The organism is Streptomyces sp. NPDC001848 (assembly GCF_042891915.1).
Taxonomy (GTDB): Bacteria; Actinomycetota; Actinomycetes; order Streptomycetales; family Streptomycetaceae; genus Streptomyces.
Map to the genome: position 1 here is coordinate 5,489 of NZ_JBIATP010000022.1, position 57,447 is coordinate 62,935.

The window sequence follows — 57,447 nt, forward strand, 5'->3', positions numbered from 1 at the left end:
CCATCAGCGGGCTCCGCCCGCGGGGAGTCACGCGGGCTCGATTCCCGCCACGGCCTCTCCACCGGCGTCACGCCCGACCGCCGGCAGGTGGTCGGCCAAACGCGCACGTGACCCAAGGACTCGCCTGCGCAGCATCCATCAGCGGGCTCCGCCCGCGGGGAGTCACGCGGGCTCGATTCCCGCCACGGCCTCTCCACCGGCGTCACGCCCGACCGCCGGCAGGTGGTCGGCCGAGCGCCTTTTCCGCCTCTCCCGGTGGGCCAGCCACACCGTGAAGGCCAGGGTGGAGATGTCCGCGTTCAGCGGGCGCAAGGTCGGGTCCTGGGCGCTCCAGCACAGGAGTGCCCCGTCGGCGCCGTCCAGGAGCAGGCTCGTGTCGTCCGGCAGGTGGCCGAGGCGTATCAGGCGGGCCGCACCCTCCGGGAGGTCGTCCTCCGGGAAGTCCTCCTCGTGCGCGTAGTACTCCGTCAGCGTCGGCAGCGGTACGTCCGTGTCCAGTTCGTACCAGTGGCCGTTCTCCGGCAGGCCCACCTCGCGCAGGAAGCGGCGGGTCGGCTCGTGGGTGAGGGTGGCGGGGAAGTCGACGTCCTCGAAGCGGACGACCGCGGCGGTGCCGAACTCCTCGTCCAGGAGCCGGGGCGGCAGGTCCAGGGCGAGGCCCGTTCCGGGGCGGGCGGTCCGGGTCAGCGGCCGGATCAGTGCGGCCATCCGCCAGGCCGGCGCAAGGTCGTCGGTCAGTTCGTGTGTCGTCGCCGCGAACCGCAGTACCTGCTCCAAGGACGGTGCCAGCGGCGGCGGGTCCATCAGGCAGCGGGTGCGCGGGAAGGCGTACGTCGTCGCGCCGTCCAGGAGCGACTGCAGGTCGCGGTCCACGGTGCGCAGCGCTCCGATGACCAGCTGGTCGCGCAGCGCCTCGGCGAGCCTCTCGGCCTCGTCGACCAGCTCGGCCACCCGTCGCAGCGCCGGCCGCCCGCCGAGGACGCGCAGCCACAACACGGCTGTGTCGGAGGTCGGTTCGGTGCCCGTCAGCGGACGCCGGGGCTGCCCGTGCGTCGTGCAGAGATCGAGGTCCGCCTCGTCAAACGTGATCACACCACCGGTGTCGGTCCTGCCCATTGTTCCCCCGCGTGCCTCGTCCCCGGCCAGAGCATCCGCAGGGCAGGACACATCGTCCCGCCGAGTGGCTCTCCCCCAACGCCAAGAACCTTATGCGGCACCACTGACAACGCCGCAGGAGCACGCCGCCCTTCCGGTCGCGCGCGTGACGAGGACCACACCACGCAGCACGGGCGCCCCTCACTGCGTCGTGACCACCGCCGCCTGCGGGCGGATCGGCAGGCGGTTGACCGGGCGGCCCGTCGCCGCGCGGACCGCCGACGCAATCGCCGCCGGGGACGTGACCACCGGCACCGCGCTGACCGCCTTCGCGCCGAAGGGGGCGACCACGTCCCGTTCCTCGACCAGTTTGACGATCTTGATGTCGGGGACGTCCAGGGCCGTCGGCAGGGAGTAGCCCGTCAGGTCGGGGTGGCGGACCACACCGCGGGCGGTGCGCAGGTTCTCCGTGAGCGCGATGCCCACGCCCTGGGTGACTCCGGCCTCGACCCGGGCCGCCAGTTGCGCCGGGTTCAGTACGCGGCCCACGTCCTGGGCCACGGCCAGCTCCACGACCCGTACCGAGCCGATCTCGATGTCCACGTCCACCACCGCGCGGATCGCGCAGAAGGCGAGCCCCACGAAGGCGTCGCCCTGGCCCGTCTCGTTCAGCGGTTCGGTCGGGTGCGGGCGGCACTGGGCGGTGGCCCACAGTTCCTTGCCGTCCATCGCCTCGGTCACGGTCGTGGACAGGACTCCGTCGTACGACGTGATCTTGCCGTCCGTGATCTGGAGCAGCTCGGTGGACATGCCGAACTTGTGCGCCAGGGGCTGGAGGAGCTGGGTGCGGACCATTTTCGCGGCTCGTTCCACCGCGCCGCCGGACACCCAGGTGTGGCGGCCCCGGCAGCCCGCGCCCGCCGGCGGCTGGTCGGTGTCGACCGGGGCGACGTGCACCTCGTCGATGCCGAGGGTCTCCTGGACGATCTGCCGGGCGAGGGTCGCGAAACCCTGGCCCGTTTCCACGGCCGCGCACAGCACCGTGGCCACGCCGTCCTTGACCTTCACGGTCGCCGTGGAGACCTCGTCCGCGCCCTCCGCGCCGAGCATGTGGACCATGCCGAGGCCGTAGCCCACCCCCCGCCGGACCGCACCCGGTTCGCCGGCACCCTCGGGGCCGCCCGGCAGCAGCCACTCCTCCTCGGGGGTGTCCTTGGGCAGCGGTGGCAGCGGGAAGTCCCGTACGGCCTCCAGCAGTTCGGCCACCGGCGCCGGACACGTCACCGTCTGGCCGGTCGGCAGGACGTCGCCCGTCGCCATGACGTTGCGCATCCGCAGCTCCGCCGGGTCGAGGCCCAGCTTCTTCGCGAGCTTGTCCATCTGCGCCTCGTACGCGGCGCACACCTGCATCGCGCCCTCGCCGCGCACATGGCCCGAGGGCGGGTTGTTGGTGCGGACGACCCAGCCCTCGATGAAGGCGTTCGGGACGACGTACGGGCCGCAGGCGAAGGACACCGCGGCGGCCAGCGCGTCGGAGGAGGTGTCCGCGTACGCGCCGGCGTCCAGCAGGATCTGCGCCTCGACCTTCACCAGCCTGCCCTCGGCGTCCGCGTGGTGGCGGTAGCGCAGCAGCGTGGGGTGGCGGTGGACGTGGCCGAGGAAGGACTCCTCGCGGGTCGCGGTCAGCTTCACCGGGCAGCCGGTCCTCAGGGCGAGGAGTCCCAGCGGCAGTTGGAAGCCCTGGTCCTCGCGGTCCGCGGTGGCGCCGGGCACACCGGTGACCACGACCTTCACCCGCTCCGGTTCCAGGCCGTAGACCGCGGCGGCCCGGTCCCGGTCGGTGTGCGGGTCGGTGGAGGCGACGTACAGCTCGACCCCGCCGTCGGGCCGGGGCACGGCAAGCCCGGCCTCCGCGCCGATCGGGGCGGGGTCCTGGCGGCCGATGCGGTACAGGCCCTCGACGACCACCTCGCCGACCGCGTCCGGGTCGCCGTGGCGCAGCGGGATGTGGCGGATCAGATTGCCGTCGGGATGCAGCGGCTCGGCCTCGAACGCCTGCTCGGGGTCGGTGACCGGCTCCAGCACCTCGTACTCGACGATGACCGCGGCGGCGGCCATGCGGGCGGTGTCGGGGTGGTCGGCGGCGACGGCCGCGATGGGCTCCCCGTGGTGGCGTACGACGTCGGAGGCGAAGACGGGGCGGTCGGCGGTGCCGCGTCCGTGCAGCGGGCCCGCGGGCACGTCCTCATGGGTGAGGACGGCCCGCACGCCGGGCATCTCGCGCGCGTGCCGGGTGTCGATGGACAGAATGCGCGCATGCGGGTGCGGGGAGCGCAGCACCGCGGCCCACAGCAGGCCCTCGGCCCACAGGTCGGCCGCGTACGGGAAGGTGCCCTCGGTCTTGGCGCGGGCGTCGGCGGACGGCAGGGAGGCTCCGATGCCGTGCGGCAGCGGCTCGGGGGCGGGTGCGGCCGCCGCGGTGGTCGCGGTGGCGGCTTCGTTGCTCACGTCTGGCCTCCGTCCTGGCCGTACGGATGGTCGTTCGGGGTCACGTTGCCGAACGCGTCGAGGTGGACGCCGCCCTCCCCGGGGCCCGCCTGGTGCGGGATGCGCGGTTCGCCGCCGTCCGCTGCCGACTCGCCCTCGGCGCGGTGCGCCTCCCGCTCGGCGACGACCTCCTGGACGGCCTGCAGGACGCCCCGGTAGCCGGAGCAGCGGCACAGGTTGCCGCACAGCGCCTGGCGGGTCTCGAGTTCGGTCGGCGCCGGATTGCCCTCCAGCAGGTCGTGCACGGTCATCGCCATGCCGGGCACGCAGAAACCGCACTGCACGGCGCCGCACCGGGCGAGGGCCCGCTGCACGTCGGAGGGCTGCCCGTCGGCGGCGAGACCCTCGACCGTACGGACCTCGCTGCCCGCCGCGGTGACCGCGGGCACCAGGCAGGAGGCGACGAGCCGTCCGTCGACCTGCACGTTGCAGGCGCCGCACTCGCCCTGCGAGCAGCCGTCCTTGGCACCGGCGAGGCCGAGCCGCTCGCGCAGCACGTACAGCAGCGACTCGCCGACCCACGCCTCGGTGACGGGCCGGTCGGCGCCGTTGACCCGCAGGACGTAGGAGGCCAGGGGGTGCTCGTCGTGCGGGGGCGCGGGCTCGGGGGCCTGCTCCGCGGGCGGGTCCTGGGCACCGGCGGGCTCGGAGGCCGGGTCGGGCTCGGGGTCCCGCGCCGCTTCGGGAGCCGGTGCCTCGTCGGCCTGGGACGCCCGGGAGGCGTCGGATCCCTCGGAGGGGTCGGATGCCTCGGAGGCTTGCGAGGCGTGAGACGGCTCAGGGGCGGTCTCGGGCGCCTGAGGGGCCCCGTCGGCCCTCGCCTCCTCGTACGACCCGTCGGACGGCTCCCCAGGGGCCTCCTCGGGCGTCCGTGCGGCGCTCTCCTGCTCCTGGCCCGGCCACGGCTGTCCGGTCTCCTCCGTCGCCCAGGGCGCGGGCGCGCCGCCCGGCAGGGTCGCGGGCGGGGTACCGCCCCACCGCTCGACGAGCGACGACGTGCTGAACTCGCCCGACTCGTCCGGGAGATCACCGCCCGCGACCGGGATCGACCACTGCCCGGTGACGTCGTGCCCGGGTGCGGGCTCCCGCGCGGCCTGGGCCTCCTCGAAGCTCCACTGCCCGGTCGTGCCGGGGTTGTACGAGAACCGGTCCCCGGTTCCTTCCTGCGGGGCGGCCGGCCAGTGGGCGCCCTCCGCGGGCGCGCCCCAGTTCCCGCCGTGCTCCTCGGCGCCCGTGCCCTCCTGCGGGGTGAACGTCGGCGGCACATAGCCGTGGCCCGGCGCGGCCAGCGGGCTGTGGGAGGCGAGGAGGGCGTCGATCCCACCCTCCGGGAGCTGGACGAAGGCGGTGGCGCCGTCGTCGTAGTCCCCTTGCGGCAGCCGCTCCCAGGAGCCGCCCGCGCCCTGCTGGTGGGCGCCCTCCGGGTGCTGGTCGTCCGTCACGACAGTGCCCTCCCCAGTGCTCGTCGGGCCAGCGCGGCGACGGTGCGCCGCAGGTGCAGTACGGCGGGCGGAAGCTGCTGCACGGTGCCGTCCGCCGCGGGGGCCGGGTCGGGGATGCAGGCCGCGGAAACGTACTCCCCGAAGGCGTTCATGGCCTCCGGGACGATGGCGCGGTTGTTGTCCCAGTCGATGAGCTGCGCGACCCACTGCTCGGCCTCCAGCGGACGCAGCGGCATCGGCGCTATGGCCCCGACGGCGCAGCGCACCCCGCGCCGGGCCGGGTCGAGGACCACCGCCACCGACGCCAGCGCCCGCCCGGGTCCGGTGCGGCCGGTCGCCTTCAGGAAGACCTGGGGGGCGTGCAGCAGCGGCACGCGCACGTAGCCGATGAGTTCACCGGCGCGCAGCATCTCCACGCCGGCCAGCAGGTGCGAGACCGGGATCTCCCGGCGTGCCCCGCCCGGGCCGGCGATGATCAGCGTGGCCTCCAGGGCGGCGAGCACCGGAAGCGCGTCCCCGGTGGGCGCGGCCGAGGCGATGTTGCCGCCCAGGGTGCCCGCGTTGCGGATGTGCGGCGGGCCGGCCGCGCGCGCCGCCGCCGCGAGGGCGGGGATGAGCGCCGCGAAGTCCGGGCGTCCCATGCGCGCGTGGGTGAGGCCGGCGCCGAGCAGCGCGTGGCCGTCCTGGTACTGCCAGCCGCGGATCTCGCTGATCCGGCCGAGGCCGACCAGTGCGGCGGGCCTCAGCTGCCCGGAGTTCACCGCGGCCATGAGGTCGGTGCCGCCCGCCACGGGAACGGCGGCCGGATGGGCGGCGAGGGCCGCCACGGCCTCGTCCAGTGAGGCGGGCAGCGTCACGGCCTGCGCCGCCTGCGGTGCGTGCGTGGTCAAACCGGCTGCCCCTTCCCGCTGCCCCACCTGGTCCCACCTGTGTGGCCGTACGGTACGTGCTCACAGGGCGGACGTGGCAACTCTGGCACATCTTTCACGGCCTCCGACGCGGGGGTCCGCTAGGAGGCATTCGCCCCGCTGGCCAGGGAGATGGACCGTTTTGCCATGGCATCCCCGATGAGGGCGCATTGCGGCTCTTCGACGTCCCTTGCACTGCTTTTCCCATGCGGGGGTACGTTTCCAGCCGACCCGGCGCCTCGCCTGCCCTCCGCCCGGCACCTCACACGTTCGGGGGCGCACCCTCGATCGGGCGTCCGAGCACCCCGGGTCGCCGCTGCCACGGCAGCGGGCCCGCGGGCGGCCGGTAGGCGACCCCGAGCGCGTCCAGTCGACGGTAGTGGACGGCCATGCGCCGCTCGAAGTCCGCGAAGTCCCGCTCGGCCGGGGCGGGAAGGGCACTCCAGGCGACCTCGGCGAACGCCGCGAGCCGGGGAAACGCCTGGTAGTCGACGCGTCCCTGATCCTCCGTCACCTCGGTCCAGACGTTGGCCTGGGTGCCGAGCACGTGCCGCGCCTCCTCCTGCGTCAACTGCGGCGGAACGGGCTCGAAGCGGTAGACGTCCTCCAGGGTGCGCACGTACCCGATGGGCACCGGCTCGTCGGCACCGCCGTCCTGACGGTGGTCCAGGTACACCTGCTGCTCGGGGCACATGACGACGTCGTGGCCGCTTTTCGCCGCCGTGATCCCACCCGCGTACCCGCGCCAGGAGGAGACCGTGGCCCCGTCCGCGAGGCCGCCCTCCAGGATCTCGTCCCAGCCGACGAGCCGGCGGCCGCGTGCGGTGAGCCAGGTGTCGAAGTGCCGGATGAACCACGCCTGGAGCTCGTCCTCGTCCGCGAGCCCCAGCTCCTTGAGGCGCGCCTGCGCGGCCGGGGAGCGCCGCCACTGGCCCTTGGGGCACTCGTCACCGCCGATGTGGACGAAGGGTGACGGGAAGAGTTCCAGGACCTCCTCGAACACCTCCTCGTAGAACCGCAGGGTGGTGTCGGTGGGGGCGAGTACGTTGGGGTTGATGCCCCAGTCGTCCCAGACCGTCAGGGAGGTCGTGTCGATGACGTCGCAGTTGCCGAGTTCCGGATACGCGGCGATGGCCGCCTGGCTGTGCCCGGGGATGTCGATCTCGGGGACGACGGTGATGTGCCGCTCGGCCGCGTACGCGACGATCTCGCGGATGTCGTCCTGGGTGTAGAAACCGCCGTGCGGCTTCTCCTCCCACAGCGGCGAGGCCCGGTGGCCGAATCTGGTGCGCGCCCGCCAGGACCCGACCTCGGTGAGCCTCGGGTGGCGCCTGATCTCCAGCCGCCACCCCTGGTCGTCGGTGAGGTGCAGATGGAGGACGTTGAGCTTGTGCGCGGCCATCAGGTCCAGGTAGCGCAGGACGCCGTCCTTGGGCATGAAGTGCCGGGCCACGTCGAGCAGGAGGCCGCGCCAGCCGAAGCGGGGTGCGTCGTGGATCGTCACCGCGGGCACCTTCCACTCCCGCTTCCCGGTCACCGGGGCACGACGGAAGGCCTCCGGCCCGAGCAGCTGGCGGAAGGTCTCGGCGCCCCGGAACAGTCCGGCCCCGCTCGCCCCGTCGACGGCGACGACGTGACCGTCGACGGTCAAGCGGTAAGCCTCAGGGCTGCCGAGTTCCTCCTCGAGCCCGGGGACCACGCGCAGCAGGATGCGGTTCCGGTTGCCGCTGTGCGGCGGCAGCGGCAGCCCGGTCGCGGCGCCCACGGTCGCCCGCAGCCGGCGCGCGACACGCTCGGCGCCGGGGCCCGCCGCCTCGATCCCGGTCTCCTCGTCGATGACGTGACCCACGCCGCCGATCGAGGGGGACATCCGGACGGGAGCGGGGACCAGGTGCACGTCGAGCCCCGGGCGGAGGGAGTACGGAAACTCAGGCATGGCGCCAGTCTTCACCGCTCGGCCCGGTCCGCAGGCGGCAATCTCGACACCGAGGCGGACCGAGGCGGACCGACATATCCGGCGAAAGGCACAAAAGCTCCCGGAACGTGTCAAAAGCACGTCCCGGGAGCCCAGCAGTCGTCAGGCAGCCGAGCGGTCGGCTACTTGTCGCCGCCCTTGCCTTCGCCGCCGCTGCCCATGGAGTCGTAGATCTCCTTGCACATCGGGCAGACGGGGTACTTCTTCGGGTCGCGTCCCGGGACCCACACCTTGCCGCACAACGCCACGACGGGCGTGCCGTCCAGGGCGCTCGCCATGATCTTGTCCTTCTGGACGTAGTGGGCGAAGCGCTCGTGGTCGCCGTCACCGTGCGACACCTGCGGCGTCGGCTCTACGAGGGTCCCCGTACCGGTACCGCGCTCGGGCTCAAGAGTGCTCATAGGGCCAAGCGTACTGAAGCCCGCGCGTATCAGTTGAGCGTAGGGTCGTCCGGGTACGTCGCCACCATCGCCAGCTCGCTGCGCTGGCGTCGCAGCACGTCACGCCAGAGTTTCTCCGGGGCGGGGGACGACACGTCGCCGGGTTCGGACTCGACGACGTACCACGCCCCGTCCACCAGTTCGTCCTCCAGCTGGCCCGGCCCCCAGCCGGCGTATCCGGCGAAGATGCGCAGCGAGCCGAGCGCCTTGGCGAGCAGCTCGGGAGGGGCCTCCAGGTCGACCAGGCCGATCGCGCCGTGCACCCGCCGCCAGCCGAGCGGGGCGTGCTCCGGGGAGGCGCCGCCGGGGATCACCGCGACCCCGAGCGCCGAGTCCAGCGACACGGGTCCGCCCTGGAAGACGACACCGGGCTCGCCCGCGAGGTCCGCCCAGCCCTCCAGGATGTCCCCCACGTCAACGGGCGTGGGGCGGTTGAGGACCACGCCGAGCGAGCCCTCCTCGTCGTGGTCGAGGAGCAGCACCACAGCGCGGTCGAAATTCGGGTCCGCCAGGGCGGGGGTGGCCACGAGCAGCCGCCCTGTGAGCGAGGACACCTCGGTCATGCCAGACATGATCCCGCATCTTGCCTCGGGATGGGGAGGCAACGGGGGTACGTGGGTGAATGCAGCTCAGGGCTCATGGGTGCGTTGCGGGCGCACGGGCGTCCCGGTAACCGCTCGCGTCCGCCTCCGCACGGTTCGTGTTGTGGCAAAGCTATGACCTTCCTTGGGGCCACTTGGGCTTACTGAACGGGGGTAGGCGGCCATTACGCTTACGTCTTCGGCCCCTGCCCCACTCCACGGAACGCGAGATTCATGACCGTCAACGACGATGTCCTCCTTGTCCACGGCGGCACCCCGCTCGAGGGCGAGATCCGTGTCCGCGGTGCGAAGAACCTCGTACCGAAGGCCATGGTCGCCGCCCTTCTGGGCAGTGCCCCGAGCAGACTGCGCAACGTGCCCGACATCCGCGACGTACGCGTCGTGCGGGGGCTGCTGCAGCTGCACGGTGTGACGGTGCGTCCGGGCGAGGAGCCGGGTGAGCTGGTGCTCGACCCGACGCACGTCGAGAGCGCGAACGTCGCTGACATCGATGCCCACGCGGGCTCGTCGCGCATCCCGATCCTGTTCTGCGGCCCGCTGCTGCACCGCCTGGGCCACGCGTTCATCCCGGGTCTCGGCGGCTGCGACATCGGCGGCCGGCCGATCGACTTCCACTTCGACGTGCTGCGGCAGTTCGGCGCGGTCATCGAGAAGCGCGCGGACGGCCAGTACCTGGAGGCGCCCAAGGGGCTGCGCGGCACGAAGATCCGGCTGCCGTACCCGTCGGTCGGCGCGACGGAGCAGGTGCTGCTGACGGCGGTGCTCGCCGAGGGCGTCACCGAGCTGTCCAACGCGGCCGTGGAGCCGGAGATCGAGGACCTGATCTGCGTGCTGCAGAAAATGGGCGCGATCATCGCGATGGACACCGACCGCACGATCCGCATCACCGGTGTGGAGAAGCTCGGCGGGTACACCCACCGCGCCCTCCCGGACCGGCTGGAGGCGGCGTCCTGGGCGTCGGCGGCGCTGGCGACCAACGGCAACATCTACGTCCGTGGCGCGCAGCAGCGGTCGATGATGACGTTCCTGAACACCTACCGCAAGGTGGGCGGCGCGTTCGAGATCGACGACGAGGGCATCCGGTTCTGGCACCCGGGCGGGCAGCTGAAGTCCATCGCGCTGGAGACGGACGTGCACCCCGGCTTCCAGACGGACTGGCAGCAGCCGCTGGTCGTGGCCCTGACCCAGGCGACGGGCCTGTCGATCATCCACGAGACGGTGTACGAGTCCCGCCTCGGCTTCACCTCCGCGCTGAACCAGATGGGCGCGCACATCCAGCTCTACCGCGAGTGCCTCGGCGGCTCCGACTGCCGCTTCGGCCAGCGCAACTTCCTGCACTCCGCGGTGGTTTCGGGCCCGACGAAGCTGCAGGGCTCGGACCTGGTCATCCCCGATCTCCGCGGTGGCTTCTCCTACCTGATCGCGGCCCTGGCGGCCGAGGGCACGTCCCGGGTCCACGGCATCGACCTGATCAACCGCGGCTACGAGAACTTCATGGAGAAGCTGGTGGAGCTGGGCGCGAAGGTCGAGCTGCCGGGGAAGGCGCTCGGCTAGCGGCCACCGCCCCGGGGCACCGCACGAGCGGCCGGCGTCCGGGGGCAGCAGGTTTTCACCCCCGCCGCCCCTACCCGTCCCGTCCAGGGGGCTTCGCCCCCTTGGACCCCCGTGGGCCTGACGGCATCGGCATCGAACTCCCCCACTGCGCCCGCGCCCCGCGAAGTGCCACGCAAGCGAAGGGGCGGTCACCGTACCGGGTGACCGCCCCTTTGGCCTTACCGGGCCCGTACGCCGTCGCTCGAAGCGTTGTCGGGCCTCGTCTCGTCGCGCCGCCGTCCTGCGGCGGTTGCGCCGCCCTCTGCGGCGGTACCGCTTGTCACGCCGCCGTGCGGCGGGCGCGGCCCTGGTGTGCCGACCTGTGGCGGTACGGCCTTGCTACGCCGTCCCGTGGCGTCACGGTGTCGTACGCCGTCCCGTGGCGCACGAACGGCAAGATCACTTGCCCTTGGCGGCTTCCTTGAGCTTGGAGCCCGCGGAGACCTTCACGCTGTAGCCGGCCGGGATCTGGATGGGGTCGCCGGTCTGCGGGTTGCGCGCGGTGCGAGCGGCACGGTGGGTGCGCTCGAAGGTGAGGAAGCCAGGGATGGTGACCTTCTCGTCGCCCTTGGCGACGACCTCGCCGACGGTCTCGGCGAACGCGGCCAGCACGGCGTCGGCGTCCTTGCGGGTCACCTCGGCGCGGTCGGCCAGCGCGGCCACCAGCTCACTGCGGTTCATGTTGTTACTCCCGTGTTCTTCTTGCCGTTGAGGCGTGCCACGCGGCGGAGCCGCATGTTGGGCACGGCGAAGCCGATGCTGCCAGGGTCCTCGGAGAGTCCCCGGACCCGGGTCCGTCGTCAGACCCTCGCGCCCGAAGACGCATCCTGCCCCCACCTGCGGCGGGAAAGCCAATCCGGCACCCGTAGGAGTCGTGAGAACACCCTTGGGAGTCACACGAAGGGCGCCACCGCCTTGCCACGGTGACGTTCCGTTCGCTTTCCGCGACAGATCGCAGGTTCTGAGGGGTCCGAGCCCGGCCGCCACCATAGAGGGCGGCCGGGCAGCGGGGGTTCCACGACGCGCCGGTCAAGGGCCACCGTGGCAATGGTCACAGCCGTGCCGCGGGCTCCTACTCGACCGCCGTCGCCGACGCGCCCGCCGCCTTCGCGGCCTCCCGCACCGCTCCCGCGACCGCGCCCGCGACCTTGTCGTTGAAGACGCTCGGAACGATGTAGTTCGGGTTCAGTTCGTCCTCGGTCACCACGTCCGCGAGCGCCTGCGCGGCCGCCAGCATCATCTCCGTGTTGACCGTGCGGGACTGCGCGTCCAGCAGACCGCGGAAGACGCCCGGGAACACCAGCACGTTGTTGATCTGGTTGGGGAAGTCGGAGCGCCCGGTGGCCACAACGGCCGCCGTCTGACGGGCGATTGCCGGGTCGACCTCGGGGTCCGGGTTCGCGAGCGCGAACACGATCGCGCCGTCCGCCATGGCCGCCACGTCGTCGCCGTCGAGCACGTTCGGCGCCGAGACGCCGATGAAGACGTCGGCGCCGCGCACCGCTTCCTTCAGCGTGCCGGTCAGGCCCTCCTGGTTGGTGTTGTCGGCGATCCAGCGCAGCGCCGAGTCCGGCGCGGCGTCGACCAGGTCCTCACGGCCGGCGTGCACGACACCGTGGATGTCGGCCACCACCGCGTTCTTCACGCCCGCAGCGAGCAGCAGCTTGAGGATCGCGGTACCGGCGGCGCCGGCGCCCGACATCACGACGCGGACGTTCTCGATCTCCTTGCCCACCACGCGCAGTGCGTTGGTGAGGGCGGCGAGGACGACGATCGCCGTGCCGTGCTGGTCGTCGTGGAAGACGGGGATGTCGAGGGCCTCGCGCAGCCGCGCCTCGATCTCGAAGCAGCGGGGCGCGGAGATGTCCTCGAGGTTGATGCCGGCGAACCCGGGGGCGATCGCCTTCACGATCTCCACGATCGCGTCGGTGTCCTGGGTGTCGAGGCAGATCGGCCAGGCGTCGATGCCGGCGAACCGCTTGAAGAGGGCCGCCTTGCCCTCCATGACGGGCAGTGCGGCCTTCGGACCGATGTTGCCGAGGCCGAGCACGGCGGAGCCGTCCGTCACGACCGCAACGGAGTTGCGCTTGATGGTGAGGCGGCGGGCGTCCTCGGGGTTCTCGGCGATCGCCATGCAGACGCGGGCCACGCCGGGCGTGTAGACCATGGACAGGTCGTCACGGTTGCGGATGGGGTGCTTCGACGCCATCTCGATCTTGCCGCCGAGGTGCATGAGGAACGTACGGTCCGAGACCTTGCCCAGCGTGACGCCCTCGATGCCGCGCAGCTTCTCGACGATCTCCTGCGCGTGCGCCGTGGAGGTGGCGGCGATGGTGACGTCGATACGGAGCTTCTCGTGGCCGGACGCGGTGACGTCGAGGCCGGTCACCGAGCCTCCGGAGGACTCCACGGCGGTGGTGAGCTGCGAGACGGCGGTTCCGCTCGCGGGCACCTCCAACCGGACCGTCATCGAGTAGGAGACGCTGGGCGCCGTTGCCATGGCCGACTTCCTCTGCTTTCACCGTGTCGCGGATGTGTCCGCGGTTGTGTCTCGGATATGCCGTCCGATCGTCGCACCTACCGGGGAGTACGTGGTAGCCGCCCCGGATTGCGAACGTTTTGTTCGTCGGCTCGGGCTACATTCGGAAAACACCTTCCGCCGTACGAGAGACAAGGGACCGGGGCGGACGGTGACAGAGGGCGTCCCACGACGAGAGAGGTCCGCGCCCCAGGGGACGCGGACCTCTCCGCACGTCGGTGACACCGACCCGCCATGCTCGCCTCGCGGCAAGTGGTCGCTCTGAGCGACTAAGGTTGGGCCCGGGGGCTTGGATCGGGCCGGTGCCACACCCAGGCTAACAAACGGATCCCGTAAGGCCATTCCCGGAGCGAGAGTTCGTCTTCCGTACAGGTCCGTCGGTCGGCCGTTCCTCAGTCCCGCAGCAGGTCCGGCACCCCGGCCGCGTCCGGCTCGTCCCGCTCTCCGGAGACCACCGTCAGCTGCTGCGTCGCCCGGGTGAGCGCCACGTACAGCACGCGCAGCCCCGCGGGGCTCTCGTCGGCGATCTCCGCGGGCGAGACGACGACCGTCGCGTCGTACTCCAGGCCCTTGGCCTCCAGGCTGCCGAGGGCCACCACCCGGTCGCCGAGCCCGTCCAGCCAGCGGGCCGCCTCCTCGCGCCGGTTCATGGCGACGACGACGCCGACCGTGCCGTCGACCAGGTCGAGCAGCCGGGCGGCCTCCTCGCGGACGGTCCGCGCCATCGAGTCCCGTATGACCGCGAAACCGGGCTCGACACCGGTGGAGCGCACGGCCGTGGGGGCGGTGGAGCCCGGCATGGCGAGCGCCAGCACCTTGGCGGCGAGTTCGGCGATCTCGGCCGGGTTGCGGTAGTTGACCGTGAGCGTGAAGCGGCGGCGCGGACGGGTTCCCAGGGCCTCGTCGCGGGCCTCGGCCGCCTCGTCCGGGTCGGACCAGGACGACTGGGCCGGGTCGCCGACCACGGTCCAGGTCGCGTGCCGGCCGCGCCGCCCGACCATCCGCCACTGCATCGGCGTGAGGTCCTGCGCCTCGTCGACGATCACGTGCGCGTACTCGGTGCGCTCCTGCGCCAGCCGCTCGGCGCGCTCACGCTGCGACTCCTCGCGTACGGGCATCAGCTCCTCGAGCCCGGTCAGCTGGTCCAGCGGGTCCAGCTCGCGCCGCTTCCTCGGGCGGGCCGGCAGGCCGACGATGGCCTGGAGCTCGTCGAGCAGGGCGATGTCGTGCACGGAGTACCCGTCCCGCTTCAGCGAGCGCGCGACCCTGCGCACCTCGCCGGGGGTGAGGACGCGCCGCGCCCAGCGGCCCAGCCGCTTCTCGTCGGCCATCGCGGTGAGGACGGAGCGGGGGGTCAGCTCGGGCCACCAGGCGTCCAGGAACGCGATGAAGGAGTCCTCGGAGGTGATGTCCTCGTCGAAGGAGGACCGCAGCTCGGCGGCCAGCTCGGGGTCGGCGTGCCGGTTCGCCGCGCCGGACTGCGCCCACAGGGCGTCCAGGAGCAGCCTGCGGGCGCGCGGGCGCAGCAGGTTGACCGGAGCCGTTCCGGTGAGGGCGGTGCGCCGGATCCGTTCCAGCTCCTCGGCCTCCAGCTCCAGGCGGCGGCCGAAGGCGACGACCCGCAGCCGGTCCGGTGCGTCGCCGTGCTCCAGGGCTCCGCGGGCGGCCTTCCGCAGCACCTTGAGCATGCGGGAGGAGCCCTTGGCACGGGCCACGGACGGGGAGTCGTACAGGGTGGCCTCGGCACCCTCGACGAGCGAGCCGATGGCGCGGATGGCGACCTGGCCCTCCTCCCCCAGCGACGGCAGCACGCCCTCGGTGTACGCGACCAGCAGCGGGGTGGGCGAGACGATCAGGATGCCGCCCGCGTAGCGGCGCCGGTCCTGGTAGAGGAGGTAGGCGGCCCGGTGCAGGGCGACGGCGGTCTTGCCGGTGCCGGGGCCGCCCTCGACGTAGGTCACGGAGGCGGCGGGGGCGCGGATGACAAGGTCCTGCTCCGCCTGGATGGAGGCCACGATGTCCCGCATGGTGTGGGTGCGGGCCTGGCCGAGCGCGGCCATCAGGGCGCCGTCGCCGATGACGGGCAGTTCCTGGCCGTCGAGGAAGGCCGTCAGCTCGGGGCGCATCAGGTCGTCCTCGACGCCGAGCACCCTGCGGCCCTTGGAGCGGATGACCCGGCGGCGCACGACCCGACCGGGGTCGACCGGGGTGGAGCGGTAGAAGGGGGCGGCGGCGGGTGCCCGCCAGTCGATGACCAGCGGAGCGTAGTCCTGGTCGAGGACGCCGATGCGGCCGATGTGCAGGGTCTCGGCGATGTCGGCGGTGTTGTCGGGGCGCACCGCGCCCTCGGCGGGCTCGACCGCCGTGTACGCGCCGTCGGGTCCCTTCTTGCCGTCCTTGCCGAGCAGCAGGTCGATCCGGCCGAAGAGGAAGTCCTCGAACTCGTTGTTGAGCCGGTTGAGGTGGACACCGGCCCGGAACACCTGGGCGTCCCGCTCGGCGAGCGCGCCGGGCGTGCCGACCTGGCCGCGCTGGGCGGCGTCGTTCATCAGGAACTCCGCCTCGTGGATCTTTTCCTCGAGGCGCCGGTACACCCGGTCCAGGTGTTCCTGTTCGACGCTGATCTCCCGGTCACGGAGCGAGTCGTGCGCGGACTTGCCGACCGGGCCGAACGCGGTTTCCTGTTGAACCTGAGCGGCCACCGGGCCCCCTTCTGACGTGCTGAGCAGCCGTCCACCGTACGCGAAGGGGGCCCGGGGAGGCTACGGCCTGCCCGGACCGGCACACGTCAGCCGCGGCGCGGGCCTCAGGTACTCGGACGTACGCCGCGGGGAAGCGCTCAGGCGGATGGGGGGACGCCTACGCCTTCACCTCCACGAGCTTCTTCCCGTCGAGCGTCATGACCTCGAAGTGGTCGATCTGGTTCGGGGTGAAGGCGGCGGCGCCGCTGACGTAGAGCGGGTTCTTCGCCTCCTCCGTCTTGGCGGTGGGGATGCCGTAGCCCTCTTCCGGGACGGTCCAGGTGGAGAGCGTCTCGCGCTCGCCGTTCTTGCCGACGGCGATCAGGGAGCACTTGAGCGGACCCTTGACGCCCTTCAGCTCCATGACCCCGCTGGTGCCCCAGTCCTTGCCCGCCATCGCGACGGTGGCGCTGACGCCGGTGGCCGGGTCGGTCGCCGAGACCTTGTCGGTCATGGTCTGGAACGCGGCCTTGGCGGGAGAGGCCGCGGTCACCGTGCCCGTGTTGCCGCTGTCGCCGCCGTTCACCGCCATCACGGCGAGCGGGCCGCCGATGATCAGCGCGGCGGCGGCCGCGACGAGGTAGAAGCTGCGCCGCCGCTTCTGGGCGCGCCGCTCGGAGACCTCGTCGACCAGCCGCTCGACGAGCCGTGGGCTGGGTTTCGCGGACAGGGATTCGCCGATGGCGGGGCTGCCCTGGCTGCCCGGCATGTCGGCGAGCGCGGCCAGCATCGGTTCCATGCCGGCCAGGTCGTCGAGCTGCTGGGCACACCAGTCGCAGGTGGCGAGGTGCGCCTCGAAGGCGGTCGCCTCCGCGTCGTCCAGGATGCCGAGGGCGTAGGCGCCGACGGTCTCGTGGATGTCGCCCTGCCCCTGGGGACCGCCTCTCACGGCCCCGGGGCCACCAGTGCCGAATCCCCCGTACAGGTTGCTCATGCCGTCACCCCCCGCTCCTCCAGTGCCAGCTTCATCGACCGCAGGGCGTAGAACACCCTGGAGCGCACCGTTCCGCTGGGGATGCCGAGCGTTTCGGCCGCCTCATTGACCGTACGCCCTTTGAAGTACGTTTCGACCAGGACCTCCCTGTGGGCGGGGGTCAGGTCTTCCAGCGCGTCCGACAGTGTCATCAGCCACAACGCCTTGTCGATCTCGTCCTCCGCGGGGATGACCTCCAGCGGCGACGGGTCGACCTCCTGCGGCCGGGCCTGCCGGCTGCGGTGGCCGTCGATGACGATGCGCCGGGCGACCGTCACCAGCCAGGGGCGTACCGAACCGGTCGCTCGGTTGAGCTGGCCGGCGTTCTTCCAGGCACGGATGAGCGTTTCCTGCACGACGTCCTCGGCGCGCTGCCGGTCGCCCGCGACCAGGCGCAGCACATAGGCGAGCAGGGGTCCCGCATGTTCTCGATACAGGGCACGCATCAGCTCCTCGTCCGGCTCGGGCGAGGACGCCGAGGACGAGGTCATGCGATGTCGGGCCCTGGGCCGCTTTCGTTCATCAGCCACGGCGGAATCCTTGCGCACGCCTACCTCCGGTGTCCGGGGGTTCCCCCAGTCGGTCGCTCACATCCGGGTACGCGCGAGAGGGCCGCTGTGTTCAAAGCGACAGCAGAAAATTCTTGGAGAAGGTGTGGAAGCCCTTGTTCCTGGGCACCCATTTCTCCCCCAAGGGGACATACGGTCGCCGCACCGGAGAGACCCAGGTCACACCGGTGGGCGCTTCACTCCCGGAGCCGCCAAGATCGCCGTGTGAAAATTTGGCTGGACCCAGGTGGAGAAATTGTCGAGAGTCGGGTGCACACTGCCCGGTTTCAGCCACTTTTAGGCAAGTCGCCTTTTTCTGGTGAGCCATGCGGATGGCGTCCTTTTCCATGGCTCGCCTTTCCGTTCCAGAGCCTTTCCGTGCCCGCCTTTCAGTTCCAGGGCTTTCAGGACTTTTTCGGGGCGTTCCGCGGCGGACGGGTCCGGCCACGCCCGCTCGCCGCCTCACCGCGCCCCTCCCCGCCCCGTGAGAGCAACGTTCCCTTCCGGTCACTCGGTGCCACAGCGCGGAAACGCGCCCTTTCTACCTTCGGGACTCATCACCCCGCACGACACCTGGGCACCGCACAACCGTGGAGGCGTCATGACAGCCCCGAGCACAGCCCCCGCCGCCGGCAGGGGAGGCCGCTGGATCCAGCAGTGGGACCCCGAGGACGAGACGTTCTGGAACGAGACCGGGGAGAAGATCGCCCGGCGCAACCTCTGGTTCTCCGTCTTCTCCGAGCACATCGGGTTCTCGGTCTGGACCCTGTGGTCGGTCCTCGTGCTCTTCATGGGCCCGAAGTACGGGCTGACCCCCGCCGACAAGTTCATGCTCACGTCCATGGTCACGCTCGTCGGCGCCGTGGTCCGCGTGCCCTACACCTTCGCGGTCGCCGTGTTCGGCGGGCGCAACTGGACGATCATCTCCGCCGGCCTGCTGCTCATCCCGACGATCGCCGCCTTCGTCGTGATGCACCCGGGCACCTCGTTCTCCACCTTCCTGGTCGTCGGCCTGCTCGCCGGCGTCGGCGGCGGCAACTTCGCCTCCTCGATGACCAACATCAACGCCTTCTTCCCGCTGCGGAAGAAGGGGTGGGCCCTGGGACTGAACGCCGGTGGCGGCAACATCGGCGTGCCCGTCATCCAGCTGGTCGCGCTCGCCATCATCGGCGCGAGCGGCGGGCCGCGTGTGCTGCTCGGGATCTACATCCCGCTGATCGTCGTCGCCGCCGTGCTCGCCGCCCTCTTCATGGACAACCTCGCCTCCGTGAAGAACGACACCGGCGCCGCCAGGGACGCCGCGAAGGACGCCCACACCTGGATCATGTCCCTCCTCTACATCGGCACCTTCGGCTCGTTCATCGGCTACAGCTTCGCCTTCGGGCAGGTGCTGCAGAACCAGTTCGGGCGCACCCCGCTGCAGGCGGCGTACGTCACCTTCATCGGCCCGCTGCTCGGCTCGCTGATCCGGCCGGTGGGCGGCTGGCTGGCCGACCGCTACGGCGGCTCGAAGATCACGCTGTGGAACTTCGTCGTCATGGGCGCGGCCACCGCCGTCCTGGTCTTCGCGAGCATGCAGAAGTCGCTGCCGCTGTTCACCACCGCGTTCGTGGTGCTGTTCGTGCTCAGCGGGCTCGGCAACGGGTCGACGTACAAGATGATCCCGGGCATCTTCCAGGCGAAGGCCGTCGCAAAGGGGCTCCAGGGGGAGGAGGCCGCCGCTTACGGCCGGCGGCTGTCCGGGGCCTCCATGGGCCTCATCGGGGCGGTCGGCGCGCTCGGCGGCGTCGGCATCAACCTCGCCTTCCGGCAATCCTTCCTCTCCTACCACTCCGGCACCGGCGCCTTCGTCGCCTTCCTCGCCTTCTACGCCGTGGCCTTCGCGGTCACCTGGGCCGTATACCTTCGCCGCCCGGCCGCGCAAGCACAGGCCAAGGCTTCCGGGTCCGAGGCGAAGCAGCAGCTCAGCTACGCGGAAGTGTGACGCGGCACCAGCCGCTCCGCAGTGTGACGTAACACCGGCGACATGCAGCCGAACCGAGCCTGTCACGAGCCGTTGACAGGCTCGATCGGCATGTAGGTACGACGCGTACGACCGGTGTTCACGAGCGGGTGGGGACCGGGATGCCGACTCGAGTGCGGGACGAGAGCCATGCAAGACAACCAGCAGCGACCAGAACACGGCCCCCTCGCGGGGTTCACCGTGGGCGTGACGGCCGCGCGGCGGGCCGACGAGCTGGGGGCCCTGCTCCAGCGGCGCGGCGCGTGCGTGCTGCATGCGCCGGCCCTGCGCATCGTGCCGCTCGCCGACGACGGTGAACTCCTCGCCGCCACCAAGGAGTTGATCGACCAGGCGCCGGACATCGCGGTCGCCACCACCGCGATCGGCTTCCGCGGCTGGATCGAGGCCGCCGACGGCTGGGGGCTCGGCGAGGACCTGCTCGCCCGGCTGCGCGGGGTGCGGCTGCTCGCGCGCGGCCCGAAGGTCAAGGGCGCGATACGGGCGGCCGGGCTGACCGAGGAGTGGTCGCCCAGCTCCGAGTCCATGGCCGAGGTGCTCGACCGGCTGCTCGAGGAAGGCGTCGACGGCCTCCGTATCGCCGTCCAGCTGCACGGCGAGCCGCTGCCCGGCTTCGTGGAGGCGCTGCGGGAGGGGGGAGCCGAGGTGGTGGGGGTGCCGGTGTACCGGTGGATGCCGCCGGAGGACATCGGGCCCATGGACCGGCTCCTGGACGCGACCGTGACCCGGGGCCTGGACGCGCTCACCTTCACCAGCGCGCCCGCCGCCGCGTCCCTGCTCTCCCGGGCCGAGGAGCGCGGGCTGTTGCCGGAGCTGCTGGCCGCCTTGAACCACGACGTGCTGCCCGCCTGTGTCGGCCCCGTCACCGCGCTGCCGCTGCAGGCCCGCGGCATCGACACGGTCCAGCCCGAGCGCTTCCGGCTCGGCCCGCTGGTCCAGTTGCTGTGCCAGGAGCTGCCCGCCCGGGCCCGCACCCTGCCCATCGCCGGCCACCGGGTGGAGATCCGCGGGCACGCGGTGATGGTGGACGGCGCCCTGCGGCCCGTGCCGCCCGCGGGGATGTCCCTGCTACGCGCCCTGTCCCGGCGGCCGGGCTGGGTGGTCCCCCGCTCCGACCTGCTGCGCGCGCTCCCGGGCGCCGGGCGCGACGAGCACGCCGTGGAGACGGCGATGGCCCGACTGCGGACGGCCCTCGGGGCGCCCAAGCTGATCCAGACGGTGGTCAAGCGCGGGTACCGGCTCGCGCTCGACCCGGCGGCGGACTCCAAGTACGCGGACCTGTGAGCCGCCCGGGTGGTGGGGCCGTGCGGTCCTCGCGCTCGCCTCGGAGGCGGTGACGTACGGGGACTTCCCGGGGGCATGTGCGGGCGGGCACTGTAGAGGGGGCGACCGCGGCGACTCCGAGGCGGTGACAGGCACATGGCATCCGGCACGGCCACGGCCTCCTACGTGTTGCGGTTCGACTCCGGGCGGATCTGTCTGGACCTGCTGACGACGACGCATCCCGAGGAACGGCTCGACTCGGTGGACCGGTTGCGCGCGTGGATCGCCGGGGCCGGCCTGGTGCCGATGGGTACCCCGTTGACCGGGGTGGACGCGGACTGGCTACGGGCGTTTCACGAACTGCGCGAGCACATCGGCCAGTTGGTGCACGGCGAGCTGGACGGGCGTCCGGCGGACGGGGCGCTGGTCCGGGTGAACGCGGCGGCTCGGGGCGCACCGCCCGCGCCGTGCGCGGTCCGTGCTGAGGACGGCGCGCTGGTACGACGCCTACGCACGCTGCCCGTGTGCGAGGACCTGCTGGCGGCGGTGGCCCGCGAGACGATCGAGCTCCTGACCGATCCGAAGGCCAGGGCGAGCCTGCGCCGGTGCGAGGGGGACAACTGCCCGATCGTCTACCTGGACACGTCCCGCGGCCGACGCCGCCGCTGGTGTTCCAGCGAGGTGTGCGGCAACCGGGAACGGGTGGCCCGCCACCGCAGGCGGGCGGCGCTGGCGCGGGCGTAGGCCCCGTCGCCGCGCCGCGGAAGTCATGGTGCCGCGGAAGTCATGGTGCCGCGCCGGCCCCGGAACGGGTTCCGGAGCTGCGGGGCGATCAGACGGAGTCCTCCTGCTCGCCCCGCGGCACCGGTGGGGCGGTGGTGGCCCGGGGGATGAGCTGTGTGGGCAGGACTATGTGGCGCGCGCGGTCCGCCTGGGAGTCGCCGATGAGCTCCAGGGCCAGTTGCCCGGCCACCCGGCCCATGTCCGACGGTGACTGGGCCACCGTGGACAGGTCCATCCACTCGGCCACCTGGTGGTCGTCGAAGCCGATGACGGACATCCGCTCGGGCACGTCGATCCGCGCCCTGCGCAAGGTGGAGACGACGGCCGAGGCAAGCTCGTCCTGCTCGACGAAGACCGCGGTGGGCGGCTCCCGCAGGCTCAGCAGATGCCCGACCCCCGCCACGATCCCGCGCTTGTCGTGCACCGACAGGGCGACCACCAGCTCGTCGTCCACGGGTAGGCCGGCCTCGCAGAGCGCCTGCCGGTAGCCGACCAGCCGTTCGCGCGAGCTGAAGCTGAAGCCGCTGACGGTCGCGGTCTGCGCGAAGGCGATCCGGCGGTGTCCGAGGTTGAGCAGGTGGCGCGTGGCCTTGCGGGCTCCGGCCACGTCGTCGACGTACACGCTCGGGCGGCCCTCGACGTGCTGGCTGACGTAGATGACCGGCATCCCCAGGTTGTCCAGTCGCGCCATCTCCTCATCGGTGAGGTCGAAGGCGAACACCAGCAGCGCGTCGGCGTTCCGCCGGGCCGGGAGACGCTCGAAGAACGACGTGCGCTCGGCCAGGTCCGGGATCACATAGACCATCAGCTCCATTCCGGAGGCACGCAGCAGCGGGCCGAGGGTGGACAGGGCCGAACCCATGAACCACGAGTTGAGCGTGGGCACGAGGACCGCCACGACTCCGGTCCTGCCCGTGACCAGGCTGGCGGCCTGCCGAGAGACCGCGAAGTTCAGCTCGCGTGCGGCCTGTTCGACCCGGGCGCGGACCTCCGGTGACACGGACGTCATGCCGCGCAGGGTGCGGGAGACGGTCGACAGGGAGACCCCCGCCCGTTCGGCCACGTCGGCCATCGTGGAGTGCCGCTGAGCTGGTGACATGAGCGGAAGTTAGCACAGAAACGGGCATCGAGAAGTGGCTCGTGAAAGCGCTGCCATAAACCTCCCGGGAGGGAGATTTGCCCGTTTTGGACCGTAAGTTACTGCAATACTCACCTAAAGCCATTCGAAATATCGATGACTTATGGATTGACTTCACCTGGGGTCGCTCCTAGCGTGCAAGCGTTGTCACGACACCGCGCAAGGAGCTGCCACGCAGTCGGCATCGAGGGCTGCGACCTGCGCGTTCGATGGAACTCCACCCCGTGACAGCACTGTCAGCCGCGCCTTCGGTTCCGCACGACCAGGAGAGAGACAGTGATGACCAGGACCACCAGAGCCCTTCAGTGTTCGGCGACGCTCGTCGCCGCCGGGCTGCTCCTCACCGCCTGCGGCTCGTCCGGCGGCAGCGGCGGGAGCTCCCAGCAGGACTCCCAGAGCATGTCGTTCAAGGGCCGTGGCCCCATCACGTACGTGGCCGGCAAGGACGCCACCGGCACCACTCAGACGATCATCGACCGCTGGAACAAGCTGCACCCGAAGGAGAAGGTCACCTTCATCCAGCTGCCGACGGACGCGGACTCGCAGCGGCAGCAGATGATCCAGAACGCGGAGACGAAGTCCGACGCCTACACGGTGCTCTCGCTCGACGTCGTGTGGACGTCGGAGTTCGCCGCCCACCAGTGGATCGACCGCCTGCCCGAGGGCCAGTTCCCGTTGCAGAAGATGCTGAAGCCGGTGGTGGAGACCGCGAAGTACCGCGGCGGTCTGTACGCGGTCCCGGGCAGCTCGGACGGCGGCATGCTGTACTACCGCACCGACCTGCTGAAGAAGGCCGGCATCACCGGCCCTCCGGCCACCTGGTCCGAGATGACGGCCGACTGCGCCAAGGTGAAGAAGCTCCCCGAGGCCAAGGACATGTCCTGCTACGCCGGGCAGTTCCAGAAGTACGAGGGCCTGACGGTGAACTTCTCCGAGGCCGTGAACTCGGCGGGCGGCGTCGTCACCGACGCGAACGGCAAGCCGGACGTCGACACCCCGCAGGCGAAGAAGGGCCTGGACTTCCTGGTCGACTCCGTCAAGGACGGGACGATCCCCAAGGAGGCCATCACCTACCAGGAGGAGGACGGCCGGCAGGCCTTCCAGTCCGGCAAGCTGGTCTTCCTGCGCAACTGGCCGTACGTGTACGCGCTGGCCGGGAAGAGCCCGATCGCGGGGAAGTTCGCGGTGGCGCCGCTGCCCGGTCTGAACGGGCCCGGCTCCTCCAGCCTGGGCGGTCACAACCTGGCCCTGTCGTCCTTCGCCAAGAACAAGGCGACGGCCCTGGACTTCATGAAGTTCTACAGCAGTGAGGAGAGCGCGAGCTACTTCCTCAAGGCCGCCTCCCTCGCCCCGCCGTACGCGAACCTCTACGACGACGCGTCGCTGGACAAGCAGTATCCGTACCTGCCCGTCCTCAAGCAGTCCATCCTGCACGCGGTGCCGCGCCCGCGGGTCGTGCAGTACGGGGACGTGACGTCGGCGATCGAGAAGGAGGCCTACGCCGCCCTGTCCGGCAGCAAGAGCAGCGCGCAGGCCCTGAAGGACCTGCAGGCGGCCCTGCAGAAGCTGACGGCACAGTGAGGAACCGGATCATGGCCGACACCGAGATCCCGTCCGGCGCCGCCGCGCGGGAGCCCGGGGCGCTCCACCGCCCCGGGCGGGCCTCCGCGCTGCGCAGCCGCGGGCGCACACGGGCACGTGCGAGCACGGGCACCGGCCGGTTGGCGGCGCTGCTGGTCTCCCCCACGCTCCTGGTGCTGACGATCGTCGTGCTCTATCCGACGCTCATGGCGCTCGACGAGTCGCTGTACGGACCGAAGGGACTGGACCCCAGCACCGGCTTCATCAGCAACACCGAGCCGTTCGTGGGTCTGAAGAACTACGGCGACATCTTCACCCAGGCCGGGGACCGGTTCTGGAACGCCTTCTGGAACACCACGCTCTTCACCGTGGTCACGGTGGCGCTGGAGACGGTGATCGGCGTCGCCATGGCGCTGATCATGCACAAGGCGTTCCGCGGCCGGGCCGTGGTGCGGGCGAGCATCCTCGTGCCCTGGGCGATCCCCACGGCCATCTCCGGCCTGCTGTGGCGGTGGATCTTCAACGCCGACGGAATCGCCAACGTCCTCCTCGGACACCAGGTCCTGTGGACGGCCGACGGCTTCGCGGCCAAGATCGCGGTCATCGTCGCCGACGTGTGGAAGACCGCCCCCTTCATCGGGCTGCTGGTACTGGCCGGCCTCCAGGTGATCCCGAAGGAGGTGTACGAGGCGGCCCGGATCGACGGGGCCGGGGCCTGGGGCCGGTTCTGGCACATCACCCTGCCGCTGGTGAAGCCCGCGCTGCTGGTGGCGGTGCTGTTCCGGTGCCTGGACGCGCTGCGGATGTTCGACCTGCCCTACATCCTCGTCGGCGCGCAGAAGGGCTCGGTGGAGACCCTGTCGATGCTCGCGCAGAACGAGGCGTCCAACGTCCGCTTCGGACCGGCCTCCGCCTACGCGGTACTGCTCTTCCTCTATGTCTTCCTCATCGCGCTCGCCTTCGTCCGGCTGCTGGGCGCCGACCTCGTCGGCGACGGCGGCCCAAGGAGCAGGCGGGAGCGCCGGACCGGGCGCCGGGGTGTCCTGGCGCTGCGCCGTGCGGAGGTGACGGCATGACCCTCACAGCCACCTGGCGCCGCCGGCTGCCCTACGTGGGTGTCGCCGCGGTGGTCGCGTACTGCCTGGCCCCGTTCTACTGGATGCTGGTCTCCAGCCTCCGGCGTGACGACGACATCTTCAGTACCTCGCTGTTTCCCTCGCCGCTGTCGTTCGAGAACTACCGTGCGGTGTTCGGCCCCTCCCAGGGGTTCTCGCGCGCGCTGCTCAACAGCCTTGTCGTCGCCGGCATCACCACGGCGCTGGCGCTGCTGCTGGCCACGTTCACCGCGTACGCGATGGCCCGGCTGGAGTTCCCGTTCAAGCGGCTGGTCCTCACACTGATCATCGCCACCTCGATGTTCCCGGTGGTGTCGATCGTGGTCCCGCTGCTGAAGCTGTTCACGGACATCGGCTGGATCAACACCTACCAGGCCATGATCGTGCCGAGCATGTCCTTCGCGCTGCCGCTGGCGGTGTGGAACCTGACCACGTTCTTCCGTCAGATGCCGGACGAGTTGGAGCACGCCGCCATGGTCGACGGCTGCACCCGCGGCCAGGCGTTCCGCAGGATCATCATCCCGCTCGCCGCGCCCGGCATCTTCACCACCGCGATCATCACCTTCATCGCCGCCTGGAACGAGTTCCTCATCGCCCTGTCGATGACCAACAAGCCGAACATGCAGACCGCCACGGTCGCGATCTCGAAGTTCTCGGGTGCCACGACGTACCAGACGCCGTTCGGCAGCCAGATGGCGGCGGGCGTCGTCGTCACCATCCCGCTGGTGATCATGGTGCTGTTCTTCCAGCGCCGCATCGTCGCCGGACTCACCGCGGGCGCGGCGAAGTAGGCACCACGCCTGCTCACCCGCGCCTTCCTCACCCGCGCCTTCCCAACCACGCCTTCCCCCTTGCTTTCTCACCTCCGAAGGAGCAACGCAGCCGTATGTCCGGTACCGCACCGTGGTGGCGCAGCGCCGTCATCTACCAGGTCTACATCCGCAGTTTCGCCGACGGGAACGGTGACGGCGTCGGTGACATCGCCGGCATCCGCTCCCGTCTGCCGTATCTGAAGTCGCTTGGCGTGGACGCCGTCTGGATCAACCCGTGGTACAAGTCGCCGATGGCGGACCACGGTTACGACGTGGCCGACTACCGGGCGATCGACCCGCTGTTCGGCACCCTGGCCGAGGCGGAGGAGCTCATCGAGGAGGCGCACCGGCACGGCATCCGCGTCATCCCCGACATCGTGCCCAACCACACCTCCGACCAGCACGCCTGGTTCCAGGCCGCACTGGCCGCCGGACCGGGCAGCCCCGAGCGGGAGCGCTATGTCTTCCGGCCCGGCCGCGGCTCCGACGGCGCCGAGCCGCCCAACGACTGGGTCTCCTCCTTCGGCGGCCCGGCCTGGACCCGGCTGCCCGACGGGGAGTGGTACCTGCACCTGTTCGCCCCCGAGCAGCCCGACCTCAACTGGGAACACCCCGAGGTGCGGGCCGAGTTCGAGTCCATCCTGCGGTTCTGGTTCAGCCGGGGCGTGGACGGGTTCCGGATCGACGTCGCGCACGGACTGATCAAGCACCCCGAACTGCCCGACCTGCCGCCCCGCCACGAGCCGGCGCTGCTGGGGCCGCTCTCCCGCCGGGACGAGGGGGAGGAGCGGATCCGGCAGCACATCGACCACCCGCACTGGGACCGTGACGAGGTCCACGAGATCTACCGCGCCTGGCGCAGGGTGGCCGACGAGTTCACCGGCGACCGGTCCTTCGTCGCCGAGGCCTGGGCGGACACCCCCGAGCGGCTCGCCGCCTACGTCCGCCCCGAGGGCCTGCACACCGCGTTCAACTTCGACTTCCTGATGGCGAGCTGGGACCCGAAGGACCTGCGCGCGGTCATCGACGACTCGCTGGCCATGCTCGGCGCGGTGGGTGCGCCGGCCACCTGGGTGCTGTCCAACCACGACGTCATGCGCCACGTCAGCCGCTACGGCCGCAGGACCGTCAAGCGGTGGCTGGCCAACGAACGCTACGAGCCCGAAGGCCCCCTGGACCTGGAACTGGGCACCCGTCGCGCCCGGGCGGCCGCCCTGCTGATGCTCGCCCTGCCCGGCGGCGCCTACATCTACCAGGGCGAGGAACTCGGCCTGCCGGAGGTCGAGGACCTGCCCGAGTCCGTGCTCCAGGACCCCATCTGGGAGCGCTCCGGGCACACCGAGCGCGGCCGTGACGGCTGCCGGGTGCCGATCCCCTGGTCCGGGCGGACCGCGCCGTTCGGCTTCAGCCCGGAGGGCGCCTCGGCCGCGCCCTGGCTGCCGCAGCCCGCCGACTGGGGTGAGCGCAGCGTGGAGGCGCAGACCGGCGACGAGGCGTCGATGCTGGAACTCTACCGACGCGCCCTGCGCGTGCGCCGTGAGCACCCGGCGCTCGGCGACGGCACTCTCACCTGGCTGGACGCCCCCGCCTCGGTCCTCGCCTTCCGCCGCGACCCCGGCTTCCTGTGCGTGGTCAACCTCTCGGCCGAGGCGTACCGGCTGCCGGAGCACACCTCGGCACTGCTCGCGAGCGGTCCGGTCGAGGGCGGCCTGCTGGCACCGGACCAGGCGGCCTGGCTGGCGGTGTAGCCGTCCATGAGAGACCAGGGCCGTCCGGGCGTCCCCGCTCACCGGACGGCCCTGGTCCTGCGAGAGCGTGCACGCGGACGATGGGGCGGGTGCCCCGGGTCATCAGCCCCAGGCGGCCATGACCTTGGCGTCAATGGCCGGAATCCATCCATCCACAGGCCGCCGCAGCCACCCCGCCGCGGCGGCGACCTCGGCCGAGGCCCGTCGAAGCGCATCGAGTCCCGGATGCTTCAGCCCTTGCCGCCACACCAGCGAGACCGGCGAGAGCGGTACGGGATCGACGAGCGGACGCCGCACCGTCCCGGGCAGCGCGGGGAAGTCCACCACGGCGAGAATCGGATGGCCCGTCCTCGCCATGATCCGCTGGAACTCCTCGTCCCCGACGGCCAGCGGGACCGGAGGCGCGACCCGGATGCCCCGCCCGTCGAACAGGCGGTGCGCGAGGTCGGTCCACTCCGGCGTGCGCGGGTTCCCGGCGCCCGCGTACACCGTCTCCCCGGCCAGCGCGGCCAGCGGCACCGCCTCCAGCGAGGCCAGAGGGTGGTCCTCGAACAGGACGACCGCCATCGGCTCGTACCGCACGGGCTGCTGGTCGAGCCCGGCCCGCAGCGCCGCGGGCAGGCCCGCGAACCGGCCGAACGACGCGTCCAGCCGGCCCGCGAGCACCTCCGCCGCGGCATGCGTGAGACCGCTCTCGTAGCGGGCCATCAGCTCCTGGTCCGGGGCGAGTTCGCGGGCCCGCAGCAGCACCCGGCGCCCGGTGACCAGCCCCGGGGAGTTCAGGTCGACCAGCAGGGGGCGGGCCTGCCCGAAGGCGGCGAGGAGTTCGTCCTGCGCGTCCAGCACCTTGCGTGCGTACGGCAGCAGGCGCTCGCCCTCGGGGGTCAGCGTGACCTGCCGCGTCGTACGGACGAACAGTTCGGTGCCCAACTCCCGCTCCAGCCTGCGGATGTCCCGGCTCAACGCCTGCTGGGCCACGTGGAGGCGGGTCGCGGCACGGGTGAAGTGGAGCTCCTCCGCGACGGCCAGGAAGGCGCGGAGCAGGCGGGGGTCGACGGCAGGCATCCGGTGAACTTACAACGCAGGTGCGTCAATCGCCATGGAGTAAGTGTTGGACCGCAGGTCACGGGCCGGGCGACGCTTCCTCACATGCCGCAACCCTCCTCCCGCAGACCACCCCTGCTCACCGTGGCCCAGGACACCCTGGTCGCCGCCGACTTCACCCCGCGCACCACCGGCAGGGCACCCGCCCCGCGCACCACCGGCAGGGCACCCGCCCCGCGCAACCCCTACCGCCGGCTGTTCACCCACCCCGGCACCCGCGCCTTCACGATCGGGAACCTCATCGCCCGGCTCCCCACGGGCATGTTCAGCGTCAGCTCGGTCATCATGATCGCCGGATCCCGGGGCTCGTACGCCCTCGCCGGTGCCGTCACCGCCACCGGTCTCGCGGCCACGGCCGTGACCGCCCCCTGGGTGGCACGCCTCGTCGACCGTCACGGCCAGGCCCGGATCGCCCTGCCCGCCACGCTGTTCGCGCTGCTCGGCGGCCTCGCGCTGGTCCTGTGCGTGCACTACGGCGCCGCGGACTGGACCCTGTTCGCCGCCTACGCGGCCACCGCCACCACCCCCAACATCGGCGGCCTGTCCCGCGCCCGCTGGGCCCACCTGTACCGGGACGCCCCGGACGCCCTGCACACGGCGAACTCCTTCGAGCAGGCCGCCGACGAGCTGTGCTACCTGCTCGGCCCGGTGCTCGCCGCCTTCCTCTGCACCCGGCTGTTCCCGGAGGCCGGCACCCTGGTCGGCGGAATCCTCCTGCTCACCGGCATGCTGATCTTCACCGCCCAGCGCGCCACGGAACCACCGCCCAGCCGCCGCCCGGGCACCCGGCCCCCGCTGCGCGCCCCCGGCATGCCCCCGCTCCTGCTCGGCCTCCTGGCCACCGGAGCGGTCTTCGGCGCGATGGAGGTGGTCACCGTCGCGTTCGCGGACGCACAGGGTCACAAGGCGGCGGCCGGCCCGGTCCTCGCCCTGCAGGCCGCCGGATCGTGCGCCGCCGGACTCCTCTACGGCACGCTGCGGCCCGCGGGTCCCGCCGAGCGCCGCTATGCCTGGTGCCTGACGGCGATGACCGCCCTCATGGCCCTGCCGCTGCTCGCCGCGCGCACCACCGGCTCCCTCCTCGCCCTCGCGCCCGCCCTGCTGCTCGCGGGCGTGGCCACCGCTCCGACGATGGTCACGGCGCTGGCGCTGGTCCAGCGGCGCACCCCCGAGGGCCGGGCGAACGAGGGCATGACCCTCGCCGTGACGGCTCTCCTCGGCGGCGTGGCCTGCGGTTCCGCCACCGGCGGCTGGGCGGTGGAGCGCCTGTCGCCGACCGCCGGTTTCACCCTCCCCGCAGCCGCCGCCGGCCTCGCCCTGGCGATCACTCTGGGCCACAGGGCGGTCCGAGGATTCCGCACCGATTCCTGCGCCCCCCATTGACGCGCCCGCGCCCCCCACATACCTTCGCCCGTCGAAGCGCTTCGACATCACGCATCGAAACGATTCGATGGACGGTGCGTGATGCCTCCGATACCCATCCGACTCCCCTGGAGGCACTGGATGTTGACGGCACGACGACGTGTGGTGGCGACGGCCGCGGTGGTCCTGTCCGGGTCCCTGCTCCTGGCCTCCTGCGGTGGCTCGGACAGCGGTTCTTCCGACGGCAAGACGCTCAGGCTCTGGCACTACGAGGGCCCGGACAGCGCGATGGGCGCCGCCTGGAACGAGGCCATCAAGGAGTTCGAGGCCAAGCACCCGGGCGTGAAGGTGACGTTCGAGGAGAAGGGCTTCGAACAGATCCAGAAGACCGCGCCCATGGTGCTCAACTCCTCCGACGCGCCCGACATCATGGAGTACAACAAGGGCAACGCGACGGCGGGCCTGCTGTCCAAGCAGGGACTTCTCACCGATCTGACCCCCGAGGTCACCAGGCGCGGCTGGGACAAGAAGCTCAGCGCGGGCGTGAAGACCACCAGTCAGTACGACGCGAACGGCGTCATGGGTTCCGGCAAGTGGTACGGAGTCCCCAATTACGCCGAGTACACCATGGTCTTCTACAACAAGGACCTGTTCAAGAAGTACGGGATCGCCGAGCCGAAGACGTTCGACGACCTGACCGCCGCGATGGACAAGTTCGTCGCCAAGGGCCTCACCCCGCTCGCCAACGCCGGCGCCGAGTACATGGCCCAGCAGTACCTGTACCAGCTGGCGCTGTCGAAGGCCGACCGCTCCTGGGTCGACAAGTACGAGCTGTACAAGGGCAGGACCGACTTCCACGACGCGGCCTGGACGTACGGCGCGACCACGTTCGCCGACTGGGTGAAGAAGGGCTACATCAGCAAGACGTCCAGCGGCACCAAGGCCGAGGACGCGGGTGTGGCCTTCATCCAGGGCAAGAACCCGATCCTGTTCAGCGGAAGCTGGTGGTACGGGCGCTTCAAGGCGGAGAACAAGTTCGACTGGGGCACCATGCTCTGGCCCGGCTCCGACCTCACCCTCGGGTCCGGCGGCAACCTCTGGGTCGTGCCCAAGGGCGCCAAGAACAAGGACCTCGCCTACGACTTCATCGACATCACCATGTCGCCGAAGATCCAGAACCTGCTGGGCAACAAGGGCGGCGTCCCGGTCGCGGCCGACCCGAACGCCATCACCGACCCGCAGGCCAAGACCCTCATCGCGAACTTCAACACCCTCTCGCAGCGCGACGGCCTGGCCTTCTACCCCGACTGGCCCGTCCCCGGCTTCTACGACACCCTCGTCTCCGAGACACAGAAGCTGATCACGGGCAGTGAGCAGCCGGACGCCTGTCTCAGCGCGCTGCAGAAGGCGTACGACCAGGGCGCGCCGAAGCAATGACGGTCACCGTCGAACGGGGCGCGCGGGCCGTCGGCGAGCGCCCGCACACCGGCCCGCGCCGCCCCCGCCCCCAGACGTCGTACGCGCTCTTCCTGCTCCCCGGCGTGCTCGCGTTCCTCGCCGTGATCATCGTCCCGTTCCTGATGAACACGGGGGTCAGCTTCACCGAGTGGAGCGGCATCGGCTCACCGAAGTGGACCGGCCTCGACAACTACCGCCGGCTCCTCGACGACAGCGAGTTCTGGGCGTCGTTCCGGCACAGCCTGTTCATGGTCGTCGCCATGGCGGTCGTCCCGACGATGATCGGACTCGTCCTCGCCGCCGCGCTGTTCGACTACGTCGGCAAGCACTTCGGCAGCAAGGTGGCCGCCGTCCTGCGAGCCTGCTTCTACCTGCCGCAGGTGCTGCCGGTCGCGGTGGCCGGCATCGTCTGGAGCTGGATCCTGGCCCCCGACAACGGCTCGCTCAACGCACTGCTGAAGGCCGTCGGCCTCGGCTCCTGGCAACAGGACTGGCTCGGTGACCCGGACATCGCCCTGTACAGCGTGATGGGGGTGATGGTGTGGGTGCAGCTCGGCTTCCCGCTCGTCGTCTTCATGGCGGGGCTCCAGCGCGTCGACCCGCAGCTGTACGAGGCGGCCGAACTGGACGGCGCCGGCTGGTGGCGCCGCTTCTGGCACATCACGCTGCCGCAGATCAGGCCGGAGATCTACGTGGTGCTGACCTGGTGCACGGTCGCGGCGCTGAAGGTGTTCGGCGCGGTGTACGTGCTGACGAAGGGCGGCCCCGGTGGGGCGACCGACGTCCCCTCCTACTTCTCCTTCACCACCTTCTTCGAGAAGACGCAGGCCGGGTACGGCGCCGCGATCTCCACCGTCCTCACCGTGATCATCCTCGTCCTCGCGATGGTGGGCCTGAAGCTCCAGACCCGCGCCGAGGACGCCGAGGAAGGGGCCCGCGCATGACAGCCGCCCTACGTCGCTACCCGGTGCTGATCGCCCTGTGCATCGGCGCCCTGTTCATGGTGCTGCCGTTCCTGATCGTCGTGGTCAACGCGGTCAAGTCCCCGGCCGAGTACTCCCAGCACGGGCCGCTGAGCCTGCCGAAGGGCCTGTACCTGGACGGGCTGAAGGACTTCTGGCAGCGCGTCGACTACGGCCGGAAGCTGTTCAACTCCGTGCTGATCAGCGGCTCGGTGGCCGTCCTGGCGGCGGTGCTGTCCGTGCTGAACGCGTACGCGATCGGCATCGGCCGCATCAAGGGCCGCACCTGGGTGCTGGCCTTCTTCGTGCTGGCCAACGTGTTGCCGCAGGAGGCGCTGGTCTACCCGCTGTACTACCTGAGCAAGCAGGCCGGCCTGTACGACACCCGGTTGAGCGTGATCATCGTCTTCACGGTGATCCAGGCGGCGTTCGGCACGTATCTGCTCTCCTCGGTCCTCGGGCAGTTCCCGCGCGAGATCATCGAGGCGGCCCGGATCGACGGGGCGAACAAGTGGCAGGTGCTGTGGCGGATCGTGGTCCCGGTCAGCCGTCCCACGATCGGTGTGCTGCTCGTCTTCTTCTTCATCTGGACGTGGAACGAGTTCCTGCTGCCCCTGGTGATGCTGATCTCCAACGACAACCAGACGGTGTCGGTGGCACTCGGTGTGCTCCAGGGCCAGCGCCTGATGGACGCCACGATGACCAACGCGGCGGCTCTGCTGGGCGTCCTGCCCGCCATCGTCTTCTTCCTGGTCTTCCAGCGGACTCTCACCCGCGGCATCGCCGTGGGTGCCGTCAAGTAGGGGGTACGCGCGTGAAGTTCACCGACGGCTACTGGCTGCTGCGCGAAGGCGTCACCGCGGCCCACCCGGTGCAGGTCCTGGACGTGACCGCGCCCCCGGGGGCGCTGGAGATCCATGCCCCGACCCAGCCCATCCGCCACCGCGGCGACCTGCTGAAGGGACCGGTCGTGACGATGAGCGCCCATGCGCCGATGCCGGACGTCATCGGGCTGACCTTCACGCACTTCCAGGGCGAGCAGCCCCGGGGGCCGCGATTCGACCTGCACCCGGACGACGACTTCACCCCCCACGCGGAGTACGACGAGGAGACCGCCACCCTCACCTCGGGCGCCCTGTCCGTCCGCGTCGCCCGCAGCGGGCCCTGGCACGTCGACTTCCTCGCCCACGGCCGCACCCTGACCACCAGCGGCCCCAAGAACATGGGCATCATGCGGGACGCCGACGGCGCCCACTACCTGCGTGAACAGCTCAACCTGGGGGTCGGCACCTCGGTCTACGGCCTCGGTGAACGCTTCGGGCCGCTGGTGAAGAACGGCCAGGTCGTCGACATCTGGAACGCCGACGGCGGCACGGCCACCGAACAGGCCTACAAGAACGTCCCGTTCTATCTGACGGACGCGGGCTACGGCGTCTTCGTCGACCACCCGGGCAAGGTGTCCTTCGAGGTCGGCTCGGAGGCGGTGTCCCGGGTGCAGTTCAGTGTGGAGGGCCAGCAGTTGACGTACTACGTCATCTACGGCCCCACCCCCAAGGACATCCTGCGCAAGTACACGGCCCTCACCGGCCGCCCGGCCCTGCCGCCCGCCTGGTCGTTCGGGCTGTGGCTGTCGACGTCCTTCACCACCTCCTACGACGAGGCCACCGTCACCTCCTTCATCGACGGCATGAGGCAGCGCGAACTGCCGCTCTCGGTCTTCCACTTCGACTGCTTCTGGATGCGCGAGTTCAACTGGTGCGACTTCCAGTGGGACCCGCGGGTGTTCCCCGACCCGGAGGGCATGCTGGTCCGCCTGAAGGAGCGGGGGCTGCGGGTGTGCGTGTGGATCAACCCGTACATCGCGCAGCGCTCCCCCCTCTTCGCCGAGGGCAAGGCGCTCGGCCATCTGCTGAAGAAGCCGGACGGCAGTGTGTGGCAGTGGGACCTGTGGCAGCCGGGCATGGCGCTGGTCGACTTCACGAGTGCGGCCGCTCGGGACTGGTACGCATCAAAGCTGGAGGCCCTGCTCGCCCAGGGCGTCGACTGCTTCAAGACCGACTTCGGGGAGCGCATCCCGGTCGACGTGGCCTACGCCGACGGCTCGGACCCGGAGCGGATGCACAACTACTACACGTATCTGTACAACCGGACCGTCTTCGAGGTGCTGCGCAAGCACCGCGGCGAGGGCGAGGCCGTGGTCTTCGCCCGCTCGGCGACCGCGGGCAGTCAGAAGTTCCCCGTGCACTGGGGCGGCGACTGCGAGGCCACCTACGAGTCGATGGCCGAGTCGCTGCGCGGCGGGCTCAGCCTCGGCCTGTCCGGCTTCGGGTTCTGGAGCCATGACATCGGTGGCTTCGAGGGCACCCCGACCCCGGCCCTGTTCAAACGGTGGCTCGCCTTCGGACTGCTGTCCTCGCACAGCCGGCTGCACGGCAGCTCCTCCTACCGGGTGCCGTGGCTGTTCGACGAGGAGTCCGTGGACGTGCTGCGGCACTTCACCAGGCTGAAGCTCCGTCTGATGCCGTACCTGTACGAGGCCGCGCGCTCCGCCCAGGCCGAGGGCGTGCCGATGATGCGGGCCATGGTGCTGGAGTTCCCGGACGACCCCGGGTGCGCGCACCTGGAGCGGCAGTACATGCTCGGCCCCGACCTGCTGGTCGCACCGGTCTTCAGCGACGAGGGTGACGTCTCCTACTACGTGCCCGAGGGCGAGTGGACCCACTTCCTGACCGGGCGGACGGTGACCGGGCCGCGCTGGGTGCGCGAGCGGCACGGGTTCTCCAGCGTTCCGCTGCTGGTCAGGCCGGGCGCGGTGATTCCGGTCGGCGCGGTGGACGACCGCCCCGACTATCCGCACGCCGACGGGGTCACCCTGCGCGCGTTCGGGCTGGAGCAGGGCGCGCAGGTGACGGTGCCGGTCGGGGACGTGACCTTCACCGTCGTCCGGGAGGGCAAGACGCTGCGGGCCTCCTGCAGTGATCCTCGGGCGCCCTGGGCCCTGGCCAGCGGGGAACGCACCGCCCGCGCGGCGGCGGGCACCGGCTTCCTCACCCTGGAACTGGACTGACCATGGTCAAGATCACGGATGTGGCCCGGCACGCGGGCGTGTCCCCCAGCACCGTCTCGTACGCCCTCAGCGGCAAACGCCCCATCTCCGAGGAGACCCGGCGGCGCATCGAGGCGTCCATCCGCGAGCTGGGCTACCGCCCCCACGCCGGCGCCCGGGCGCTGGCCAGCAGCAGGTCCAACGTGCTGGCGCTGGTGACGCCGCTGCGCGCCGGGATCAACGTCCCCGTGGTGATGCAGTTCGCGGTCTCGGTGGTGACGGCCGCGCGCCGGCACGACCACGACGTGCTGCTGCTCACCCAGGAGGAGGGCGATGAGGGGCTGCGCCGGGTCGCGGACACGGCCCTGGTGGACGCGCTGATCGTGATGGACGTCCAGTTGCACGATGCGCGGCTGCCGCTGCTGCGGGCCCTGGACCGGCCGTCCGTACTGATCGGATTTCCGGCGTCCGCGCGGGGGCTCACCTGTATAGACCTCGACTTCACGGCGGCGGGCGAGCTGTGCGTCGAGCATCTGGCGGCGCTCGGGCACCGGGTGGTGGCGCTGGTCGGGTCACCACCGGAGGTGTATGTGCGGGAGACCGGGTTCGCACAGCGCGTCGTACACGGGTTCACGGCGGCGGCCGACCGGCACCGGCTCGCCTCATCCGTCCACCCGTGCGAGGCCACGCCGGCCGCCGCACGCGTGATCGCCGAGCAGCTGCTGCGCGAGCAGCCCGCGCTGACGGGCGTGGTCGTGCACAACGAGGCCGCCCTGGAGCCGCTGATCGACGCCTTCGAGTCGCTGGGCCTGCGCGTCCCGGCCGACCTGTCGGTCACCGCGATCTGCCCGGACGAGCAGGCCGCACGGGCCAGGGTGCCGGTCACCTCCGTCGCCATCCCATCCGCCGAGGTGGGTGAGCGGGCGGTGGATCTGCTGATGAAGAAGCTGAGCCGCGCCCAGGTGCCGGAGGCAACGCTGCTGGCACCGCACCTGACCCACCGCGCGAGCACCGCACCACGCTCCGCGCCCTGAACCCCCGCAATTCATTGGAATTTCATCGAATTCGTCACCTTGCAAGGCCCTGACCGAAGGAGCCGTGGCATGAAAGGCACGCGTGGCAGACGCAGAACCACCCTGGCCGTGGCACTCGCGCTGATCGCGGGACTCGGCGCCACCGTCCCCGCCCATGCGGGCGACCCCGCCCACCCCTTCCGCGACCCGAACCTTCCCGTCGAGAAGCGCGTCGACGACCTCCTCTCCCGTCTGACCCTGGACGAGAGGATCTCCCTCCTCCACCAGTACGAGCCCGCCATCCCCCGCCTCGGCATCCAGTCGTTCCGCACCGGCACCGAGGCCCTGCACGGCGTGGCCTGGCTCGGCAAGGCCACGGTCTTCCCCCAGGCGATCGGCCTCGCCTCCACCTGGGACCCGACGCTGATCCGCCAGGTCGGCTCGGCGGTCGGCGACGAGGCGCGCGGCTTCCAGCAGCAACGGCCGGCCGGCTGGGGCCTCAACCTGTGGGCGCCCGTGGTCAACCTGCTGCGGGACCCGCGCTGGGGCCGCAACGAGGAGGGCTACTCCGAGGACCCGTACCTCACCGGCTCGATCTCCACGGCCTACGGCACGGGCCTGACCGGCGGCGACCCCGACCACCTGAAGACAGCACCCACGATCAAGCACTTCCTCGCGAACAACAACGAGGAGCACCGCGACACCACGTCCTCCGAACTACGCCCGCGCGTGCTGAAGGAGTACGACGAGCAGGCGTTCAAGCCCGCGATCGAGGCGAACGCGGCAACGGGTGTGATGTCCTCGTACAACCTCGTCAACGGCCGCCCGAACACGGTGAATCCGGCCTTGAACGACACCGTGCGCACCTGGACCTCGCAGGACCTGCTGAACGTCACGGACGCCTACGCGCCCGGCAACCTGGTCGGCAGCCAGAAGTACTACGGCACCCGGACCGAGGCGGACGCGGCGGCGCTGAAGGCGGGCATCGACAGCTTCACGGACAACGACACGGACTCCGGGCCGACAACGACGGCGATCAAGTCCGCGCTGGCCTCGGGCCTGTTGAAGGAGTCGGACGTGGACGCGGCAGCGCGGCATGTGCTGAGCATCCGGGTCCGGCTGGGTGAGTTCGACCCGGGCGGCGGGAAGTACGGCTCCGTCGACGCATCGGTCATCGACAGCCCGGCACACCGCGCGCTGGCCCGCAAGGCGGCGACGGAGGCGGCGGTGCTGCTGAAGAACGACGGCGCGCTGCCGTTGCGGAAGTCGGGGAGCGCCGCGGTGGTCGGCCCGCTCGCCGACACCCTCTACACGGACTGGTACTCGGGGAGCCTGCCGTACGCGGTGACGCCGAAGGACGGCGTCGAGGCGAAGCTCGGCACCTCGGTGGCCGGCAGCGAGGGCGTGGACCGGATCGCGCTGAAGGACACGGCGACCGGGAAGTACGTGACCGCCGGGGCCGGGGACGCGGGAGCGCCGCTGAAGGAGACGACGGAGAACGGTGCCGGCGCACAGTTCGACGTGTTCGACTGGGGCTCGGGAGTCGTCACCCTCCGCTCGGCCGCGAACGGGAAGTACGTCGGCTACAACTGGTCGAACTTCGTCAACGACCAGACGCAGCCGAACGGCTGGTACGTGCAACAGCAGTTCAAGCTGGAACGGCAGGACGACGGAACGTACCTGCTGCGGTACGCGGGCTACGAGACCGGCGAGTCCTGGTGGTCGAACCCGGTGTACCTGGGCCCGGTGAACGCCGACGGCACGCTCGGCCTGGTGGCCAAGGACAAGGCCGCGCACTACGCGAAGGACGTGGTGCGCAGCGGGGTCGACGACGCGGTGGCGGCGGTGAAGGGCAAGGACACGGCCGTGGTGGTCGTCGGCTCGATGCCGGCGATCAACGGGCGTGAGGCCCACGACCGTACGGACATGGGCCTGGCACCCTCGCAGGAGGCGCTGGTCAGGGCGGTGCGCAGGGCGAACCCGAAGACGGTGGTCGTGGTCGAGAACAGCTACCCCACCACGCTGGGCGCTCTGCAGAAGGAGGTCCCGGCCCTGTTGTGGACGACGCACGCGGGCCAGGAGACGGGCAACGCGCTGGCCGACCTGCTGTACGGCGACGCGAACCCGGCGGGCCGCCTGACGCAGACCTGGTACCGCTCGGAGTCCGACCTCCCCTCGATCCTGGACTACGACATCATCAAGTCGAACCGGACGTACCTCTACTACAAGGGGCAGCCGCTCTACCCCTTCGGCTACGGGCTGTCGTACACGACGTTCCGCTACGGCGCTCCGAGGCGGACGGCCGACGGTTACGAGGTGCCGGTCACCAACACGGGCCGACGGGCCGGTGACGAGGTCGTCCAGCTGTACGTCCACCAGCGGGAGTCCCGTGACAAGCAGCCGCTGAAGCAGCTGAAGGCGTACGCGCGGGTGTCGTTGAAGCCGGGCGAGACGAAGACGGTCCGTTTGCAGCTGCGGGACTCCGACCTCGCACACTGGGACGTCACCCGCTCGAAGTGGGTGGTGGAGACGGGGACGTACGACGTGATGGTCGGTGCGTCGTCGTCGGACATCCGCGCGCGGACGTCGCTGAAGGTACGGGGCGAGACGGTCCCGCCCCGCGACCTCTCCGCGGTGACGCGGGCGGAGAACTTCGACGACTACAACGCGGTCAGCCTGGTGGACGAGTCGAAGGCGAGCGGCACGGCGGTGGCGGCCACCGCGGACGGGGCGTGGCTGAAGTTCGCGGACACGCGGCTGGGGTCGGGGACTTCGACGCTGACGGCGCGCCTGGCGGGCGCGGCCGGAACGCTGGAGGTACGGCTGGGCTCACCGACAGGCAGGCTGGTGGGCACGGCACGCTTCGACGGGGCGGCGTCGCCGTACACGTACGACACGGTGACGGCTCCGCTGACGGCAGCGAAGGGTCGTACGAACGTGTACCTGGTGCTGAGCAAGGGGCTGCGGCTGTCGACGTTCACGCTTCGCTGACGCTCCTGACCGCGTACCGGCTCACCCGAGCCGGTATGCGGCGCACGCGTCTCAGGTGGCGTCCGGCTCCTCGAGGAAATGAAGCAGCACGGCGGCCTCCGCTCTCAGCTGCGAGGCTCGGTCGGCATGCCGGGGAGTGGTCAACTGGTCCGCGGCCTCCAGCCGCTCGGTGACCTCGGCCCGCACGATGTCCGCCACGTGTCGCTCGCTCAGCTCGCGCCGCTGTGCCTCCGCGACACCGACACCGACCGGCGACTCCTCGAGGGCTGTGCCGCGCAGTTCGGCTTCGCCCACCGGCACGGCCCCGGCGTTGTCCAACGCGGCGAGCGTGGCGCGCAGGGCACTCACCGCGACCTTGTCGCGGGCACGCATCGCTTCCGGGAGGGCTTGCCGCATGCGAAGACGTAAGGTCATGCCGCTGACCGTATGGCCTGGCTCCTGGGCCGGCAACGGGATATCACCGAGCGGGGTCAGCGGCGGACGACCCAGGCGAGGGGGCGGCGGCCGCAGATGTCGGAGCCGTACCAGCCGTCTTCGTCGGTGCAGTCCATCAACGGGTGGCACATGAGCCGGTGTCCGAAGTAGTGCAGGTAGGTGGCCGTGTGCACGACGGCGGCCAGGGGCCACAGGACGAGCTGGGCGGCCCACAGGATCGCCAGGGCGACCAGGAGGTGACGGTTGAAGTCGAGGTCGTCCGCGTCCCCGCCGAGCTCTCCGAGGAGGTTGCCCGGCATGCAGTCGACCGCGCCGAGGAAGGCCATGCCGAGCGCGAGGTAGGCCAGAGTCCCGAGGAGCAGTGCGGACGCGTTCAACCGTTCCTCCCGCTTGCCGTGCCGCTGGGGCACCCGGTGTGGTTCCATCGTGGGGAGGCCCCCGCCCGGACCGGTATGCCAAGCGGGGACCCCGATCACCGATAGGCGGTTACCGACCGGGAGCCCTCAGCTTTGGTGAGGGCTCCCGGTCACCGACCGTTGAACCACCTTCAGAACTCCCGGATCACCGCGGCGATCCGTGTGCGCAGAGGCTTCGTCTTCGGTTTTTCCTTCCGGTGGCGCCCCATCGGCGCCCTCCTTACGGACGAGGCAGCCAAGATCCCGTTGACTGCCGCCTTCAGGCTCGGGCCGGGCCCCGAAGGCGTGGGGCCGGAACGTCCTTGGAAGGAGGGCGCGTTCAGTGCGCCCGCTGATCGTATCGCCATAACACCCGTCATATGCCAGTCAGTTCACCCTTGACAGGCATGTGCGATATGAGGCGGTTCGGCAACGGCTTCCGGTGTCCGGTGTCCGTCCTTGCCATGCGTCGGCAGTGTCGATCGCCGGAAATCTGCCGCGGCGCACACAGGCACGCACAGCCCGGACCGCGGCACGCTGCGGCGTATGACCAATGCCTCGGAAGTGTCCTGCCGCCCCCGCGGGAAGCGCACCCTGTGGTTCTTCGTGGGACTCGGCGTGGCCGGTGCGGCCCTGGTCGCGGTACGCCTGGCCGACACGGGCACGCTGCTCGATGCCTGGGCGGGCATCGGCCTCCTGGCGGCGCTCATGGGCATCGCGGCGCTCCACTGGGTCACCGCTCAGGTGCACGCCGACGCGTACGGCGTGCACTCCCGGACGCTGCTGCGCCGCCGGAGCGTGCCGTGGAGCGACATCGCCGACCTGCGCGTGGTCCTGAAGCGCTCGAAGAGCTCGCGGTTCCAGGACGCTCGTCGTGTCAGCCTGCTGCTGCGCGACAGACACAGGCGAATGTTGCCCCTGCCGAGGAGCATGGCCTCCCGCGACCCGGACTTCGACGCGACCCTGAGAGCACTCCGCGCCCTGCACCGCCGCCACGGAAGCCCGGAGTCGAGCCACGTCACCGTCGTCTCGTACCGCACCGCGGGGCGCCCCTGGGCCGGGTCGCTGATCGTGTGCGCGCTGCTGCTCGCGGGCGCGGGCGTCGTCGCGTGGTTGGTGCCGGGCGTCGCGTCGTACGACCGGGCGTGGAGGTCGGCCGCCCCGTGCACCGGGGCGACGCCCGCCGCCGACCGCGACAACTGCCTGACAACGCTGCGGGCGGTGATCGCGCGGACCGAGGCCAGGCAGCCCAAGCAGCGCAGCCGGCTGTACTTCGCCGACAGCCGGCCGCTGAAGCAGCTTGAGGTGTCGCCCGAGGCCGCCGAAGGGTTCCAGGCCGGCGACAGCGTGGAACTGACCGTCTGGCGCGGCGAGGTGAGGGAGGTCACCGGGGAGCACTACGTGTGGCGAGAGCACATCACCACCGCCGGTGAGCCGGCCGTGCTCGCGGCCGTCCTCGCCCTCGCCGCGGGCTTCCCCGGGGCCCGGCTGCTGCTGCGCGTGCGCGGACGCCGACTGCCCGACGACGAGCTCCTGCCGTCGGACCTTCCGTTCGTCGGTGCGCTCGTCGGCACGGCCCTGTGGCTGCTGCCGCTCTGCCACCGGCACCCGACGACCCTGTTCACCTCTCCCGTGGCGATCGTCTGGGCGGTCGCGGGCTCGCTGGTGACAGCGGGCCTGTTCACCTGGGCCTGGCGCGCCACGCGCATCCGTCCGCCCCAAGCAGCGGCAAGTGACGAACCGGGAGAGGACGACGGGGAAGTCTTTCTGGCCGCCCGCTTCCTGGAACACACCGACTACAACCCGCACGGCTTCGGCACCCACATCGTGCTCGGGGGCGGTCGGCCCGCGGTGACTCCCCACCCCGGCCCGGGCCGGTTCGCGGCGAAGGACCTCCCGGTGGAAAGGCTCACCCTCAGGAACGTACGGCGTGCCCGGGGCGACGACGGCGACACCGTCCCGGGAAGCTGGCACATCGCCGAACTCGACGACGCGGGCAAGCCGGTCCGCCTCGCGGCGGCTCCCGCGGACCTGACCCGCATCATCCGCGAGCTGGACCGGCAGGGCCTCGTCCGCGCACCGGCTCAGCCGAGCCCCCAGGCCCGCCCGAGCCGGTAGGCGGCGCACAGGTTGACGTCCAGGAAGTAGGAACCGGCCGCCCCGCACTGCGCGCTCCCGCTGCCGGGGTCGACGGGTTGGCCGTGCCCCATGCCGGTGATGCTGTACGTCTCCACGACGGCGTTCCCGGACGGGTCCCGGAAGACCTGGTGGGGATACCCGGCGACGGTGTCCTCGGCGTCCGCCGTCTGGTCGGCGCCGTGCACATCGGTCCACTGCTTCACCAGGTCGGTCATGTTGACGGGCTTCACGGTGTAGTCGGCCGTCCCCTGGAAGACCGTGAGCGTCGGCCACGGCCCGCCGTACCCCGGGCGCGCGGACCGCACCCGGTCGCCCCACTGCCTGGCGGTCTGGGTCGCGCCGACGTACATGCAGACATACGGCGACCCCGCGGCCTGCGCGCACCCGTACGGCAGCCCGGCCACGATCCCGCCCGCGGCGAACTTCTCCGGGTACGTCGCCATCATCACGGCGGTCATGCCACCGCCCGCCGACAGCCCGGTGACGTACACCCGCCCGGGGTCACCGGAGACGTCGGCGAGCTGCCGGTCGACCATCTGCGCGATCGACGCGGCCTCTCCCCGGCCGCGCTCGATGTCTCCGCTCTGGAACCAGTCGAAGCAGTTCGAGGGATTGTTGGCGGACTGCTGCTGCGGCAGGACCACGGAGAACCCCCACCGGTCGGCGAGCTGCATCCACCCGCTGCCGGTGCCGTACCCGGCGGCGTCCTGCGTGCACCCGTGCAGCGCGACGACCACGGGCCGCCCGGCAGGAAGCCCACCGGGGACGTACCGGAACATGCGCAGGGCACCGGGGTTGCTCCCGAACCCGGTGACTTCCTCAAGGGTGGCCGCCGCGGCGGTGCCCGGTGTGAGGAAGGCGGCGAGGAGGGCGACCAGGAGACTCGCCAGGACGAAGAAGCGACGTGCGGCTCTGGTGTGCGTCATGCCGGGACCGTAGGAACAGAGGCGTCCCGCCGATATGGGATGGGGCACCACAACAAGCGCACCGCCTGTGTGCGGGATGCGGCCAGGAGCCGCTAGGAGCCGTACGGAACCCAGGCGTGCGCGCCGCCCGCGTCGTACCAGTACTGCTTGTCACCGCGCATGCCCGCGGTGCGGAACGGCCTGCCGTGGTCGTCGATACGGGCCGTGCCCTGGCGGTCGCCGCTGCTCCAGCTGAGATCGAGGTACCAGTCGACGTCCTGCGCGACCGTGGACGCGTCGATGTTCAGCACTTCGGGGTCGTCGGCGGACACCTTGTAGGGGAAGTCCGTGGCCCGTGCCTTGATGTTCCCTTCGTGCCCCGGCACCGGTCGGGCACTCGGGGCCTGGGCGTCGAGGTCGACGGCGAAGGACGCCGGGGCGAGGTCGCCGCCGCATCCCGATCCCATGGTGTACGCGTTCCCCGCCGGAGCCTTGCGGGTGCCGGCCATGCGGACGTAGAGCGCGTGCAGCACGACGGGTTGGCTGCTGCTGCCCTGCACCGTCACCTGCAACCGCAGATGCCCGGCCGGAACGGCGCCCAGTGCGGCGGCCCAGCCGTCGGTGGCCTGGCTCGCGGGGGGCGGGGTGACCGTGCCGGGCGCCCTGTTCAGCAGGAACCACTGGTCACAGGGGCTGTCCCAGTTGTTGGTCAGGACGTTGACGTGAAAGGGGGGTGAGGCGGACGAGGTCTCCGAGCGGAACGGACTGGGGGATCCCGCGGCGGCCCTGCCGGCGGACGCGGTGGCGGACGAGGACGCGGAACGGGTGGGGGCCTCCGTACCGGCGCGGGTGGCGGCGGTGCCGGTGCCCTGGGGGGCTGGGGCGTCCGACCCGTCGCCGGTCACGTTCGCGGCAGGGTGCCGGGAGGGCGAGGTGGGATCCCCGGCGGCGATGACGGCGGTCGGCACGGCGACGGCGGCGACGGTCACCGCGACCGCGGCGATCAGCAACCGGGGGCGGCGGAACCGGGAGGTGCGGGCGGTTTCCCGGCCCGGCGCGGCGTCCCGGGGGAGATCGGGCTGCGGTCCGGGCGCGGCTTCCTGGCCAACGGCGGACTCGTGCCCCAGGGCAAGGGCCTCGCCGGTCCGGACACCTCCCGAGGTCCCGGTCGCATCGGCGGTGCTCTCCTCGGACTCGGCACTCCCCACCGGGCCGGCCTCCTGGTCCGTCGCCCGAGCCGCGACGGCGGACTCGGCAGATGTCGTGGACCCCTCGGAAGCAGTCGACCCGCCATCGGCGGAGCGATCCCGGCGGCGTGACGCGTCCGCCAGGATCCAGCGGCGGTGCAGGTCGACCAGCTCCTCGGCACGCGCGCCGCAGACCCGGGCGAAGCGCTCCAGCGGCGCGTACTCGCTCGGCACCGCCGTGCCGTTGCAGTAACGGTGCAGCGTGGACGTGCTGACGTGCAGCCGTTTGCCAAGAGCGCCGTAACTGCGCCCGGACCGTTCCTTGAGTGCGCGGAGCAGCTCCGCCAACTCGTCCGTCTCCCGGCTCATCTCCGCCCTCCCCCATCCCGGAACGGCGTTCCAGGGCTTGCCGTTTCCCCTGGTGAGAGTGTGCGAAAGCGTTCCAGGGTTCCCGATTCCCCGGCGGACGTGGCGACTGGGACGAACCTCACCCCACAGTTCGGTGCAGCGGCCGGTCCATCGGGTCCGGCCACCGAGCGAACCACCAACGGGAGAACCCATGTCCGCCACGCGCATGCTCACCACCGCCGCCGCACTCGCCCTCGGCTCCGTCGCCCTTGTCGGCTGCAACGGCACCACGTCGGCCGCCGGCTCCACGCCGTCCTCCTCCGCCGCCGCCCCGTCCCCGGGCGGGTCCTCGACCGCGTCCGCGTCGCCCGCCACCGGCACACCGCGGGCGGACGCCTCGGCCGGCGGCGGCACCACGGCGAAGGGCGGCACGGGGAGGACCGCCACGACGGGCGGCGCCCACCACTCCGCGCCGGCGTCGGGGAGCGGGCGGACTCCGTACTGCCGGGCCGACCGGCTCACCGTCACCGCCGCCCCGGTGTCCCGCCCCCTGAACCACCTGCTGATCACGGCCAGGAACACCAGCGGCAGCCCCTGCGACCTCGGGATCATCGGGCTCGTCACGTTCGACGGCCGGATCAAGGCCGCCACCCCGGACGGCATCGGCGGCGGACCCACCATCCTGAAGCCGGGCCAGGCGAACTACGAGGGCGTCTTCCTGGACCGGCAGGACGCCCCCGGCACCGGAACCCGCACCACCACGCTCTCCGTGCGGCTCGACGGCGGGGACACCATCCGGATCCCCGTGCAGGCTTACGTCCACGCGCCCTCGATCACCGTCTGGGAGCCCACCGCGGCCGACGCCCTCGCGTCCTGACGTATCCGGAGCCGCTCGGGCGACGCCGCATACGTCGCCCGCAGCCGCGCACGGCAAAGGCCCCGCCGCTCGGAAGCGACGGGGCCTGGCCCACATGGGGTTCAGGAGGCGGGTGGCCTCCCGATCGTGGAGATGGCGGGAATCGAACCCGCGTCCAACGGTGAAGAATCAGGGCTTCTCCGTGTGCAGTCCGCTGTGCTTTTCTCGGCCCCGGAGATCACGCGGACAAGTCTCCGACGGGCTCAGTCACTGTGTGTTTTCCCTCTTCACCCCGTGACCGGGATCAAGGTTTAGTTCCCTAGCTGATGCCAGGATCCGGGTCGGGAACATCCCCGGGCTGACACTCCCTTTAAGTAGGGCAGCCGCTGCTCGCTACCTGATCAGGCAGCGAGGGCCAGCTGGCCCTGGGAGAGATCGCTCTTGGAATTGGCGATTATTTTTTTCGGCCTGTGGTTTACGAGATCATGGCCGCTTCCTCGACACGCTTCCCCTGCTTCGACAGCCGCTGTCGAAACCGATCATCCCCATGTTGTTTTTTCAATCAGCGCCCCTCGCGGGGAGGGACTCGCACCGGCTGCGCGGTGCGGATGCCATCGTACGGGATCAACGCATCCCGTCGCCAGCGTATTCCCGGCGGTCACCCCGTCGTTTCAAGGGGTTCAACACCACCGGGTGCCCGATTGTTCCCGGGTCACACCCCGCGCTCCCCGGCACCCGCCCGTGTTCCCGCTCACGCCCGCTGTCGGCGGCGCACCGCCGACATCGCCCGCTCCGCCTCGCGGCGGTCCTGCTTCTCGCGGAGCGTCTGCCGCTTGTCGTACTCCTTCTTGCCCTTCGCCAGCGCGATCTCGATCTTGGCGCGGCCGTCCTTGAAGTACAGGGACAGGGGCACGATCGTGTGACCCGTCTCCTGCGCCTTGGACTCCAGCTTGTCGATCTCGTCGCGGTGCAGCAGCAGCTTCCGCTTGCGGCGGGCGCTGTGGTTGGTCCAGGTGCCCTGGCTGTACTCCGGCACGTGCACGTTGTGCAGCCACGCCTCGTGCCCGTCCAGCTGCACGAAGCCGTCGACCAGCGAGGCCCGCCCCTGGCGCAGCGACTTCACCTCGGTGCCCATGAGGACGAGACCGGCCTCGTAGGTGTCGAGGATGTGGTAGTCGTGCCGCGCCTTCTTGTTCTGCGCGATCAGCTTGCGCCCTTTTTCCTTAGCCATAGTGCCGCCCATTTTCGCACTACAGGGGGGTGTGCGGGGAAGTCGATTACGTGGCGTCGCGGCGCGTCGCTAGGAGGCGTGGCCCAGGCCGCTGAGCACCGTCTCGGCCCGCTGCAGCGCCCCGTCGTCGGCCTCCAGGTCGGGGGTGATGCCACGGCCGTCGACGCTGCGGCCCGCGGGGGTGCGGTAGTGGCCCACGGTCAGCTCGGCGACGGAGCCGTCGGGCAGGCGGCTCGGCATCTGGATGGAGCCCTTGCCGAAGGTGCGGGTGCCCACGACGACCGCCCGGCCGCGGTCCTGGAGGGCACCGGTGAGCAGCTCGGCCGCGCTCATCGTGCCGCCGTCGACGAGCGCGACCAGGGGTCTGGCGGTGTCGCCGCCCGGATCGGCGCGCAGCACGCGCTGGTCGCCGTCGACGTCGTAGGTCCCCACCAGCCCGCCGTCGAGGAAGGCGGACGCGGCGGTGACGGCCTCGGCGACGAATCCGCCGGAGTTGCCGCGCAGGTCGAGCACGATCCCGCCACCCTCGGGCGCCCGGTCGACGGCGTCCCGGACGCGGTCGCCGGAGCCCTTGGTGAACGCGGTGACCTTGATCAGGGTGATGCCCCGGGCGAGCCGGCGCACGGTCACCGAGTCTGTGGACAGCCGGGCCCGGCGCAGCACCTCGCTCCAGGTGTGCGTGCCGCGCTGCAGCCCGAGCCGCACCCGGGAGCCGGCCCCCGCGTCGTCGGCGTCGCCGCGGAGCAGGGAGACGACCTCGGTGACGGGCCTGCCGGTGACGTCCTCACCGTCGACGCTGCGCAGCAGGTCGCCCCTGCGGATCCCGGCGCGGGCCGCGGGCGCGCCGGGCTGCACCCGGGTGACCTCGATCCGCCCGTCGCTCTCCCGCCGGGCCGACAGCCCCACGCCGGTGTACTGGCCGTCGAGGGACTCCTCCAACTCCTCGTACTCCCCCTGGGAGTAGACGGCGCTCCACCGGTCGCCGCTGCGGCTGACCGCGCGCTCGGCGGCCTCCATCGGGGACTTGCCGTCGGCCATCGCCCGCTCGGCGGCCTCGGTGACGTCGTCGTGCCCGGTCGGGGCCACCGACTCCGTGGAGGGCTTCTTCGCGTCGCTTCCGTCGAACGATCCGGTCGCGGCGCCGGCGACGAGGACACTCGTGAAGACCAACGTCAGGGCCGCCCCGTGGCGGATGCGACGGGGCTGACAGAACAGGTCACGGCCTGACATGCCGGTGAGTCTAGGACAACGCATGGGGGCGTACGGGCGGTTGCCCGTACGCCCCCATTGGCATGCGTCACACCTTCAGGTACTTGCGCAACGCGAAGAACGCGGCCAGCGCCGGCATCAGCAGGCTCGTGGCCAGTATCAGCGGCAGCTTGGTCAGGACGGCGTCCCAGCCGATGAAGTTGATCAGGTTGAGCTTGTGGGACAGGTCGAGGCCGTGGTCGATGATGAAGTACCGCGCGATCAGCAGGAATCCGCAGGCGAGGGTGCCGCCGATGAGCCCGGCGACCGCGGCCTCCATGATGAACGGCGCCTGGATGTAGAAGCCGGAGGCACCGACCAGACGCATGATGCCGGTCTCACGACGACGGCTGAACGCGGAGACGCGCACGGTGTTGACGATCAGCATCAACGCGACGACCAGCATCATCGCCATGACCGCTCGGGCGGCCCAGTTCATGCCGTTGAGCAGGCCGAAGAGGTTGTCCAGGATGCCCTTCTGGTCCTGCACCGACTGCACGCCGTCCCGGCCGTTGAAGGCGGACGCGATGACCTGGTACTGCTCCGGGTTCTTCAGCTTGATGCGGTACGACTCCTGCATCTGGTCCGGGGTGAGCGAACTGGCCAGCGGGGAGTCGCCGAACTGCTCCTTGTAGTGCTTGTAGGCCTCGTCCTGGGACTCGTAGGTGACCTTCTCGACGACCGACATCTTCTTCAGGTCGGTGAGGATCTGGTCCTTCTGCTCCTGGGTGACCGCGCCCTTGGAGCAGTTCGGGTCGGACTCCGCGTCGCTCTTGTTGCACAGGAAGATCGAGACGTTGACCTTGTCGTACCAGTAGCCCTTCATCTGGTTGACCTGATCGCTCATCAGGAGCGACCCGCCGAACAGGGCCAGCGAGAGGGCCACCGAGACGATCACCGCGAAGGTCATCGTCAGATTGCGGCGGAGACCGACACCGATCTCCGACAGTACGAACTGCGCGCGCATGGCGTCTGTTCAAGCCTTTCCGTGGAACTCAGTGCTGGTAGCCGTAGACGCCGCGCGCCTGGTCGCGGACGAGGCGGCCCTTCTCCAGCTCGATGACGCGCTTGCGCATCTGGTCCACGATGTTCTGGTCGTGGGTCGCCATCACGACGGTCGTGCCCGTCCGGTTGATCCGGTCGAGCAGCTTCATGATGCCGACGGAGGTCTGCGGGTCGAGGTTGCCGGTGGGCTCGTCGGCGATCAGCAGCTTGGGCCGGTTGACGAAGGCCCGCGCGATGGCCACGCGCTGCTGCTCACCGCCGGAGAGCTCGCCGGGCATCCGGTCCTCCTTGCCGCCGAGCCCGACGAGGTCGAGCACCTGGGGCACGGACTTGCGGATCTCGCCGCGCGACTTGCCGATGACCTCCTGCGCGAACGCCACGTTCTCGGCGACCGTCTTGTTCGGCAGGAGCCGGAAGTCCTGGAAGACCGTCCCCAGCTGGCGGCGCATCTGCGGCACCTTCCAGTTGGAGAGGCGGGCGAGGTCCTTGCCCAGGACGTGCACCTGCCCTGTGCTGCACCGCTCCTCGCGGAGGATCAGCCGCAGGAAGGTGGACTTTCCGGAGCCGGAGGACCCCACGAGGAAGACGAACTCGCCCTTCTCCACCTCGAGGGAGACATCCCTGAGTGCGGGGCGGGTCTGCTTGGGGTAGACCTTGGAGACGTTGTCGAATCGGATCACGGATGCACCACGGGCCGTCGGGGGTAGGTGAGCGTGACCATACGCGAACCGGGTACAGGAGCGCAGTCGCCGGTCGTGGTTGTGCGAGAGATGCACGTTTTGTCATAGCCCTGCGGGGTACGGAGGCGCGCTGTGACGCCCTCCACGACCACGGGTCCGGCCGAGCCCGCGCAGCGGCTCGTGGAACCTGGCACAGTGGAGTGGGAACCGTTGGGTCCCCGCAAACGTTGTGTACCCGTAAGCGGCACGAGGAGGGCGAGGCGCATGACGTACGACCGATTGGTGTGCGCGAACTGCGCGGCGCCCGTGAGCGAGGGCCGCTGTCCCGTGTGCCGCGCCAGCCGGGAGCGCCTTCAGCAGGAGAACCCGTGGTCAGGGCTGACGCCTGCGGCGCTGATCGCCCTGGTGGCCGTGCTGGTCGCGGCGGTGGCGCTGCTGGCGCACCAGACGGCGTAGCGGAGCGGGGAAGACGGAACGTAGCGGGGGACGACGGAACGTACGGGAAGGGCCCGGGGCGATGCCGCCCCGGGCCCTTCCCACGTGTCTCACGGATGGCTCACACCTGCGGGTGAGGCTGTACGCCCCTCGCTCAGGCGGCGACCCCGCCGCGGCCGTTGATCATGCGCGGCAGCACCCGGAAGCCGATACCGCCGGCGATCATCGTGGCGGCGCCCACCAGCAGGAACGCGGTCTGGCCGGCACCGGTCTCGGCCAGCTGCTTGCCGCTGGCCTGGGCGGAGGTGTCGGTGGTACCGCTGGCCGAGCCCGTGTCGGTCAGGACCGAGGAGCCCTTGCCCTGCTGGACGGGGCTGTTGCCGCCGTCCGGGTTGGTGTTGTTGCCGCCGCCGTGGCCGTTGCCGCCGCCGTGGCCGTTGCCGCCGGCCGGCGGGGTGGAGGGGGGCTCCTCCGTCGGCTCGGTCGGGTTGCCGGTGGGCTGGCCCGGGTCGGTGGGCTGACCGGGGTCGGTGGGCTGGCCCGGGTCGGTGGGCTGGCCCGGGTCGGTGGGCTGGCCCGGGTCGGTGGGCTGGCCCGGGTCGGTGGGCTGACCGGGGTCGGTGGGCTGGCCCGGGTCGGTCGGCTGGCCCGAGTCGGTGGGCGGGGTCACCGGAGCGGTCGGGATACCGGTGCTCCCGTCGGTCGGGTCGTCGTTGACACTCAGGCCGGCACCGATACCGTTCTGGTCGGCGCTCGCGCCGATCTTGATGTCGAGCGCCGAGGCGGCACCCGCGGCGGTCAGCGACGCACCGGCGGCGATCACCGCACCGGCTGCTATCCGCGCCACCCGGATCCGCGTCTTCTTGGTCATCAGGCTGCTACCCCCAGTAGCTGATCGTCATTGGAGCAGCGTCCGGGGCCACGGCACTCGGGGACGACTGTGCTGTTGAGCGAGCCCCCCGGTTCACATGCGCCCCAGATATACGCATGCCGCGCTTTACCCTTCCGATTTTTCAAAGCAACGTCAAGGCCGTTGCGCGCGCGATGTCCGATAACGCGTCTTTTACGGGAGAAGCGGGGCTGTGAGTGTGATGTAAAACCCAGACATCCGGAGACAGACAAGGCAACTGCCTCTGGAGAAGGTGCAGTTGCCTTGTCGACAAAACGCTGTTTTGCGCGGCCGGATTTCGGCGGTGCCGGGCCGACCGCGGCCGGTTTACTTCTCCTGCTGCTTGCGCCAGCGAATTCCGGCTTCGATGAACCCGTCGATCTCGCCGTTGAAGACGGCCTCGGGGTTACCGACTTCGTAGTCGGTGCGCAGGTCCTTCACCATCTGGTACGGGTGCAGGACGTACGAACGCATCTGGTTGCCCCAGGAGTTGCCGCCGTCGCCCTTGAGGGCGTCCATCTTGGCCTGCTCCTCCTGGCGGCGGCGCTCAAGGAGCTTGGCCTGCAGGACGTTCATGGCGGAGGCCCGGTTCTGGATCTGGGACCGCTCGTTCTGGCAGGTGACCACGATGCCGGTGGGCAGGTGCGTGATGCGTACGGCGGAGTCGGTCGTGTTGACGCCCTGGCCGCCGGGGCCGGAGGAACGGAAGACGTCGACCCGGAGGTCGGAATCGTCGATCTCGACGTGGTCGGACTGCTCGACGACGGGGAGCACCTCGACGCCGGCGAAGGAGGTCTGGCGCCGCCCCTGGTTGTCGTAGGGGGAGATGCGGACGAGCCGGTGGGTGCCCTGCTCGACGGAGAGGGTGCCGTAGGCGTACGGGGCCTGGACCGCGAACGTCGTCGACTTGATCCCGGCCTCTTCGGCGTACGAGGTGTCGTAGACCTCGGTCTTGTAACCGTGCCGCTCGGCCCAGCGCAGGTACATGCGCTGCAGCTTCTCGGCGAAGTCGGCGGCGTCGACGCCACCGGCCTCGGCACGGATGTTGACCAGCGCCTCGCGGGCGTCGTACTCGCCGCTGAGGAGCGTCCGCACCTCCATCTCGTCCAGCGCCTTCTTGACCGAGACGAGCTCGGCCTCGGCCTCGGCGCGGGTGTCCGGGTCGTCCTCGGCCTCGGCGAGCTCGAAGAGCACACCGAGGTCGTCGATCCGGCCGCGCAGGGCCTCCGCCTTCCGCACCTCGGCCTGGAGGTGGGAGAGCCTGCTGGTGATCTTCTGCGCCTCGTCCGGGTTGTCCCAGAGGGACGGCGCGGCCGCCTGCTCCTCGAGCACGGCGATGTCTGCCCTCATCTTGTCGAGGTCCAGAACGGCCTCGATCGACTCCATGGTCGAGGAGAGGGACTTGAGCTCTTCGGATACATCGACGACTGCCACGCATCCAGCGTAACGGCTCCGCCAAGCGCGCCATGCCGGGTGTCCGCGCGGTTACAGAGGCATCTGGAGCCGGGGAGCCGCCCCGGGGGCTGCGCCCCGGGCTCCCGGGCCCCCGTGCCGGCCTGCGGCCTCGTCCTCGGACCTCCCCCGACCTCGTGGAACAGGGACCCGGAAGGGCCGGAAGACGCAGGGACTCAGGGTGACGCCGGCGCCGAGTGCGCCGGAGGCGGTGACGTCGCCCCCGCGTCGTCCCCCGAGGTGACCCACCACGCGCCCACCCCGATCGCCGCCGCCAGGACCGCGGCCGCCACGCCCAGCGTGATCCGGCGGCGCCGGGCCGCCGCGTGGTGGCGGGCCGAGCCCGGGCGGGGGGCGCCCGGGGTGCGGGGGGCGCGGGCCGTGCCGCGGGCGCCGCCCGCCAGTTCGTCCGGGCCGGGCACCCGCATCGAGGTGTGGGTGTCCCGGTTGGAGTCCGGTTTCGCCCCGGGCACCAGGGGCACCGCTCCTCGCCGCGCCCGGGTCACCACCGGCTCCCCGGGCGCCTCGTACGGCTCCTCCACCGGCTCCGCGTCCGGTTCGTCCACGTCCAGCGGCGGCATCCCCGCCAGCAGCGGCAGCTGCTCCCGCAGCCGCGCCGCCAGCTCCGAGGCCCGCAGTCGTGACGCCGGCGCCTTCGCCAGGCACTGCAGCATCAGCTGCCACAGCTCGTCCGGGATGCCGGGCAGCGGGACGACCGTCTCCGTGACATGGCGCCGCAGGACCGCGCCCGGGTGGCCGCCGCCGAACGGCGTGAAGCCCGCGAGCAGCTCGTACAGCACCGTGGCCAGCGCGTAGATGTCCACCGCCGCCCTCGGCGGCAGACCCTCCACTATCTCCGGCGCCAGATAGTCCGGAGTGCCGATGATCTTCGTGGCCTTGCTCCGCCGCGGCGAGTCGATCAGCTTCGCCACACCGAAGTCCGTCAGCAGCGCAGGGTGCGCCCCGCCGGGGCCCAGCGGCCCCTGCATGTCGAGCAGGATGTTCTCCGGCTTCACGTCCCGGTGCACGATGCCGGCCGCGTGCGCCGCCGCCAGCCCCTCCGCCACGTCGGCCACGATCGCGACCGCCGCCTCGGGCGCGAGGCGCCGCTCCCGGTCCAGGCGGGTGCGCAGATCCGTGCCCCGGACCAGGTCCATGACGAGGGCCAGGTCGTTGCCGTCGACCACCAGGTCCCGTACCGACACGACGTGCGGATGGTCGAGCCCCAGCAGCGCCGTGCGCTCCTGGACGAAGCGGCCCACCAGCTCCTGGTCGGACGCGAGGTCCTCCCGCAGCAGCTTGATGGCGACCGGCCCGTCCGGTCCCTCGCCCAGCCACACCGTGCCGGCGCTTCCCCGCCCCAGGATCTGGTTGGCGGTGTACCGGCTGCCGATCTTCCGTGCCAAGTCTGCTCCTACTGGGGACGCGTGGTGCCGACGCGTCGACAAAACTACGCGTCCGAAGGGCCAACCTTCACCGCGGAGACGGAAATCACCCGTCAGATGTCGACAAATCCCCAAGCTCGCGGGCCGCTCACGGGCCCGTGCCCGCTACTTCTTGTTCAGCCGCCCGATCCAGTGGGCCGCGCTGGAGAACCAGTCGCTCAGCTGCTGCCAGTACGACTTCCCGGTGCCGATCCACCCCTGCAGCGGGCTGAACTCCCACACCAGCCACCCGGCCACGAACAGGATGACGATCGTGAACAGGCACCCCTTGAGGCAGCCGAGCCCCGGGATCCTCATCGGGTTGGCGCTGCGCTGCCGCGGCGGCCGGGGCTCGCGCGCGGGACGGGGGGCGGGCTGCCGGGGCTCCTGAGGCGCGGGCGCGTAGCGCTGCGGCTGCTGCGGGGCGGGCGCGTACTGCTGCCGCTGGGGCGCGTACTGCTGGGGCTGCCCCTGCGGGTAGCCGTACCCCGGCGCGGGCTGCTGCCGCTGCGGCGGGCGTTGCTGCGGATGCTGGGGGCGCGCCACCTGCCGCTGCGGGCGGCGGCGCAGCGGGTCCTCACCGGGGTCGAGGTACGCCTGGACCTGGGTCTGCTCATTGCGGTCGCGGGCCGCGCGCAGCTGGCTCTGCCAGGGGTGCGGCTCCTCCTGCCGGGGCTGCCCGCCGAGCTCGTGCGGCGGTACGGGCGGCATCACGGCGGTCGGGTCGGCGGCCCCGTTGGTGGGCAGGACGGCGGTGGGGTCGGCGGCGCCGGGCGGGGTGTGCGGCAGAACGCTGGTCGCCGCGTTCGGGTCGCAGGCGGCCGCCGGGCCCTGCGGCAGCACCTGCGTGGGGTCCGCGGAGCCGGGGACGCTCGCCGGGGACGGGTCGGGGCCGAGCAGCGCGGCCACGCCCTCGGCGGCGGCGATCTGCGCGGAGTTCGCGTGCACGCCGACGCCCTCGGCGACCACCCGGAGGGCCCGCGCGAGGTTCTCGGCGCTCGGCCGGTCGTCCGGATTCTTGCGCAGGCAGCGCTCCATCACCGTCCACAGCGGTTCGGGGACCGTGGACGGGCGGCGTGGCTCGGCGCTCAGGTGCTGGTGCAGCACCTCGAGGGCCGAGTCCCCGGAGAACGGGGGACGCCCGGTGACCAGCTCGTACAGCAGGATCCCGGCGCCGTAGACATCGACCGCGGAGGTCTGCGGGCGGCCCTCGGCGGACTCGGGGGCGACGTACGCGGGCGTGCCCACGAACTCGCTCGTGCGCGTCAGGCCGGGCGAGTCGGCCAGCCGGGCGATGCCGAAGTCGGTCAGCATCGGGTGCATCTGGCCGTCCTGCTGCGCGAGCAGGACGTTCGCGGGCTTCAGATCACGGTGGACCACGCCGTCGGCGTGGCTCGCGGCCAGCGCGTCGGCGATCTGGGCGGTGAGCAGGGCGGCGGCGACGGGGGTGAAGGGGCCGTTCTCCCGCAGGTAGCGGTGTAGGTCGGGGCCGTCGACAAGGTCCATGACCAGGGCCAGCAGATCGCCCTCGACCACCAGGTCGCGCACCCGCACGATGTTCGGGTGGGTCAGCCGGAGCAGGACGGACCGCTCCCGCAGGAACCGCATCACGACATCGGGGTCGCTCGCCAGCTCCTCCTTCAGGACCTTGATCGCCACGGTCTCGCCGGGCCGGCCCGCGACGGCCGCCTCGGCCCCCGCGGTCTCCCTCCCCCAAGCTCCTCCGACAAGCTCCGGAGCAGGGGGGACCCCCATGCGGGCTCGCCAGACGGTGCCTGTGGCGCCGCGTCCCAGCGGCTCCTCAAGGAGGTACTTGCTCCCTACCGGCCGCACGTCATGCGCTCCCTGTTGCTTGCTTCTCCGGTCGTCCACCGCGCTACCGGTGTCCCGCCCACTGTAGTGCCGACCTACTTGGCACCGAGCTGTCGACGGCCTGTGGGGTCACGTGCCGTGCATGGACGAGGTACGTATCCGGCTCCCGTACCTGTTCGATGACAAGACGCTCTCTTCGGTTCAGTTGGTTGCCCGATCCGGGCGTGACCGATCTCAAGCGGACACCGGCCGGGCACTGGTCAGGCACTTTTACGGGCAGAGCCGACCAATCAAGATCATTTGACGGTGGAGGGCGGGCGCGCTGTCGGTGGCAGGTGCGAGGATGCATCCCGTACTGGCCGATGTGCTCGTGTGCGGTGGGGGGAGTCCGCGGTGGGGGACCGTGGCACGGCTCCCGCGCCGTCCTCGGGCGCCCGCACGCGCGGGAGCCAAGGGGTGCGTCGGTGTCGAGGGGGCCAGGGTCCCCTGCTCGAAGAGCGGGGGAGCGCGGAGGCCCGCAGGACCGGGCGCGGTCGCGGTCCCGACACCGGCTCGTGTGCCTCGTGGGCGACCGCGGACGCAGACAGAAGGGACCGCTGACGGCGATGCAGATCCGGCTGACGGTCGTAGCCCCGCCGGCCCCGCCCGCGGAGTCACGGGCCCGCGCCACCGGCTGTGACGTGCTGGTCACCGCGCCCGCCGGGACGGCGCTGGCCGCGGTGGCGTCGGGCCTGGCCTCTGCGGTCGGCGGTGAGGGGGGTGCCTCCCAGCCCGAGCGAGGCCGGGAGCCGGGAACGGGCACCGTGGTGCTGTACGCGGGCACGGAGCGACTCGACCCGCAGCGCTGCACACTGGGCGAGCCGCCGCTGCTGGACGGCGCGGTCCTGACCCTTGGCGGGCCCGCGGAGCCGGGCCCGGAGCCGGACGAGGGCGCGGCCCAGCTGCACGTGGTCGCCGGCCCGGACGCGGGCGGGGTCCATCTGCTGCACGGCGGGGTGATCCGGATCGGCCGCTCCGCCGACGCCGACGTCCCGCTGGACGACCCGGACGTCTCCCGGCTGCACTGCGCGGTCACGGTCGCCGCGGACGGCCGCGTCTCGGTCGCCGACCTGGGTTCGACGAACGGCACGGTGCTGGACGGCCACCGGGTGACCGACCGCCCGGTGCGCCTCACACCCGGCGCGCTGCTGCGGCTCGGCGAGTCGGC

Annotated in this window: 46 protein-coding genes and 1 other RNA gene (1 of these 47 running past the window's edge); 19 read left to right on the top strand and 28 right to left on the bottom strand. The window is 71.2% G+C overall.

All coding sequences use genetic code 11. The annotated features are described in order from the left end of the window. Positions 1-162: 162 nt before the first annotated feature. The 7 genes from ACFYZJ_RS33870 to ACFYZJ_RS33900 all read right to left on the bottom strand — a co-directional run bounded on the left by ACFYZJ_RS33870 (position 163) and on the right by ACFYZJ_RS33900 (position 8,970). On the bottom strand, positions 163-1,116 hold the full coding sequence (locus ACFYZJ_RS33870) for an SUKH-4 family immunity protein (RefSeq protein ID WP_388574635.1): 954 nt from the start codon (positions 1,114-1,116) through the stop codon (positions 163-165). Positions 1,117-1,296: 180 nt separating this feature from the next. After that, positions 1,297-3,603 carry a xanthine dehydrogenase family protein molybdopterin-binding subunit gene (locus ACFYZJ_RS33875; protein ID WP_388574638.1) on the bottom strand — a complete coding sequence of 769 codons (2,307 nt, stop codon included), beginning with the start codon at positions 3,601-3,603 and terminating at the stop codon, positions 1,297-1,299. Next, the gene (locus ACFYZJ_RS33880; protein ID WP_388574641.1) at positions 3,600-5,084 is read right to left on the bottom strand and encodes a 2Fe-2S iron-sulfur cluster-binding protein; all 1,485 of its coding nucleotides are present in this window, start codon (positions 5,082-5,084) and stop codon (positions 3,600-3,602) included. Before ACFYZJ_RS33880 ends, ACFYZJ_RS33875 begins: the two co-directional genes overlap by 4 nt. Beyond that, entirely contained in the window at positions 5,081-5,974 is an 894-nt protein-coding gene (locus ACFYZJ_RS33885; RefSeq protein ID WP_388574643.1) for an FAD binding domain-containing protein, read from the bottom strand. Before ACFYZJ_RS33885 ends, ACFYZJ_RS33880 begins: the two co-directional genes overlap by 4 nt. A gap of 280 nt (positions 5,975-6,254) precedes the next feature. Further along, entirely contained in the window at positions 6,255-7,928 is a 1,674-nt protein-coding gene (locus tag ACFYZJ_RS33890; protein ID WP_388574645.1) for a beta-N-acetylhexosaminidase, read from the bottom strand. Between the two features lie 161 nt (positions 7,929-8,089). Then, positions 8,090-8,368 (bottom strand): DUF3039 domain-containing protein, encoded by a 279-nt coding sequence (locus ACFYZJ_RS33895; protein WP_388574648.1) that lies wholly within the window; start codon positions 8,366-8,368, stop codon positions 8,090-8,092. Between the two features lie 29 nt (positions 8,369-8,397). Continuing rightward, positions 8,398-8,970: a YqgE/AlgH family protein gene (locus ACFYZJ_RS33900; RefSeq protein ID WP_200417816.1), complete on the bottom strand. Its 573-nt coding sequence runs from the start codon at positions 8,968-8,970 to the stop codon at positions 8,398-8,400. A gap of 252 nt (positions 8,971-9,222) precedes the next feature. Between ACFYZJ_RS33900 and murA the strand changes: the two genes are divergently transcribed. Next, positions 9,223-10,563, top strand: a complete 1,341-nt coding sequence (gene murA, locus ACFYZJ_RS33905; RefSeq protein ID WP_388574651.1) for a UDP-N-acetylglucosamine 1-carboxyvinyltransferase — start codon at positions 9,223-9,225, stop codon at positions 10,561-10,563. 438 nt (positions 10,564-11,001) lie between these two features. Here murA and ACFYZJ_RS33910 read toward each other — a convergent pair whose 3' ends face one another. From ACFYZJ_RS33910 to ACFYZJ_RS33935, 6 genes are all read right to left on the bottom strand, one after another. After that, positions 11,002-11,283 carry an HU family DNA-binding protein gene (locus ACFYZJ_RS33910; RefSeq protein WP_007498188.1) on the bottom strand — a complete coding sequence of 94 codons (282 nt, stop codon included), beginning with the start codon at positions 11,281-11,283 and terminating at the stop codon, positions 11,002-11,004. Positions 11,284-11,674: 391 nt separating this feature from the next. Then, positions 11,675-13,102 carry an NAD-dependent malic enzyme gene (locus tag ACFYZJ_RS33915; RefSeq protein ID WP_388574654.1) on the bottom strand — a complete coding sequence of 476 codons (1,428 nt, stop codon included), beginning with the start codon at positions 13,100-13,102 and terminating at the stop codon, positions 11,675-11,677. A gap of 431 nt (positions 13,103-13,533) precedes the next feature. Then, the gene (locus ACFYZJ_RS33920) at positions 13,534-15,843 is read right to left on the bottom strand and encodes a HelD family protein (RefSeq protein WP_388574657.1); all 2,310 of its coding nucleotides are present in this window, start codon (positions 15,841-15,843) and stop codon (positions 13,534-13,536) included. A 157-nt stretch (positions 15,844-16,000) separates the two neighbouring features. Further along, complete coding sequence (locus ACFYZJ_RS33925; protein ID WP_388574660.1) at positions 16,001-16,816, bottom strand: anti-sigma factor family protein; 816 nt, start codon at positions 16,814-16,816, stop codon at positions 16,001-16,003. Further along, positions 16,813-17,403, bottom strand: coding sequence for a sigma-70 family RNA polymerase sigma factor (locus ACFYZJ_RS33930; protein WP_388574662.1), 591 nt, complete (start codon positions 17,401-17,403; stop codon positions 16,813-16,815). Before ACFYZJ_RS33930 ends, ACFYZJ_RS33925 begins: the two co-directional genes overlap by 4 nt. Positions 17,404-17,476: 73 nt before the next feature. After that, positions 17,477-17,752, bottom strand: coding sequence for a hypothetical protein (locus ACFYZJ_RS33935; RefSeq protein ID WP_388574665.1), 276 nt, complete (start codon positions 17,750-17,752; stop codon positions 17,477-17,479). Between the two features lie 252 nt (positions 17,753-18,004). Here ACFYZJ_RS33935 and ACFYZJ_RS33940 point away from each other — a divergent pair, with 252 nt between their 5' ends. The 3 genes from ACFYZJ_RS33940 (at position 18,005) to ACFYZJ_RS33950 (ending at position 21,430) form a co-directional block, all read left to right on the top strand. Continuing rightward, positions 18,005-19,387 (top strand): nitrate/nitrite transporter, encoded by a 1,383-nt coding sequence (locus ACFYZJ_RS33940; protein ID WP_388574667.1) that lies wholly within the window; start codon positions 18,005-18,007, stop codon positions 19,385-19,387. Between the two features lie 168 nt (positions 19,388-19,555). Further along, positions 19,556-20,707, top strand: a complete 1,152-nt coding sequence (locus ACFYZJ_RS33945; protein WP_388574669.1) for a uroporphyrinogen-III synthase — start codon at positions 19,556-19,558, stop codon at positions 20,705-20,707. 135 nt (positions 20,708-20,842) lie between these two features. Then, on the top strand, positions 20,843-21,430 hold the full coding sequence (locus ACFYZJ_RS33950; protein ID WP_388574672.1) for a CGNR zinc finger domain-containing protein: 588 nt from the start codon (positions 20,843-20,845) through the stop codon (positions 21,428-21,430). Positions 21,431-21,518: 88 nt separating this feature from the next. Here the strand turns inward: ACFYZJ_RS33950 and ACFYZJ_RS33955 are convergent, their stop codons facing one another. Then, positions 21,519-22,568, bottom strand: a complete 1,050-nt coding sequence (locus ACFYZJ_RS33955) for a LacI family DNA-binding transcriptional regulator (protein ID WP_388574675.1) — start codon at positions 22,566-22,568, stop codon at positions 21,519-21,521. A 318-nt stretch (positions 22,569-22,886) separates the two neighbouring features. Between ACFYZJ_RS33955 and ACFYZJ_RS33960 the strand changes: the two genes are divergently transcribed. From ACFYZJ_RS33960 to ACFYZJ_RS33975, 4 genes are all read left to right on the top strand, one after another. Further along, positions 22,887-24,188 (top strand): ABC transporter substrate-binding protein, encoded by a 1,302-nt coding sequence (locus tag ACFYZJ_RS33960; protein ID WP_388574678.1) that lies wholly within the window; start codon positions 22,887-22,889, stop codon positions 24,186-24,188. Positions 24,189-24,199: 11 nt separating this feature from the next. Next, positions 24,200-25,264, top strand: coding sequence for a carbohydrate ABC transporter permease (locus tag ACFYZJ_RS33965; RefSeq protein WP_388574681.1), 1,065 nt, complete (start codon positions 24,200-24,202; stop codon positions 25,262-25,264). After that, positions 25,261-26,094 carry a carbohydrate ABC transporter permease gene (locus ACFYZJ_RS33970; RefSeq protein ID WP_388574684.1) on the top strand — a complete coding sequence of 278 codons (834 nt, stop codon included), beginning with the start codon at positions 25,261-25,263 and terminating at the stop codon, positions 26,092-26,094. The genes ACFYZJ_RS33965 and ACFYZJ_RS33970 overlap by 4 nt, the downstream gene beginning before the upstream one ends. Positions 26,095-26,189: 95 nt before the next feature. Further along, the gene (locus ACFYZJ_RS33975; protein WP_388574687.1) at positions 26,190-27,863 is read left to right on the top strand and encodes a glycoside hydrolase family 13 protein; all 1,674 of its coding nucleotides are present in this window, start codon (positions 26,190-26,192) and stop codon (positions 27,861-27,863) included. Positions 27,864-27,965: 102 nt separating this feature from the next. Here ACFYZJ_RS33975 and ACFYZJ_RS33980 read toward each other — a convergent pair whose 3' ends face one another. Further along, positions 27,966-28,928: a LysR family transcriptional regulator gene (locus tag ACFYZJ_RS33980; RefSeq protein WP_388574690.1), complete on the bottom strand. Its 963-nt coding sequence runs from the start codon at positions 28,926-28,928 to the stop codon at positions 27,966-27,968. 84 nt (positions 28,929-29,012) lie between these two features. On the opposite strand from ACFYZJ_RS33980, the gene ACFYZJ_RS33985 reads away from it, so the two are divergent. The 7 genes from ACFYZJ_RS33985 (at position 29,013) to ACFYZJ_RS34015 (ending at position 39,799) form a co-directional block, all read left to right on the top strand. Continuing rightward, complete coding sequence (locus ACFYZJ_RS33985; protein ID WP_388574693.1) at positions 29,013-30,350, top strand: MFS transporter; 1,338 nt, start codon at positions 29,013-29,015, stop codon at positions 30,348-30,350. Between the two features lie 120 nt (positions 30,351-30,470). After that, positions 30,471-31,766 (top strand): extracellular solute-binding protein, encoded by a 1,296-nt coding sequence (locus ACFYZJ_RS33990; RefSeq protein ID WP_388574696.1) that lies wholly within the window; start codon positions 30,471-30,473, stop codon positions 31,764-31,766. After that, positions 31,763-32,731, top strand: a complete 969-nt coding sequence (locus ACFYZJ_RS33995; protein ID WP_388574699.1) for a carbohydrate ABC transporter permease — start codon at positions 31,763-31,765, stop codon at positions 32,729-32,731. Before ACFYZJ_RS33990 ends, ACFYZJ_RS33995 begins: the two co-directional genes overlap by 4 nt. Continuing rightward, positions 32,728-33,552 (top strand): carbohydrate ABC transporter permease, encoded by an 825-nt coding sequence (locus ACFYZJ_RS34000; RefSeq protein WP_388574701.1) that lies wholly within the window; start codon positions 32,728-32,730, stop codon positions 33,550-33,552. The genes ACFYZJ_RS33995 and ACFYZJ_RS34000 overlap by 4 nt, the downstream gene beginning before the upstream one ends. A gap of 11 nt (positions 33,553-33,563) precedes the next feature. Next, positions 33,564-35,816 (top strand): alpha-xylosidase, encoded by a 2,253-nt coding sequence (yicI, locus tag ACFYZJ_RS34005; protein ID WP_388574704.1) that lies wholly within the window; start codon positions 33,564-33,566, stop codon positions 35,814-35,816. A gap of 2 nt (positions 35,817-35,818) precedes the next feature. Further along, positions 35,819-36,829 carry a LacI family DNA-binding transcriptional regulator gene (locus ACFYZJ_RS34010; RefSeq protein ID WP_388574707.1) on the top strand — a complete coding sequence of 337 codons (1,011 nt, stop codon included), beginning with the start codon at positions 35,819-35,821 and terminating at the stop codon, positions 36,827-36,829. 69 nt (positions 36,830-36,898) lie between these two features. Further along, the gene (locus ACFYZJ_RS34015) at positions 36,899-39,799 is read left to right on the top strand and encodes a glycoside hydrolase family 3 C-terminal domain-containing protein (protein WP_388574709.1); all 2,901 of its coding nucleotides are present in this window, start codon (positions 36,899-36,901) and stop codon (positions 39,797-39,799) included. Between the two features lie 51 nt (positions 39,800-39,850). Here the strand turns inward: ACFYZJ_RS34015 and ACFYZJ_RS34020 are convergent, their stop codons facing one another. Beyond that, positions 39,851-40,171 carry a hypothetical protein gene (locus ACFYZJ_RS34020; RefSeq protein ID WP_388574845.1) on the bottom strand — a complete coding sequence of 107 codons (321 nt, stop codon included), beginning with the start codon at positions 40,169-40,171 and terminating at the stop codon, positions 39,851-39,853. 98 nt (positions 40,172-40,269) lie between these two features. Continuing rightward, complete coding sequence (locus ACFYZJ_RS34025) at positions 40,270-40,644, bottom strand: hypothetical protein (protein WP_388574712.1); 375 nt, start codon at positions 40,642-40,644, stop codon at positions 40,270-40,272. 531 nt (positions 40,645-41,175) lie between these two features. Between ACFYZJ_RS34025 and ACFYZJ_RS34030 the strand changes: the two genes are divergently transcribed. Next, positions 41,176-42,747 (top strand): PH domain-containing protein, encoded by a 1,572-nt coding sequence (locus ACFYZJ_RS34030; protein WP_388574714.1) that lies wholly within the window; start codon positions 41,176-41,178, stop codon positions 42,745-42,747. Here the strand turns inward: ACFYZJ_RS34030 and ACFYZJ_RS34035 are convergent. Together ACFYZJ_RS34035 and ACFYZJ_RS34040 are read right to left on the bottom strand one after the other, a co-directional pair. Beyond that, positions 42,714-43,694: an alpha/beta hydrolase family esterase gene (locus ACFYZJ_RS34035; protein ID WP_388574717.1), complete on the bottom strand. Its 981-nt coding sequence runs from the start codon at positions 43,692-43,694 to the stop codon at positions 42,714-42,716. The two genes, ACFYZJ_RS34030 and ACFYZJ_RS34035, sit on opposite strands and share 34 nt — an antisense overlap. Positions 43,695-43,786: 92 nt before the next feature. Further along, a complete protein-coding gene (locus ACFYZJ_RS34040) occupies positions 43,787-45,229 on the bottom strand; it encodes a helix-turn-helix domain-containing protein (RefSeq protein WP_388574720.1) in 1,443 nt (480 codons plus the stop codon). Between the two features lie 190 nt (positions 45,230-45,419). Between ACFYZJ_RS34040 and ACFYZJ_RS34045 the strand changes: the two genes are divergently transcribed. Then, on the top strand, positions 45,420-46,085 hold the full coding sequence (locus ACFYZJ_RS34045; RefSeq protein ID WP_388574722.1) for a hypothetical protein: 666 nt from the start codon (positions 45,420-45,422) through the stop codon (positions 46,083-46,085). 124 nt (positions 46,086-46,209) lie between these two features. Here the strand turns inward: ACFYZJ_RS34045 and ssrA are convergent. From ssrA to ftsE, 5 genes are all read right to left on the bottom strand, one after another. Beyond that, positions 46,210-46,611: a transfer-messenger RNA gene (gene ssrA, locus ACFYZJ_RS34050) on the bottom strand. Between the two features lie 204 nt (positions 46,612-46,815). Then, positions 46,816-47,295, bottom strand: coding sequence for an SsrA-binding protein SmpB (gene smpB / locus ACFYZJ_RS34055; protein WP_103841074.1), 480 nt, complete (start codon positions 47,293-47,295; stop codon positions 46,816-46,818). Between the two features lie 69 nt (positions 47,296-47,364). Next, positions 47,365-48,525 carry a S41 family peptidase gene (locus tag ACFYZJ_RS34060; RefSeq protein WP_388574726.1) on the bottom strand — a complete coding sequence of 387 codons (1,161 nt, stop codon included), beginning with the start codon at positions 48,523-48,525 and terminating at the stop codon, positions 47,365-47,367. A gap of 67 nt (positions 48,526-48,592) precedes the next feature. Then, positions 48,593-49,510: a permease-like cell division protein FtsX gene (gene ftsX, locus ACFYZJ_RS34065; RefSeq protein WP_388574729.1), complete on the bottom strand. Its 918-nt coding sequence runs from the start codon at positions 49,508-49,510 to the stop codon at positions 48,593-48,595. A 28-nt stretch (positions 49,511-49,538) separates the two neighbouring features. After that, entirely contained in the window at positions 49,539-50,228 is a 690-nt protein-coding gene (ftsE, locus tag ACFYZJ_RS34070; protein WP_103841080.1) for a cell division ATP-binding protein FtsE, read from the bottom strand. A 264-nt stretch (positions 50,229-50,492) separates the two neighbouring features. Between ftsE and ACFYZJ_RS34075 the strand changes: the two genes are divergently transcribed. Further along, positions 50,493-50,684: a hypothetical protein gene (locus ACFYZJ_RS34075; protein WP_388574732.1), complete on the top strand. Its 192-nt coding sequence runs from the start codon at positions 50,493-50,495 to the stop codon at positions 50,682-50,684. A gap of 133 nt (positions 50,685-50,817) precedes the next feature. Here the strand turns inward: ACFYZJ_RS34075 and ACFYZJ_RS34080 are convergent, their stop codons facing one another. The 4 genes from ACFYZJ_RS34080 to ACFYZJ_RS34095 all read right to left on the bottom strand — a co-directional run bounded on the left by ACFYZJ_RS34080 (position 50,818) and on the right by ACFYZJ_RS34095 (position 56,261). Beyond that, positions 50,818-51,534 carry a hypothetical protein gene (locus ACFYZJ_RS34080; RefSeq protein ID WP_388574735.1) on the bottom strand — a complete coding sequence of 239 codons (717 nt, stop codon included), beginning with the start codon at positions 51,532-51,534 and terminating at the stop codon, positions 50,818-50,820. A gap of 345 nt (positions 51,535-51,879) precedes the next feature. Beyond that, positions 51,880-52,986 (bottom strand): peptide chain release factor 2, encoded by a 1,107-nt coding sequence (gene prfB / locus ACFYZJ_RS34085; RefSeq protein ID WP_388574738.1) that lies wholly within the window; start codon positions 52,984-52,986, stop codon positions 51,880-51,882. A gap of 194 nt (positions 52,987-53,180) precedes the next feature. Beyond that, complete coding sequence (locus tag ACFYZJ_RS34090; protein WP_388574741.1) at positions 53,181-54,410, bottom strand: serine/threonine-protein kinase; 1,230 nt, start codon at positions 54,408-54,410, stop codon at positions 53,181-53,183. Positions 54,411-54,554: 144 nt separating this feature from the next. Then, on the bottom strand, positions 54,555-56,261 hold the full coding sequence (locus ACFYZJ_RS34095; RefSeq protein WP_388574744.1) for a protein kinase: 1,707 nt from the start codon (positions 56,259-56,261) through the stop codon (positions 54,555-54,557). A 584-nt stretch (positions 56,262-56,845) separates the two neighbouring features. On the opposite strand from ACFYZJ_RS34095, the gene ACFYZJ_RS34100 reads away from it, so the two are divergent. Further along, positions 56,846-57,447: the start of an FHA domain-containing protein gene (locus ACFYZJ_RS34100; RefSeq protein ID WP_388574848.1), read on the top strand. It continues 2,686 nt past the right edge of the window; the window shows 602 of its 3,288 coding nt (coding positions 1-602); the start codon lies at positions 56,846-56,848; the stop codon falls past the right edge of the window.

Excerpts from the sequence above, each read along its gene's own strand:
- ACFYZJ_RS33980 (WP_388574690.1), bottom strand. The coding sequence starts at position 28,928 with ATGCCTGCCGTCGACCCCCGCCTGCTCCGCGCCTTCCTGGCCGTCGCG.
- ACFYZJ_RS33940 (WP_388574667.1), top strand. The coding sequence starts at position 18,005 with ATGACAGCCCCGAGCACAGCCCCCGCCGCCGGCAGGGGAGGCCGCTGG.
- ACFYZJ_RS33895 (WP_388574648.1), bottom strand. The coding sequence starts at position 8,368 with ATGAGCACTCTTGAGCCCGAGCGCGGTACCGGTACGGGGACCCTCGTA.
- ACFYZJ_RS33965 (WP_388574681.1), top strand. The coding sequence starts at position 24,200 with ATGGCCGACACCGAGATCCCGTCCGGCGCCGCCGCGCGGGAGCCCGGG.
- ftsX (WP_388574729.1), bottom strand. The coding sequence starts at position 49,510 with ATGCGCGCGCAGTTCGTACTGTCGGAGATCGGTGTCGGTCTCCGCCGC.
- smpB (WP_103841074.1), bottom strand. The coding sequence starts at position 47,295 with ATGGCTAAGGAAAAAGGGCGCAAGCTGATCGCGCAGAACAAGAAGGCG.
- murA (WP_388574651.1), top strand. The coding sequence starts at position 9,223 with ATGACCGTCAACGACGATGTCCTCCTTGTCCACGGCGGCACCCCGCTC.
- ACFYZJ_RS33995 (WP_388574699.1), top strand. The coding sequence starts at position 31,763 with ATGACGGTCACCGTCGAACGGGGCGCGCGGGCCGTCGGCGAGCGCCCG.
- ACFYZJ_RS34020 (WP_388574845.1), bottom strand. The coding sequence starts at position 40,171 with ATGCGTGCCCGCGACAAGGTCGCGGTGAGTGCCCTGCGCGCCACGCTC.
- ACFYZJ_RS33950 (WP_388574672.1), top strand. The coding sequence starts at position 20,843 with ATGGCATCCGGCACGGCCACGGCCTCCTACGTGTTGCGGTTCGACTCC.
- ACFYZJ_RS33955 (WP_388574675.1), bottom strand. The coding sequence starts at position 22,568 with ATGTCACCAGCTCAGCGGCACTCCACGATGGCCGACGTGGCCGAACGG.
- ACFYZJ_RS33990 (WP_388574696.1), top strand. The coding sequence starts at position 30,471 with ATGTTGACGGCACGACGACGTGTGGTGGCGACGGCCGCGGTGGTCCTG.
- ACFYZJ_RS33890 (WP_388574645.1), bottom strand. The coding sequence starts at position 7,928 with ATGCCTGAGTTTCCGTACTCCCTCCGCCCGGGGCTCGACGTGCACCTG.
- ACFYZJ_RS33935 (WP_388574665.1), bottom strand. The coding sequence starts at position 17,752 with ATGGAAAAGGACGCCATCCGCATGGCTCACCAGAAAAAGGCGACTTGC.
- ACFYZJ_RS33900 (WP_200417816.1), bottom strand. The coding sequence starts at position 8,970 with ATGACCGAGGTGTCCTCGCTCACAGGGCGGCTGCTCGTGGCCACCCCC.
- ACFYZJ_RS33960 (WP_388574678.1), top strand. The coding sequence starts at position 22,887 with ATGACCAGGACCACCAGAGCCCTTCAGTGTTCGGCGACGCTCGTCGCC.
- ACFYZJ_RS33985 (WP_388574693.1), top strand. The coding sequence starts at position 29,013 with ATGCCGCAACCCTCCTCCCGCAGACCACCCCTGCTCACCGTGGCCCAG.
- ACFYZJ_RS34015 (WP_388574709.1), top strand. The coding sequence starts at position 36,899 with ATGAAAGGCACGCGTGGCAGACGCAGAACCACCCTGGCCGTGGCACTC.
- ACFYZJ_RS33945 (WP_388574669.1), top strand. The coding sequence starts at position 19,556 with ATGCAAGACAACCAGCAGCGACCAGAACACGGCCCCCTCGCGGGGTTC.
- ACFYZJ_RS34030 (WP_388574714.1), top strand. The coding sequence starts at position 41,176 with ATGACCAATGCCTCGGAAGTGTCCTGCCGCCCCCGCGGGAAGCGCACC.
- ACFYZJ_RS33970 (WP_388574684.1), top strand. The coding sequence starts at position 25,261 with ATGACCCTCACAGCCACCTGGCGCCGCCGGCTGCCCTACGTGGGTGTC.
- ACFYZJ_RS34040 (WP_388574720.1), bottom strand. The coding sequence starts at position 45,229 with ATGAGCCGGGAGACGGACGAGTTGGCGGAGCTGCTCCGCGCACTCAAG.
- ACFYZJ_RS33915 (WP_388574654.1), bottom strand. The coding sequence starts at position 13,102 with ATGGCAACGGCGCCCAGCGTCTCCTACTCGATGACGGTCCGGTTGGAG.
- ACFYZJ_RS34080 (WP_388574735.1), bottom strand. The coding sequence starts at position 51,534 with ATGACCAAGAAGACGCGGATCCGGGTGGCGCGGATAGCAGCCGGTGCG.
- ACFYZJ_RS33870 (WP_388574635.1), bottom strand. The coding sequence starts at position 1,116 with ATGGGCAGGACCGACACCGGTGGTGTGATCACGTTTGACGAGGCGGAC.
- ACFYZJ_RS34010 (WP_388574707.1), top strand. The coding sequence starts at position 35,819 with ATGGTCAAGATCACGGATGTGGCCCGGCACGCGGGCGTGTCCCCCAGC.
- ACFYZJ_RS34000 (WP_388574701.1), top strand. The coding sequence starts at position 32,728 with ATGACAGCCGCCCTACGTCGCTACCCGGTGCTGATCGCCCTGTGCATC.
- ACFYZJ_RS34060 (WP_388574726.1), bottom strand. The coding sequence starts at position 48,525 with ATGTCAGGCCGTGACCTGTTCTGTCAGCCCCGTCGCATCCGCCACGGG.
- ACFYZJ_RS34045 (WP_388574722.1), top strand. The coding sequence starts at position 45,420 with ATGTCCGCCACGCGCATGCTCACCACCGCCGCCGCACTCGCCCTCGGC.
- ACFYZJ_RS33975 (WP_388574687.1), top strand. The coding sequence starts at position 26,190 with ATGTCCGGTACCGCACCGTGGTGGCGCAGCGCCGTCATCTACCAGGTC.
- ACFYZJ_RS33925 (WP_388574660.1), bottom strand. The coding sequence starts at position 16,816 with ATGAGCAACCTGTACGGGGGATTCGGCACTGGTGGCCCCGGGGCCGTG.
- ACFYZJ_RS33910 (WP_007498188.1), bottom strand. The coding sequence starts at position 11,283 with ATGAACCGCAGTGAGCTGGTGGCCGCGCTGGCCGACCGCGCCGAGGTG.
- ACFYZJ_RS34035 (WP_388574717.1), bottom strand. The coding sequence starts at position 43,694 with ATGACGCACACCAGAGCCGCACGTCGCTTCTTCGTCCTGGCGAGTCTC.
- ACFYZJ_RS34075 (WP_388574732.1), top strand. The coding sequence starts at position 50,493 with ATGACGTACGACCGATTGGTGTGCGCGAACTGCGCGGCGCCCGTGAGC.